Origin of the sequence: Flavobacterium frigidimaris, assembly GCF_002217275.1 — a bacterium.
Classification (GTDB): domain Bacteria; phylum Bacteroidota; class Bacteroidia; order Flavobacteriales; family Flavobacteriaceae; genus Flavobacterium; species Flavobacterium aquidurense.
Window position 1 is genome coordinate 1 of record NZ_MUGV01000017.1, and the last position, 57,671, is coordinate 57,671.

At 35.3% G+C, this 57,671-nt stretch carries 54 protein-coding genes and 1 pseudogene; 29 read left to right on the forward strand and 26 right to left on the reverse strand.

What is annotated here, in order from left to right; genetic code table 11:
• Positions 1-182 precede the first annotated feature (182 nt).
• The 4 genes from B0A65_RS10135 to B0A65_RS10150 all read right to left on the reverse strand — a co-directional run bounded on the left by B0A65_RS10135 (position 183) and on the right by B0A65_RS10150 (position 5,182).
• Positions 183-884: a CoA transferase subunit A gene (locus B0A65_RS10135; protein WP_074660206.1), complete on the reverse strand. Its 702-nt coding sequence runs from the start codon at positions 882-884 to the stop codon at positions 183-185.
• Between the two features lie 171 nt (positions 885-1,055).
• Positions 1,056-3,362 (reverse strand): penicillin-binding protein 1A, encoded by a 2,307-nt coding sequence (locus B0A65_RS10140; RefSeq protein WP_074660205.1) that lies wholly within the window; start codon positions 3,360-3,362, stop codon positions 1,056-1,058.
• Between the two features lie 13 nt (positions 3,363-3,375).
• Complete coding sequence (locus B0A65_RS10145) at positions 3,376-3,855, reverse strand: gliding motility lipoprotein GldH (protein WP_074660204.1); 480 nt, start codon at positions 3,853-3,855, stop codon at positions 3,376-3,378.
• A complete protein-coding gene (locus tag B0A65_RS10150) occupies positions 3,839-5,182 on the reverse strand; it encodes a PSP1 domain-containing protein (protein ID WP_074660203.1) in 1,344 nt (447 codons plus the stop codon). The genes B0A65_RS10145 and B0A65_RS10150 overlap by 17 nt, the downstream gene beginning before the upstream one ends.
• 312 nt (positions 5,183-5,494) lie before the next feature.
• On the opposite strand from B0A65_RS10150, the gene B0A65_RS10155 reads away from it, so the two are divergent.
• Positions 5,495-6,199 (forward strand): hypothetical protein, encoded by a 705-nt coding sequence (locus tag B0A65_RS10155; protein ID WP_074660202.1) that lies wholly within the window; start codon positions 5,495-5,497, stop codon positions 6,197-6,199.
• 36 nt (positions 6,200-6,235) lie between these two features.
• Positions 6,236-6,973: a hypothetical protein gene (locus tag B0A65_RS10160; protein WP_242670262.1), complete on the forward strand. Its 738-nt coding sequence runs from the start codon at positions 6,236-6,238 to the stop codon at positions 6,971-6,973.
• 62 nt (positions 6,974-7,035) lie between these two features.
• On the opposite strand, the gene B0A65_RS10165 is transcribed toward B0A65_RS10160, so the two are convergent.
• The 5 genes and pseudogenes from B0A65_RS10165 to B0A65_RS10185 form a co-directional block, all read right to left on the reverse strand.
• Positions 7,036-7,266 (reverse strand): ferredoxin, encoded by a 231-nt coding sequence (locus B0A65_RS10165; RefSeq protein ID WP_074660201.1) that lies wholly within the window; start codon positions 7,264-7,266, stop codon positions 7,036-7,038.
• Positions 7,266-8,504 (reverse strand): peptidase U32 family protein, encoded by a 1,239-nt coding sequence (locus B0A65_RS10170; protein WP_074660200.1) that lies wholly within the window; start codon positions 8,502-8,504, stop codon positions 7,266-7,268. The genes B0A65_RS10165 and B0A65_RS10170 overlap by 1 nt, the downstream gene beginning before the upstream one ends.
• Before the next feature lie 646 nt (positions 8,505-9,150).
• Positions 9,151-9,584: pseudogene (gene tnpA / locus B0A65_RS23675) on the reverse strand (IS200/IS605 family transposase).
• 23 nt (positions 9,585-9,607) lie between these two features.
• Positions 9,608-10,996, reverse strand: a complete 1,389-nt coding sequence (trhO, locus tag B0A65_RS10180) for an oxygen-dependent tRNA uridine(34) hydroxylase TrhO (protein WP_074660199.1) — start codon at positions 10,994-10,996, stop codon at positions 9,608-9,610.
• A 122-nt stretch (positions 10,997-11,118) separates the two neighbouring features.
• The gene (locus B0A65_RS10185) at positions 11,119-12,081 is read right to left on the reverse strand and encodes a polyphosphate kinase 2 family protein (protein WP_083370450.1); all 963 of its coding nucleotides are present in this window, start codon (positions 12,079-12,081) and stop codon (positions 11,119-11,121) included.
• A 247-nt stretch (positions 12,082-12,328) separates the two neighbouring features.
• Between B0A65_RS10185 and B0A65_RS10190 the strand changes: the two genes are divergently transcribed.
• Genes B0A65_RS10190 through B0A65_RS10200 form a run of 3 tightly spaced genes read left to right on the forward strand, consistent with a single transcriptional unit; the run spans position 12,329 to position 18,036 of the window.
• A complete protein-coding gene (locus B0A65_RS10190; protein ID WP_074660304.1) occupies positions 12,329-13,468 on the forward strand; it encodes an efflux RND transporter periplasmic adaptor subunit in 1,140 nt (379 codons plus the stop codon).
• A gap of 34 nt (positions 13,469-13,502) precedes the next feature.
• Positions 13,503-16,676 (forward strand): efflux RND transporter permease subunit, encoded by a 3,174-nt coding sequence (locus B0A65_RS10195; RefSeq protein ID WP_074660198.1) that lies wholly within the window; start codon positions 13,503-13,505, stop codon positions 16,674-16,676.
• Positions 16,666-18,036 carry an efflux transporter outer membrane subunit gene (locus B0A65_RS10200; protein WP_083370449.1) on the forward strand — a complete coding sequence of 457 codons (1,371 nt, stop codon included), beginning with the start codon at positions 16,666-16,668 and terminating at the stop codon, positions 18,034-18,036. The genes B0A65_RS10195 and B0A65_RS10200 overlap by 11 nt, the downstream gene beginning before the upstream one ends.
• Positions 18,037-18,207: 171 nt before the next feature.
• Here the strand turns inward: B0A65_RS10200 and B0A65_RS10205 are convergent, their stop codons facing one another.
• From B0A65_RS10205 to B0A65_RS10230, 6 genes are all read right to left on the reverse strand, one after another.
• Positions 18,208-18,618 carry a BrxA/BrxB family bacilliredoxin gene (locus B0A65_RS10205; RefSeq protein WP_026982321.1) on the reverse strand — a complete coding sequence of 137 codons (411 nt, stop codon included), beginning with the start codon at positions 18,616-18,618 and terminating at the stop codon, positions 18,208-18,210.
• Positions 18,619-18,778: 160 nt separating this feature from the next.
• Complete coding sequence (locus B0A65_RS10210) at positions 18,779-19,939, reverse strand: lycopene cyclase family protein (protein WP_074660196.1); 1,161 nt, start codon at positions 19,937-19,939, stop codon at positions 18,779-18,781.
• 18 nt (positions 19,940-19,957) lie between these two features.
• On the reverse strand, positions 19,958-20,422 hold the full coding sequence (locus tag B0A65_RS10215) for a thioredoxin family protein (RefSeq protein ID WP_074660195.1): 465 nt from the start codon (positions 20,420-20,422) through the stop codon (positions 19,958-19,960).
• Positions 20,423-20,601: 179 nt separating this feature from the next.
• Positions 20,602-22,863 carry a TonB-dependent receptor gene (locus B0A65_RS10220; protein ID WP_074660194.1) on the reverse strand — a complete coding sequence of 754 codons (2,262 nt, stop codon included), beginning with the start codon at positions 22,861-22,863 and terminating at the stop codon, positions 20,602-20,604.
• Positions 22,864-23,124: 261 nt separating this feature from the next.
• Entirely contained in the window at positions 23,125-24,033 is a 909-nt protein-coding gene (locus tag B0A65_RS10225; RefSeq protein ID WP_074660193.1) for an NAD(P)/FAD-dependent oxidoreductase, read from the reverse strand.
• An 11-nt stretch (positions 24,034-24,044) separates the two neighbouring features.
• Positions 24,045-24,398, reverse strand: a complete 354-nt coding sequence (locus B0A65_RS10230; protein ID WP_074660192.1) for a MerC domain-containing protein — start codon at positions 24,396-24,398, stop codon at positions 24,045-24,047.
• Positions 24,399-24,492: 94 nt separating this feature from the next.
• On the opposite strand from B0A65_RS10230, the gene B0A65_RS10235 reads away from it, so the two are divergent.
• The 3 genes from B0A65_RS10235 to B0A65_RS10245 all read left to right on the forward strand — a co-directional run bounded on the left by B0A65_RS10235 (position 24,493) and on the right by B0A65_RS10245 (position 27,576).
• Positions 24,493-24,885, forward strand: a complete 393-nt coding sequence (locus B0A65_RS10235; RefSeq protein ID WP_074660191.1) for a Fur family transcriptional regulator — start codon at positions 24,493-24,495, stop codon at positions 24,883-24,885.
• 75 nt (positions 24,886-24,960) lie between these two features.
• Entirely contained in the window at positions 24,961-26,829 is a 1,869-nt protein-coding gene (locus B0A65_RS10240) for an Nramp family divalent metal transporter (protein ID WP_074660190.1), read from the forward strand.
• Positions 26,830-26,922: 93 nt separating this feature from the next.
• Positions 26,923-27,576, forward strand: coding sequence for a metal-dependent transcriptional regulator (locus tag B0A65_RS10245; RefSeq protein WP_074660189.1), 654 nt, complete (start codon positions 26,923-26,925; stop codon positions 27,574-27,576).
• Between the two features lie 175 nt (positions 27,577-27,751).
• Here B0A65_RS10245 and B0A65_RS10250 read toward each other — a convergent pair whose 3' ends face one another.
• From B0A65_RS10250 to B0A65_RS10275, 6 genes are all read right to left on the reverse strand, one after another.
• A complete protein-coding gene (locus B0A65_RS10250; protein ID WP_026982330.1) occupies positions 27,752-28,150 on the reverse strand; it encodes a hypothetical protein in 399 nt (132 codons plus the stop codon).
• Positions 28,151-28,323: 173 nt separating this feature from the next.
• Positions 28,324-29,106 carry an enoyl-CoA hydratase/isomerase family protein gene (locus B0A65_RS10255; RefSeq protein WP_074660188.1) on the reverse strand — a complete coding sequence of 261 codons (783 nt, stop codon included), beginning with the start codon at positions 29,104-29,106 and terminating at the stop codon, positions 28,324-28,326.
• A gap of 10 nt (positions 29,107-29,116) precedes the next feature.
• The gene (locus tag B0A65_RS10260) at positions 29,117-30,532 is read right to left on the reverse strand and encodes an ATP-binding protein (RefSeq protein WP_083370448.1); all 1,416 of its coding nucleotides are present in this window, start codon (positions 30,530-30,532) and stop codon (positions 29,117-29,119) included.
• Positions 30,533-30,663: 131 nt separating this feature from the next.
• On the reverse strand, positions 30,664-31,212 hold the full coding sequence (locus tag B0A65_RS10265; protein WP_074660186.1) for a CopD family protein: 549 nt from the start codon (positions 31,210-31,212) through the stop codon (positions 30,664-30,666).
• A gap of 88 nt (positions 31,213-31,300) precedes the next feature.
• Positions 31,301-32,314 (reverse strand): ferrochelatase, encoded by a 1,014-nt coding sequence (hemH, locus tag B0A65_RS10270; protein WP_074660185.1) that lies wholly within the window; start codon positions 32,312-32,314, stop codon positions 31,301-31,303.
• A 217-nt stretch (positions 32,315-32,531) separates the two neighbouring features.
• Entirely contained in the window at positions 32,532-33,404 is an 873-nt protein-coding gene (locus B0A65_RS10275; protein WP_074660184.1) for a helix-turn-helix domain-containing protein, read from the reverse strand.
• A gap of 227 nt (positions 33,405-33,631) precedes the next feature.
• Here B0A65_RS10275 and hemA point away from each other — a divergent pair, with 227 nt between their 5' ends.
• The 12 genes from hemA to B0A65_RS10335 all read left to right on the forward strand — a co-directional run bounded on the left by hemA (position 33,632) and on the right by B0A65_RS10335 (position 43,052).
• Positions 33,632-34,882: a glutamyl-tRNA reductase gene (gene hemA, locus B0A65_RS10280; RefSeq protein ID WP_074660303.1), complete on the forward strand. Its 1,251-nt coding sequence runs from the start codon at positions 33,632-33,634 to the stop codon at positions 34,880-34,882.
• A 70-nt stretch (positions 34,883-34,952) separates the two neighbouring features.
• Positions 34,953-35,357 carry a GxxExxY protein gene (locus B0A65_RS10285; protein WP_072969962.1) on the forward strand — a complete coding sequence of 135 codons (405 nt, stop codon included), beginning with the start codon at positions 34,953-34,955 and terminating at the stop codon, positions 35,355-35,357.
• 131 nt (positions 35,358-35,488) lie between these two features.
• Positions 35,489-36,412, forward strand: a complete 924-nt coding sequence (hemC, locus tag B0A65_RS10290; protein WP_074660183.1) for a hydroxymethylbilane synthase — start codon at positions 35,489-35,491, stop codon at positions 36,410-36,412.
• Positions 36,412-37,077: a uroporphyrinogen-III synthase gene (locus B0A65_RS10295; RefSeq protein ID WP_074660182.1), complete on the forward strand. Its 666-nt coding sequence runs from the start codon at positions 36,412-36,414 to the stop codon at positions 37,075-37,077. Before hemC ends, B0A65_RS10295 begins: the two co-directional genes overlap by 1 nt.
• Before the next feature lie 48 nt (positions 37,078-37,125).
• Positions 37,126-38,151 (forward strand): uroporphyrinogen decarboxylase, encoded by a 1,026-nt coding sequence (hemE, locus tag B0A65_RS10300; RefSeq protein WP_074660181.1) that lies wholly within the window; start codon positions 37,126-37,128, stop codon positions 38,149-38,151.
• A 78-nt stretch (positions 38,152-38,229) separates the two neighbouring features.
• Complete coding sequence (locus B0A65_RS10305) at positions 38,230-38,607, forward strand: hypothetical protein (protein ID WP_074660180.1); 378 nt, start codon at positions 38,230-38,232, stop codon at positions 38,605-38,607.
• Between the two features lie 2 nt (positions 38,608-38,609).
• The gene (locus B0A65_RS10310; RefSeq protein WP_074660179.1) at positions 38,610-39,161 is read left to right on the forward strand and encodes a GNAT family N-acetyltransferase; all 552 of its coding nucleotides are present in this window, start codon (positions 38,610-38,612) and stop codon (positions 39,159-39,161) included.
• Positions 39,151-40,056 carry an oxygen-dependent coproporphyrinogen oxidase gene (gene hemF, locus B0A65_RS10315; RefSeq protein ID WP_074660178.1) on the forward strand — a complete coding sequence of 302 codons (906 nt, stop codon included), beginning with the start codon at positions 39,151-39,153 and terminating at the stop codon, positions 40,054-40,056. The genes B0A65_RS10310 and hemF overlap by 11 nt, the downstream gene beginning before the upstream one ends.
• A gap of 101 nt (positions 40,057-40,157) precedes the next feature.
• On the forward strand, positions 40,158-41,045 hold the full coding sequence (locus B0A65_RS10320; RefSeq protein ID WP_074660302.1) for a fructose bisphosphate aldolase: 888 nt from the start codon (positions 40,158-40,160) through the stop codon (positions 41,043-41,045).
• A 57-nt stretch (positions 41,046-41,102) separates the two neighbouring features.
• A complete protein-coding gene (gene hemB, locus B0A65_RS10325) occupies positions 41,103-42,098 on the forward strand; it encodes a porphobilinogen synthase (protein ID WP_074660177.1) in 996 nt (331 codons plus the stop codon).
• 4 nt (positions 42,099-42,102) lie between these two features.
• Positions 42,103-42,510: a c-type cytochrome gene (locus B0A65_RS10330; protein ID WP_074660176.1), complete on the forward strand. Its 408-nt coding sequence runs from the start codon at positions 42,103-42,105 to the stop codon at positions 42,508-42,510.
• 92 nt (positions 42,511-42,602) lie between these two features.
• On the forward strand, positions 42,603-43,052 hold the full coding sequence (locus B0A65_RS10335; protein WP_074660175.1) for a GyrI-like domain-containing protein: 450 nt from the start codon (positions 42,603-42,605) through the stop codon (positions 43,050-43,052).
• Positions 43,053-43,107: 55 nt separating this feature from the next.
• On the opposite strand, the gene B0A65_RS10340 is transcribed toward B0A65_RS10335, so the two are convergent.
• A complete protein-coding gene (locus B0A65_RS10340; RefSeq protein ID WP_074660174.1) occupies positions 43,108-45,168 on the reverse strand; it encodes a M13 family metallopeptidase in 2,061 nt (686 codons plus the stop codon).
• Positions 45,169-45,369: 201 nt separating this feature from the next.
• On the opposite strand from B0A65_RS10340, the gene B0A65_RS10345 reads away from it, so the two are divergent.
• From B0A65_RS10345 to B0A65_RS10365, 5 genes are all read left to right on the forward strand, one after another.
• Positions 45,370-46,293 (forward strand): DMT family transporter, encoded by a 924-nt coding sequence (locus B0A65_RS10345; protein ID WP_074660173.1) that lies wholly within the window; start codon positions 45,370-45,372, stop codon positions 46,291-46,293.
• 168 nt (positions 46,294-46,461) lie between these two features.
• The gene (locus B0A65_RS10350; RefSeq protein ID WP_074660172.1) at positions 46,462-47,127 is read left to right on the forward strand and encodes an SCO family protein; all 666 of its coding nucleotides are present in this window, start codon (positions 46,462-46,464) and stop codon (positions 47,125-47,127) included.
• A gap of 104 nt (positions 47,128-47,231) precedes the next feature.
• Complete coding sequence (locus tag B0A65_RS10355; RefSeq protein ID WP_026982352.1) at positions 47,232-47,471, forward strand: FeoA family protein; 240 nt, start codon at positions 47,232-47,234, stop codon at positions 47,469-47,471.
• Positions 47,471-49,570 carry a ferrous iron transport protein B gene (gene feoB, locus B0A65_RS10360; RefSeq protein ID WP_074660171.1) on the forward strand — a complete coding sequence of 700 codons (2,100 nt, stop codon included), beginning with the start codon at positions 47,471-47,473 and terminating at the stop codon, positions 49,568-49,570. The genes B0A65_RS10355 and feoB overlap by 1 nt, the downstream gene beginning before the upstream one ends.
• Positions 49,571-49,576: 6 nt before the next feature.
• Entirely contained in the window at positions 49,577-49,699 is a 123-nt protein-coding gene (locus B0A65_RS10365) for a FeoB-associated Cys-rich membrane protein (RefSeq protein ID WP_072969975.1), read from the forward strand.
• Positions 49,700-50,143: 444 nt separating this feature from the next.
• On the opposite strand, the gene B0A65_RS10370 is transcribed toward B0A65_RS10365, so the two are convergent.
• From B0A65_RS10370 to B0A65_RS10380, 3 genes are all read right to left on the reverse strand, one after another.
• Complete coding sequence (locus B0A65_RS10370; RefSeq protein WP_074660170.1) at positions 50,144-50,797, reverse strand: HD domain-containing protein; 654 nt, start codon at positions 50,795-50,797, stop codon at positions 50,144-50,146.
• Between the two features lie 196 nt (positions 50,798-50,993).
• Complete coding sequence (locus B0A65_RS10375) at positions 50,994-51,986, reverse strand: acyl-ACP desaturase (protein WP_026982355.1); 993 nt, start codon at positions 51,984-51,986, stop codon at positions 50,994-50,996.
• A gap of 53 nt (positions 51,987-52,039) precedes the next feature.
• Positions 52,040-52,780 carry a lysophospholipid acyltransferase family protein gene (locus tag B0A65_RS10380; RefSeq protein WP_074660169.1) on the reverse strand — a complete coding sequence of 247 codons (741 nt, stop codon included), beginning with the start codon at positions 52,778-52,780 and terminating at the stop codon, positions 52,040-52,042.
• Positions 52,781-53,066: 286 nt separating this feature from the next.
• Here B0A65_RS10380 and rnpA point away from each other — a divergent pair, with 286 nt between their 5' ends.
• From rnpA to B0A65_RS10400, 4 genes are all read left to right on the forward strand, one after another.
• Positions 53,067-53,471, forward strand: coding sequence for a ribonuclease P protein component (gene rnpA, locus B0A65_RS10385; protein WP_074660168.1), 405 nt, complete (start codon positions 53,067-53,069; stop codon positions 53,469-53,471).
• 80 nt (positions 53,472-53,551) lie between these two features.
• Positions 53,552-54,385, forward strand: a complete 834-nt coding sequence (locus tag B0A65_RS10390; protein WP_074660167.1) for a DUF4349 domain-containing protein — start codon at positions 53,552-53,554, stop codon at positions 54,383-54,385.
• Between the two features lie 3 nt (positions 54,386-54,388).
• Positions 54,389-56,026, forward strand: coding sequence for a S41 family peptidase (locus B0A65_RS10395; RefSeq protein ID WP_074660166.1), 1,638 nt, complete (start codon positions 54,389-54,391; stop codon positions 56,024-56,026).
• Between the two features lie 6 nt (positions 56,027-56,032).
• On the forward strand, positions 56,033-56,836 hold the full coding sequence (locus B0A65_RS10400; protein WP_074660165.1) for an OmpA family protein: 804 nt from the start codon (positions 56,033-56,035) through the stop codon (positions 56,834-56,836).
• Between the two features lie 3 nt (positions 56,837-56,839).
• On the opposite strand, the gene B0A65_RS10405 is transcribed toward B0A65_RS10400, so the two are convergent.
• Entirely contained in the window at positions 56,840-57,397 is a 558-nt protein-coding gene (locus tag B0A65_RS10405; protein ID WP_207556419.1) for a TlpA family protein disulfide reductase, read from the reverse strand.
• Positions 57,398-57,671: the final 274 nt, after the last annotated feature.

The following is a 57,671-nucleotide window of genomic DNA, read 5'->3' on the forward strand; positions in this document are numbered from 1 at the left end:
CCGATTAGAAAATTTGATAATTAGATAATGTCTGGCTTTGCGTAATCTAATTCATTATCTAATTGACTAATTATCTCAATTATCTAATTTTTGAATGTGCCAATTAGAAAATTTGATAATTAGATAATGTCTGGCTTTGCGTAATCTAATTCATTATCTAATTGACTAATTATCTCAATTATCTAATTCCTTTGTCTAACGGTTCGTTGTTCAATCCTCTTTTCAAATTTTTCTCCCTGAAAAATACGTTGTACCATAATCCCCGGAATATGAATTTGGTTTGGATCTAAAGTTCCAACCGGAACTAATTCTTCCACCTCAGCAATGGTAATTTTTCCGGCTCCAGCCATACATGCATTGAAGTTTCTGGCAGTTCCTTTAAAAATAAGATTTCCGGCCTCATCCCCTTTCCATGCTTTTACAATGGCAAAATCAGCTTTGAAGGCTTGTTCCATAATATGCATTTTTCCATTGAATTCACGTACTTCTTTTCCTTCAGCAACTTCAGTTCCATAACCTGCCGGTGTGAAGAAAGCTGGAATTCCAGCTTGTGCGCCACGACAACGTTCTGCCAAAGTTCCTTGTGGGGTTAATTCAACTTCCAATTCTCCAGAAAGCATTTGGCGTTCAAACTCCGCATTTTCACCAACATAAGATGAAATCATTTTTTTGATTTGTTTCTTCTGCAAAAGCAATCCCAAACCAAAATCATCAACACCCGCATTGTTAGAAATGCAAGTTAAATCTGAAATTGTAGTATTTACCAGGGCTGCAATCGTATTTTCAGGAATTCCGCATAATCCAAAACCACCAAACATGATGGTCATGCTGCTTTCAATTCCTTCGATCGCTTCCTGAACATTATTTACTTTTTTTGTTATCATAACAAACTGTCTTTATTACCGTATATTTTTTGATAAAAATAAGATTTTTAGATTAAATTATAACGATTTCGTAAAAAATAAGTTTAACCCAATTTAAAAAAATATCCTTTTGTATTCTTCCAAAATTTAGAAGTTACAAAAGGATATATTTTATTTAAACGAAGAATTAAATTACAATTGGAATTCGTCTGTATTTTGTTCTGTTTGAGTAGTATCTTTTACGACTGCAGGTCTGCTATAACAATCTACTTTTATCGAAAGATTCGCCGGACGCTCAAATTCTGATTTAGAAATCTGAAGCGCTTCATCTTTATAACAAAGTTTCATAAAATAAGCCCAAACTGGCAAAGCCGCTGTAGCTCCCTGACCATAAGTCAAACTTTTGAAACGTGCTGAACGGTCTTCACATCCAACCCAAACTCCGGTAACTAAATTCGGAACCATCCCCATAAACCAACCATCTGACTGGTTTTGTGTTGTTCCTGTTTTACCCGCAATTGGGTTTCTAAACATATATGGATATCCTGTCCAACGGTTATCTCCACTTCCTCCGCCTTCTGTACGCAAACGTGCACCAGAACCAGTTTCAGTAACCCCTTCTAATAACTTGATAACTGCAAAAGCGATATCTTTATTTAGAACATCATGCGATTCCGGAATTGGCTCGTAAATAACCTCGCCACTTTTATTTTCAATTCGGCTTAAAAACTGAGGTTTTACATAAACTCCCTGATTTGCAAATGTGCTGTAAGCCGCAACCATATCTTCCACCGTAATATCAACTGCCCCAAGAGCAATTGAAGGCTGAACCGGAATTTCTGTTTTAACTCCTAGTTTTTGTGTTAATTCAACAACAGCTTCAGGACCCGTTCTATCAATTAATTTAGCAGAAACTGTATTGATAGAATTCGCCAAACCTTGCTTTAACGTTACCATTCCGCGATATTTGTTATCCGAGTTTCTTGGTTCCCAATCTTCTGTAACGTGGTGACGTCCTTTATGAATCATAAACGGACCGTCTAAAATAGAATCACAAGGCGACATATTTAATTGTTCGATCGCAGTTGCGTATACAAAAGGTTTGAAAGTAGAACCTACCTGTCTCGCTCCCTGACCTACGTGATCGTATTGGAAATATTTGTAGTTAATACCACCAACCCAAGCCTTAATACTTCCTGTCTGAGGCTCCATTGCCATTAAACCAGATTGCAAAAAATGTTTGTAATAACGAATAGAATCCAACGGAGTCATAATAGTATCACGTTCTCCCTTCCAGGTAAAAATTCGCATTTGTGTTTTTACTTTAAATGAAGCAATAATATCGTCTTCACTTTTATCCATATCTTTCATGATGGCCCATCGCGTTGAATTTTTCATCGCCTGCATCATGATTCTTTCTGTTTCTGCCTGGGTAATATTTACGAAAGGTGCATTTTTATTGGTTTTCTGTTCGATAAAAAACTGCTGTTGCAAGTTTTTCATATGCTCAGAAACCGCTTCTTCAGCATAAGACTGCATTCTTGAATCGATTGTAGTGTAAATTTTCAATCCATCTTTATAGATATCGTAATCAGAACCGTCTGGTTTTTTGTTTTCTGCCACCCATTTTTTCATGTAATCACGAAGATATTCTCTAAAATAAGTCGCAGTTCCTTCACGGTGACTTTCTAATTTGAATTTTAAGGTAATTGGTAAAGCCTGTAATCTTAGCTTTTCAGCAGTAGTGATCATCTTTGCTTTTTCCATTTGTCCTAGTACCACATTACGACGATTTTTTACGCCCTCTGGATTACGGACCGGATTGTATAAACCTGAATTCTTGAACATTCCGACTAAAATAGCCGATTCGTCCATTGTTAAGTCTTTTGGATCTTTAGAGAAATACGTTTGTGCGGCAGAACTTACTCCAACAGAATAGTTTCCGAAATCATAAACGTTGCAATACATTGCCAAAATTTCGTTTTTGGTATACTGTCTTTCCAGACGAATGGCAATAATCCATTCCTTTATTTTTTGTACAATTCTGAAAGGAAGGAATTTAGATCCTTCACCGTGGAATAATTGTTTTGCTAATTGCTGTGTTAAAGTACTCGCCCCACCATTGGTTCCTAAGCTAAAAACAGCTCTTAAAGTTCCGCGTCCGTCAATTCCTGAATGTTCATAAAAACGAGCATCTTCGGTAGCTACTAACGCTTCTACTAAACTCTTTGGTAAATCAGAATATTTAAGTTGTGATCTATTGGTTTTAAAGTATTTACCAAGCACTACTCCATCAGAAGAAATGATTTCTGTAGCTAAATTAGAATCCGGATTTTCCAAATCTTCAAAAGAAGGCATTGAACCGAATAATCCCCATGAGGCAAATAAAAAGAAAGCTAAAATTCCAAGCAAAGTGTAAGCAAAAACTCTCCAGAATTTCTTTTTATAATAGTTAATATCCTTATTACTATTGGGTTGATTGTTTTTTTTGGTGGCCATAAATAACTATTTTCTATTCTTTTTGTTCTATTCTAAAACCTACATCTGTAACACCATCTAACTCCTGAACACCTGGTATTTTTCCAGATTCTCTAACAGCTTGTTTGATATGCACCTTGTATTTTCCTCTAAACTTAACGTCTTCTTTGTAAAACAGTTTACTCTCTTTAATATCTGTAAAACCATTTCCTAACAACGTTCCGTCCGGATTTGCCATTTGATATTCTAACGTATCTACTTTTGTGAAACCATTTGGCATTTCAAGAGCTACAATTAAAAACAAATTATTGAATGGATAATTGTTATTGTCTCTCAAATTTACAAATAAATTGTATTTTTTGGTGGAATCTAAAACGGGCAAATCAAAAGTTACAATACTGTCTTTATTCCATGCACTTCCAACAGATTTGTACTCATCAAACACTCTTTTCTTATCGCAAGAAAAAAGAAGAATTGCTGCCAAAAGAAGAATTCCGCTATTTTTTATTCTCATTTTTAGTAATAATTATAGGTTTTCTTGGCTCAGCTGGCTTATTGTCGTTCGAATTATTTGGCTTATTCGAATTATTAGGCTTATTGTGCGGTTTATTTGATTTATTCGGATTACCGCCAGCTGGTTTATTATTGTTATTATTATTTCCTTGTTGAGGTTTGTTTGGTGCCGGAGCAGCTACAACAGCGCCTTCAGCATTTGGTTTGCGTTTGCGATTTGGTTTTTTCTTTTTCTTTGGCTGATCAAAACGAGTTAAACTCTCCTGACCCATTGCATTATTGAAATCTTTTTCAGGCTCTGAAGTAATTTCAATTGCGAAATCTTCTAAAGATGAAACTTTATTTTTCAGCTTGTTTTCGGCAATAATCTCTTTTACCTGATCAATTTTCAAAACATGCCAGTTTGCAAAATTATTAGTGTAAGCAAACCACATTAAACCTTTAAAAATATCTTGTTTTTGACAGATTGCATCTCCTTTTTCAGTTACTAATTTAGTATCATAATCGGGGAAATCTTTGAGCGCATCCATGTACGTGTCCAACTCATAGTTTAGACAACATTTCAATTTTCCGCATTGTCCGGCTAATTTTTGAGGATTAAGGGAAAGTTGTTGGTAACGTGCTGCTGATGTGTTGACACTTCTAAAATCTGTCAACCAGGTCGAACAGCAAAGTTCACGTCCGCAAGAACCAATTCCACCTAAACGTGCTGCCTCCTGACGGAAACCCACTTGCTTCATTTCAACTCTTGTACTAAATTCTTTAGCAAAATCTTTAATCAAAAGTCTAAAATCGACTCTGTCATTTGCAGTATAATAAAACGTCGCTTTTGAGCCGTCTCCCTGAAATTCAATATCAGAAATTTTCATTTCCAATTTGTGTTGAATCGCCAATTCACGTGCACGAACTTTCATTGGTTCCTCGCGATCACGCGCTACAGACCAAATATCGATGTCTTTTTGAGATGCTTTTCTATAAATTTTTGGAATTTCATTGCTTTCGTGGTTAACCCCTTTCTTCTTCATTTGAATTTTTACCAATTCGCCTGTCAAAGTCACAATTCCAATATCATGTCCTGGCGATGCAACAGTTGCTACAATATCACCAATACTTAAAGTTAATTTCTCTGAATTTCTAAAAAATTCTTTGCGGCCGTTTTTAAAACGAACCTCAACACAATCAAAAATTGCCTCTCCATTAGACGGGCTCATGTTCGAAAGCCAATCAAAAACCGTCAATTTATTGCAGCTATCGGTGCCGCAAGTCCCATTATTTTTACAACCCTTTGGTGCGCCACCATCTGAGGTTGAACAACTTGTACATGCCATAATTATATATGTAGTGTTGCAAAAAGCAACTTAAGTTCATAAACGTTTAATCGGTAAAGATAGTATTTTTTTTAGTTTGCTTTTTATGCATTAAAACTAAATGCTTGTTAAATAAAAAAACCTATTTCACATATTGCAAAATAGGCTTTTTTATGTAACAAGCATTGCAATTAATTTCTTGACGGGATAAAAATAAATTATTTTATTTTACACCTAAATTGTTTCAAAATCCATTTAGATATTTCTTTATTATTTCAAAAATATAAAACTTTACTTACATGTTATTATATTTGTAGTTAAATTCAAAACCGAATGAAGTTCTATTGCATACCTTTCTTTTTAATTCTCAACTTTTCTTTTTCACAAACCCAAATTGATTCTATAAGACTTCTTTCTTTTAAAATCAATTTTCCTCCTGCTTCAGCAAGTGTAGATGATATTGATTTTACTAAAGAAAAACCTGAATGTGCTTTTGAATTAAAAGGAAAAAGTCCACTTAAATACTCTTTCCGTTTACAAAATGATTCATTGGTGTCACTTTATCAATTTAAAAACGAAGAATTTCAATTTCAGGAAAACTTGGATTATCAGCCTTTTCTTTGGCACTTTCATAATGATCAGCTTTATTCAAATTTTAAAATAGTGGACTTTGACAATGATGGAGACGAAGATCTTTTATGTTGGGTTTATTCTAATGTAAATGGGAATGAATGGACAATTATTTTTATCAATGATCAAATAAAGCATAAGCTCGTTCGACTTTATAATACAGTAGAAAAAACAGATATTTGGTCGAGACCTGAATTTGACAAAAAAACTAATACTATAAATACAGAACTTTATGGAAGTGCTTTTGGGATATCTGAAGAAAGTAGCTACAAATTAAATGAAGATTTGACCTTAACACCATTGAAGAAACATTTTCAGGATCGAACAGGAAAGCATATAATTAATTATGAATACGTAGGAAAAAACAAAAAATGGAAATTGAAGTCCAAGGCTATAACTAAACAATAAAATCAAAACGCAACAAAATTTAAGCCTTTAAATGATATGAATAAGTATTTATTTTTTTTAGCAGCAATTTTCACACTTTCAATAAGTATTAGTTGTAACGACAAAAGCCAAAAAAAAGAGCCTGTAAAAATTCAAGAAGTTTTTAATACAGGTAAAGAATTCTCAAAAACTCCAAAAAGAAAAAAACCTGAAGATTTTCTACCTCATGGTTATGCTATTTTCGACACTATATATGGCGATCTGAATAAAGATAATTTAGAAGATTGTGTTTTTATTATTAAGAAAACTGATAAAAACAAAATTATAAAAGATGAATATCGTGGCAGGTTAAACCGTAACCGAAGAGGTATTCTTGTTCTACTAAACAAAAATGACGGTTATGAATTAGTGGTTAAAAATTACGAATGTTTTTCTTCTGAAAATGAAGATGGTGGAGTATATTTTGCTCCAGAACTATATATTGAAATAATAAAAGGAAAATTAGTTATCAGTTATGGTCACGGAAGATATGGATATTGGTCATATACCTTTAGATATCAAAATAACGATCTCGAACTTATTGGATACGATGCAAGCAGTAATCATGGCCCGACAGTTTTATCAGAAACAAGCATAAACTTCTTAACTAGAAAGAAGATTCTAAACGAAAATATAAATGATGATTATGAAGGAGATGAAGTTTTTAAGAAAACTGAAAGTAAAATCAGCCAAAGCAAATTGATTAAATTATCTGAAATTGAAGATTTTGATGAATTTGAGGTTTCAGAAGAATAATATTAAACGTCCTATTTGTTTAAAGACAAAATAGGACGTTTAATTTTAAATCTAAACAAAACCTAAGTTTCCTTAACCGTAATAATCTTAACAGGACAAGCTTTCGCCGCCAATTCACAACTTTCAACAATGGTATGATTGGGAGATTTCAAAGTAAAAAACCCTTTTGCATTATTCGAATGAAGTAAAACCGATTTACCGTCTTTTTTTGACATTTGAAAATGTATCGGATCCATTTCGACACAGTAATTACACCCAATACATTTATCTCTTTGCAATGTTATAATAACCATTATGCTTCTACAATTTTATATAATTTATCAGACATTCTGATTCGGAATGGCAATTTAAAAGTACAATCGTCACCTTTTGTGGCTTTTTCAGAAACTAAATCATTCACAAACATTTCATCAATAATTAGTTCCTGAGCTCCTGTACTTGGACCAGTTACCAAAATTTTATCTCCAACTTTAATGTCATAAGCTTCAATTTTGAATTGCCCTACTTCTGCTTTTGGGAAATAATGAGTTCCTTTCCCCACATAAACTTTTTTTTGAGTTGCTGCAGATCCCGGACTGTCACTCCATTCTCCTAATTCTTGCCCCAGATAATAACCTGACCAAAAACCACGATTGTAAACGGTATTCAAAGCTTCCATCCAAACCTCAACTTTTTCTTCGGTGAACGTTTTATCATAATAAGCATTAATTGCTTCTCTATACGTTTTGATTACCGTTGCCACATATTCGGGAGCACGACCACGACCTTCAATTTTTAAAACCTGAATTCCGGAATCAATTACCTGATCGAGAAAATCTAACGTACATAAATCTTTAGGCGACATCATGTATTCGTTGTCCAATTCTATTTCAAAACCCGTTTCCTGATCGATAACGGTATATTTTTTTCGACAGTTTTGTTTGCAGGCGCCACGATTGGCTGAGGAATTATGCGAATGCAGACTCAAATAACATTTTCCGGAAACTGCCATGCATAATGCACCGTGACCGAAAATTTCAATTTCAACCAAATTCCCATTCGGTCCTTTTATTTGTTCTTTCTCAATTTGATCGGTAATTTTCTTTACTTGGCGTAAGCTCAATTCCCGGCTTAAAACCATAGTATCGGCAAATAAACTATAGAATTTTATGGTTTCGATATTGGTCACATTCAATTGCGTCGAAATATGAACTTCCATAGAAATACTTCTAGCTATAGCAATTACAGCTTGGTCAGAAGCAATCACCGCAGTAATATTGGCTTCTTTGGCTTTGTTCAATAGTGTTTTTACAAGAGATAAATCATGATCGTAAATTATTGTGTTCAGCGTTAAATAACTTCTAACATTTTTGGCTTGACAGCGATTCGCAATTTCTGTCAAATCATCCATTGTGAAATTTACTGTTGAGCGAGCACGCATATTGAGTTGTTCTACGCCAAAGTAGATTGAATCTGCGCCATTATCAAGCGCTGCCTGAAGTGACTCAAAGTTCCCTGCAGGAGCCATGAGTTCAATTTTATTCAATGTCATTTTAATTGGTATTGTATTTATAAAAATTTTCAATATAGCCCGAGGTTTCAACCTTGGGGATGTATTATTTGTAGCGAGTTTCTCTTCACATTGCCCCCAAGGTTGAAACCTCGGGCTATGCTTTTAGCAATGCTTATAAATCTTTTTCAATTTTAGGCCAAGGTTTAAAATTGGGAGGGTATTTTTTATCGGAGGCTTTTGTTCTATATCCCCAAATATTACAAAAGTTGAAACCATTGGCTAAGGTTGTGGTATTCTAGGTATAACGAATTTCAATATAGCCGAAATTTCAACCTGGGGAACGTATTATTTGTCGCAAGCTTTTCTTCACATTGTCCCCAAGGTTAAAACCTCGGGCTATGTTTTCAGCAATGATTTATAATCAATTTTCAATTTTAGTCAGAGGTCGACCTAGGGAATCTATATTTATTAGAAACTTTAGTTTGACATTTAAGGATCAAACCGCTGGCTAGGATATTGTGGTATTATATCTATAACGAATTTCAACATAGCCCGAGGTTTCAACCTTGGGAACGTATTAATTGTCATGAGTTTTTCCTCACCATGTTGACGTTTATTGTCGGGAGCTTTTATTCACATTGTCCCCGAGGTTTAAACCTTGGGAACGCAATATTGAGCTAAAGAATCATCTATTTCCCAACCCGTGTAATTTTACAAATTCGTCAAATTCATCTTGCCCATTTTTCTTAAGATGATGTTGCTTTTGATTTTTTATATAATTGTGAACAACATCCAGCTGAGACTCGCTGACTGAAAAAGCCGCATAGCCAGTTTGCCACGCAAATTTTTCAAGGATTAGCTCTCCACTATTTATAAAATGAGAAGAACTCCCCTTTATTTGCTTTAAGAGATATGAAATAGTTTTTGTGGATTTTGTAAAAATAAAACATGCACATGATCAGGCATTCCATTTATAATTCTTACTGGACAGCCTAATTCAATTAGTCCGTCCCGAATATAATCATACAATTTTTTCTCAATAGAATCATCGATTAATTCAAGACGGTTTTTGGTTGCCCAAATTGCATGAATCCGTAATTTGGTAAAAGAATGCGACATTGTAAATTAGCTTAAAATTTCAGCTAATTTACAATTTTATACAATTTATCCGACAAACGAATACGAAATGGTACCTCAAAAGTAACGATATCACCAATCTTAGCAGTTGTAGTTGCTGCCCCATCGACAATCATTTTATCCAAAACCAATTCCTGTTCACCCGTAGTTGGTCCGGAAATTAAGATCTTATCACCAAGGCGCAATTCTTGATTTTCAATAGTAAATTGTGCTACTTGTGCTTTTACATAATAGTGTTCTGCTTTTCCAAGAAGAACCTTCTTAACTTTGATTTTTTGACGAATATCTGCTGGTTTAGCTACGCTCCGTTCGGCTCCGCCTCGGGTTTCGGATGCAGCCAAAGCAGTATCAGCTAGCTCTCCCGAATGTTTGAATTTTAAATTTTCAGATTTTCCTTTTCTAAAAACTTTATTTCCAACTTGTTTTCCGGTTCTCAATCTTACCTGATCAACCAAAGGCATGTGAATAATTTCAAGACATTCTGTAGAACAACAATTTTCCATTGCTGACTTACATTCATCACATTGAATAAACAACAAATGACAGCCGTCGTTTTCGCAATTCGTATGATTGTCACAAGGTTTTCCGCATTGATGACATTGTGAGATAATATCATCGGTAATTCTTTCGCCAAGACGATTATCAAACACAAAGTTTTTTCCAATGAATTTGCTTTCTAAACCTTCTGCCTCAATTTGTTTGGCGTAATTAATGATTCCGCCTTCTAATTGATATACATTTTTAAAGCCCTGATGTTTAAAATAAGCACTTGCTTTTTCACAACGAATTCCACCAGTACAATACATTACCAGTTTTTTATCTTCTTTATGATTTTGAAGTTGTTCGTTGATTATGGGTAAACTTTCTCTAAAAGTTTCAACATCCGGAGTGATGGCACCTTTAAAATGGCCGACTTCACTTTCGTAGTGATTTCTAAAATCAACCACAATCGTATTAGGATCATCCAGAATTTCGTTAAATTCTTTGGCTTTAAGGTGAACGCCTATATTAGTAACATCAAAGGTTTCATCGTTTAAACCGTCAGCAACGATTTTATCACGAACTTTAATCGTCAATTTTAAAAAGGAATGATCATCATGTTCTACAGCTTCATTCAATCGTATGCCTTTCATGAAATCATAAACTTCAAGAGTTGCTCTGAAAGCTTCCAGATTTTCTTCCGGAATACTCATTTGAGCATTTATTCCTTCGGTGGCGACATAGATTCGGCCTAAAGCATCGAGCTTATTCCAGGCTAAAAATAAATCATCGCGAAATTTTTTGGGATCTTGAATTTTGGCGTACGCATAGAAAGACAACGTAAGACGTTGTTTACCTGCATCATCGATCATGATGGCTCTTTCTTCTGCGCTTAAAGTGTTGTACAGTTGCATGCTATAAACTAATTTAAGTTGAGAATTTTTTTGAGGTGCAAAGGTAGAGAAAAAGGTTCTAAGTTACAAAGGTTCTGAGGTACTAAGGTTTTTTAAAAGCTAAAGTTGCGATCTTTTCCGTATTACTCTTTTTCATCGAGCAATGCTTGTTTGACCGCATTTAATTCGGCGATTTTTTCTTCGCTTACTTTCGGATATTCTAAATCCATCTCGTCTAAGGCGTGAATTATTGCAGATGCAATGGCAATTCGCGCATACGATTTATTGTCGGCGGGAATAACATACCAGGGAGATTTTTTAGTCGATGTGTTCTTTATTAATTCTTCATACGCATGCATATAATCATTCCAATAGCCACGTTCTTTCGCATCTGTTGCACTAAATTTCCAGTTTTTATCCGGGTTATCTACGCGTTCTATAAATCTTCTTTTTTGTTCGTCTTTTGAAACATTAAGAAAAAACTTGATTACAACAGTTCCGTTTCTGTTAAGATACCTTTCAAAATTTCTTATGTCTTCAAAACGATTTTCCCAAATATTTTCAGTAATCAATTTTTCTGGTATTTTTTGACTTTTCAGAATCTGTTCGTGAACACGAACTACCAAAACTTCTTCATAATAGGAGCGATTAAAAATGCCTATACGTCCTCTTTCGGGTAAATGTTTTTGGCAACGCCACAAATAATCATGATCCAATTCTTCAGAACTTGGTCCTTTAAAAGAAGATACCTGACAACCCTGCGGATTTACACCAGACATAACATGTTTGATAGCGCCATCTTTTCCAGCAGCATCCATAGCCTGAAAAATAAGCAAAACCGACCATTTATCCTGTGCATATAGAATGTCCTGCATAGCAGCCAATGCTTTTACCCCCATTTGCAAAGTTTCTTTAATTGCTGATTTTTCTTCATTCCCAAAATAAGAAGTGGGCCTGTCCCTTAGTGTAAAACTCTTATCATCACCAACACAATATTGTTCTGAAAACTTTTTTGCCTTATGCAATAATTCTTTTTTACTTAACGCCTGTAGATCGCTTGAAGCGCTATTCAAATTCTTCGATTTTACTTTATTCTTTTTTGACATAACAGGAATTTTTAAAATATAATTAGAAAAAATTAAAAATAGATTCTTACAAAAAGTGCAGTTTGGCGGTATTTTATAGCTTTTAGTCGATTTTATTAACAATTGAAGATCAATTAAATATAAATTTAAGAAAAAATGGGAATGAAAAATAATATTTCAAATCTTAATAAAAAAATGTTAACTTAGCTAATGAATTATTTGGTTTTTAGTTAGTTGAGTTTTAATGAAATTTAATAAAAAATTAAAAATGAACAGAATTTACTCTCCAACAATTTTCTTACTTTTTTTATTGTTATCCTGTAAAAAAGAAACTCCTCCGGCTCCTAAGCCTCTCGAAATTCCAATTGTTCAAGTATTACAGCAAGATGTAAATCTTGAATCAGAATTTACTGGTCAAACTTTTGGGGAATCCGATATCCAAATCAACCCAAGAGTTGATGGTGTTATCCTTAGTCTTAATTTCAAAGAAGGAGGTTTAGTAAAAAAAGGGCAGTTATTGTATACAATAGATCCGTTGCCATTTCAGACGAAAGTAAATGAAGCAGAAGGCCAATTAGCCGAAATGCAAGCCAGATTGGCCAAAACCAAATCAGATTACGAAATGATGGTTCCATTGGCTAAAATAAACGCCATAAGTCAAAGAGAGTTGATAGCTGCGAGATCATCTTATAATGCGTCTCAAGCTTCTATAAAAGCTGCATCGGCCAATCTTAAAAATTCAAAAATAGAGTTAGGGTACAGTAACATTGTTTCGCCAATTTCCGGATTAATCGGAATATCAAAAGTCAGAGTTGGTGATTATGTTCGTCCAGGTCCCGCATCTGTTTTAAATACTGTTTCTGATTTAGGCGATGTAAGAGTCCGTTTTACTGTGAGCGAGCAGGAATTTCTTCGAATATTCAGAGAAATTTCTAAGAAAGATTCCAATTTGAAAAATGCTGCAAAAACCATTTCTATCCTGTTGTCAGACGGTTCAATTTATTCTGAAAAGGGAAAAATCAGTTTTGCCGACAGACAAATTGATCCTGCTACCGGTGCTGTAACTTTTGAAGCTGCATTTGCCAACCCACAACAATTGATTCGCCCTGGCCAATATGTAAAAGTTATTGTTACTTCAGATATTCGCAAAAATGCTCTGATTATACCTCAACGTTCTGTTATTGAAATGCAGGGAATTACTCAGGTTTATGTTTTAGGCAAAGACAATAAAGTTGAAATGAAGGCAATACAACTAGGTCCTGCATTCAAAGACTCCTATATCGTTACTGATGGACTAACAGCCAATGATAAAATTGCGCTTGGAGGAACCTCTCAATTAAAAAGCGGTAATGTTATAACGCCGAAAATTCAAGAATGGACTCCGGGACAAGGACAAGCAGTTAAATAATTCTGTGCTAACTTAATAATTTACAAACATCATTATGGGAGAATTTTTTGTTAGAAGACCAATTGTTGCCATGGTAATCAGTATCATCATTATTATACTTGGATTACTGGCTTTGCAGAAAACGCCTGTCGCTCAATATCCTGATATTGTTCCACCTTTAGTAAAAATCACTACTTCTTTTACTGGAGCAAATGCCATAAATGTCGAACAAGCTGTAGCCACACCTATTGAACAAAAGGTAAATGGTGTAGAAAACATGTTATACATGAAATCTATCAATACTTCAGACGGAGCACTTACTGTCGAAGTAACTTTTGATGTAGGTACTGATTTGGATAATGCCAACATGCTTACGCAAAATAAGGAAAAGCAAGCTGAACCATTCTTACCTCAGAGTGTAAAACAACAAGGGGTTTCGATTAAAAAGTCTTTATCATTCCCGATGATGATTTTTACGCTTACCTCTTCTGATCCTAAATACGACGGTGTCTTTTTAAATAACTATGCCTATATCAACGTTATTGATGCTCTTGCGAGAATTAAAGGTGTAGGAGATTGTATTCTTTTTGCTGGAAGTGAATATTCTATGAGGATTTGGCTTCAGCCGGGCAAAATGAGCAGTCTCGGAATTACAGTTGATGAGATCAAAAAAGCATTGAACGATCAGAACATGATTACTCCGGGAGGAAAATTTGGTGCTGAACCGGCTCCGATGGGAACAGATTTTACCTATAGCGTAACACTTCAGGACCGATTGGTTACTCAAAAACAATTCTCTGAAATTATAGTAAAAAGTAAAGAAGACGGGTCAAAAGTACTTCTAAGTGATATAGCGAGAATCGAATTAGGTACTGAAAATTATAGTTCAACTTCACGCAGAAATGGCAAACCCAGCGCGGCCATCGGAATATTTCAAATGCCTGGAAGTAATGCTTTGGAAGTAGCTGCAAAAGCTAAAGCAACTATGGATGAGATCTCTAAAAGATTTCCTTCAAACGTTGAATATCAGGTTTCGCTAGATACTACAACAGCAATTACAGCGGGTGTTGAAGACATTCTCCACACTCTTGTTGAAGCCATTATCTTAGTTATACTTGTGGTTTTTATCTTCCTCCAAAACTGGCGTGCAACATTGATTCCGTTGATCACAGTTCCAGTTTCATTAATTGGAACAATTGCCGTTTTTCCATTATTGGGATTTTCCATTAATACACTTTCACTATTAGGATTAGTATTAGCAATTGGTATTGTCGTCGATGATGCTATTGTTGTAGTGGAAGCTGTTGTACATCATATTGAACACGGAAAATCTCCAAAAGATGCCACTATACAAGCGATGCGTGAAGTTTCAGGACCCGTAATTGCGATCGCTTTAATCTTGATTGCGGTGTTCGTTCCCGTGGCAATGACTCCCGGAATCACGGGTCGTTTTTACCAGCAATTTGCAATAACCATTGCAGTATCTGTGGCCTTCTCTGCCTTTAGTGCCTTATCCCTAAGTCCCGCGCTCTGTGCAATGTTGTTAAAACCCACAAAACCCGTAGCGGAACAAACCGGATGGCTTGCCAAATTTTTTACAGGATTTAATAGAATTTTCGAAAATGTGACAGGCAGATATATCAAAGGAGCAACTTTCTTTGCGAAAAAAGCATTACGTATTATCGTTTTGCTTGCTGTGGTTTTAGTTGCTGTAGTATTCTTAGGCAAAAAAGTTCCGGCAGGGTTTATTCCTGAAGAAGATCAGGGTTATGTACTAGTAAATGTTAACGCTCCACCTGCTTCCTCTTTACAAAGAACTGATGAAGTAACCAGAAAAATTGAGTCAATTTTATCAAAAGAAGAAACGCTGGACTGTTATACCACCATTAACGGATATAGTTTACTAACCAGTTCTTATTTACCTGCAAACGCTTTCATCTTTATATCACTTAAACCTTGGGATGAAAGAACAATGACGGCGCAACAAATAGCTGATAAAATTAACGGCCAATTTGCCCATCAAATAACAAATGCGACAGTAATGGCTTTTGGTCCGCCCGCAATTCAGGGACTTGGAGCGTCCGCTGGGTTTAGCTTAATGTTGCAGGATCGAGGTGGAAATACTCCACAATATCTTGCACAACAAACTCAGGCATTTATTGCCGAAGCGCAAAAACGTCCGGAAATAAAAAGGATTTACACCACTTATAATGCCGGAACACCTCAGGTTAAGTTAGAAATAGATAACGACAAAGCCATGAAACTCGGTGTACCAGTTTCAAAAGTAACTGAAGTATTGGGTACCTTTTTGGGAGGGACTTATGTGAATGATTTCAACCGTTTTGGACGTCAGTACAAAGTGTATTTGCAGGGAGAAGCCATTGATCGTGTAAAACCAGAAAATCTAAATCTGATTTACGTGAAAAACGACAAAGGCGATATGCTGCCAATATCAACCTTGGTAACCGCGACAAAAGTTTCAGGACCTGATTTTACCAATCGTCTTAATTTATTTAGAGCGGCAGAAATTGGCGGAGCTCCAAACGAAGGTTATAGTAGTGCACAGGCCTTAGATGCCTTAGAAGAAGTAGCGAAGGCAACACTACCGGCTGATATGAGTTACGATTATATCAACCTTTCTTATCAGGAAAAACATTCTCCCGGAGGAGGCACTGTATTCTTAATGGCATTGGTTTTTGTATTCTTAATTCTTGCCGCACAATACGAAAGCTGGAAATTACCTTTCAGCGTATTACTTGGTGCGCCATTTGCGGTTTTCGGAGCCTTTTTAGGATTGTTTCTCGCGAGATTAGGAAGTGATGCCTACGTAAACAATGTATTTGCCCAAATTGGTCTGGTTCTGTTAATTGGATTGGTCGCGAAAAATGCCATTTTGATTGTAGAATTTGCCAAAGAAGAATATGAAAAAGGAACACCCCTCTATGAAGCGGCTATGACTGCAGCTAAACTTCGTTTTAGACCAATTTTGATGACGGCTTTTGCCTTTATTCTTGGAGTTGTACCGTTGCTGACCGCGACAGGTGCTGGGTCGCAGGCACGTATCGTAATGGGAATGGCTGTATTTAGCGGAATGTTAATTGCGACAGTTCTGGGAGTATTAATTGTTCCGGGATTGTTTGTAATGATTGAAAATATCGGAAAAAAGAAGGATGAGGTTGTAGCAACTGAAATTAGTACGGATTCAAAAACTACAGATCATGATGAATAAAGTAAAAATACTAATCGTTATTCTTACTCTGGCAGTATTGCCTACAGCTTGTCTCGTAGGTCCAAAATATCAAAAGCCAGATGAACCTCAAACGGCTAATTTTCGTTATGGCCCTGGATATGCGGATACTCTTGCTTCTGTAGTCAACGTGAAATGGTTTGATCTTTTTAATGATGATGTTTTAAAAGGACTTATCAATAAAGGGTTAGAAAACAACTATGATCTGCGAATTGCCATGGCACGTATTGAACAAACCAGAGCAGAATTAGGCTATTCAAAAGCTGATTTATTACCCGCCATTGGCTATAGTGGTACAATAAATAGTAATGAAAAAGCATTTATTCCTTCAAGCGCATCTGCTTCATTATCTTGGGAACTCGATTTTTGGGGTAAGATCCGCCATGAAAACAGAGCTGTTCAGGATGAATTAATTGCCAGCGAAGAGGGACGAAAAGTAATTTTGTCGAATCTGGTTAGTGATATTGCTACTGCTTATTTTGAACTCCGAAATTTTGATAATCAACTGATTATTACCAATCAAACACTTGAAACCAGACGAAAAGCATTTGATATCATCAATGCAAGGTTCTTGGCCGGATATGTTTCTGAGGTAGACAAAGTTCAAATCGAGCAACAAGTCGCGATTGCCGAAGCGGTTATTCCGTCCATTCAAAGACAAATTACTATGCGGGAAAATACAATCTCCATATTAACCGGTCAGCCTCCTGGTCCAATTGAACGCGGTAAAACTGTTACAGAACTTGAAGTAGTTAACAACATACCGGTTTCTATCCCTTCTATTCTTTTACGAAACCGACCAGATGTTAGACAGGCTGAAATGTATTATATGGCTTCTAATGAAAGAATTGGTGTTGCGCAGGCAATGCGTTTCCCGTCTTTTAACATTGCTGCTATTGCAGGATTTGCAAGTAGTAAAGTAAGCACTTTATTTGACGGTTCTTCTTATGTTCAAAATGCAAGTGGTTCAATTGCCGGACCTATCTTCAATTTTGGAAAAAACAAACGAAGAGTAGAAATCTACAGACAAATTGCTGAAGAATCGAGACTTTCCTACCAAAAGACTTGTATCATTGCCCTTTCGGAAGTGGAGCAATCGTTGCAAAATGTAAAAACCTATAAAGAGGAATGGGCAGCACGTGACAGACAAGTTATTGCCGCAAGAAAAAATTTAGAATTATCTGAAGCCAGATATTACAACGGTTACGTTTCTTATCTGGAAGTACTTGAAGTACAGCGCTCTCTATTTGATGCCGAATTAAGCCTATCCGATTTAACCCAAAGTCAGTTGGCTTCTATGATTCAGCTTTACAGAGCTTTAGGCGGGGGATGGAGCCTTTAAAGGTTCTGAGATGCTAAGATTCTAAGGTACTAAGGTTTAAAATAAAGTTCTGAGATACTAAGGTGCTAAGAGATTGTGATTAAAGATAAAAAAAAGCACTACTAAAAAGTAGTGCTTTTTGTTTTTTAGACCTTAGTGCCTTAGCATCTCAGAACCTTAGAACCTCAAGAATTAACAAAACTCGTTAAACGCATCTTGCAAATTCTCAGCGATTAATTCAGCTGGACGTCCTTCGATGTGGTGACGCTCTAACATGTGAACCAATTCTCCGTTTTTGAACAAAGCCATAGATGGCGATGATGGAGGAAAAGGAAACATATGTTGTCTTGCAGCATCAACCGCTTCTTTGTCAACACCAGCGAAAACTGTAATTAAGTGATCTGGTTTTTTAGCACCTTCTAAACTCATTTTTGCTCCCGGACGTGCATTTCTTGCAGCACAGCCACAAACAGAGTTTACAACAACTAAAGTGGTACCTTCAGCTTTGATAGCGTTATCTACAGCGTCAGCACTATGTAAATCTTGAAAACCTGCAGCTGTTAATTCAGCTTGCATTGGTTTTACCATTTCTTCTGGATACATATTGTTTATTTTTAAATTTTACTTTTGATTTTGCAAAGTTACAAAGTTTAAGCGCAACTACTTAATTTGAAGTATAAAGTTTTGTTATAGTTCGATTGGAAAAGTCGAAAGTTGGAAAGTCTTAAAGTCGAAAGTCAAAATTGGAGCTTTATAAAGGCTCTTATTTAAACAAAACTCGAAATAAAGCTTTCAAAAATGGTGTTTTAGGGCATTTCACAATAACCTGCAAATCCTCCATTAAACTTGTTTCTTCGTCCAAAAACTTAAAAACCAATGCTGGATTACCTTTTTTAAATAAAGAGGAGAAAATAGGGCTTCCTAATTCGTTATGGCGGTACAAAATATCCAAAAGCAATAAATCATAAAACCAAAATCGGCTCTTTTTATGAAAGGATGCCATTTTGAAGTTTTCCTTTTGAAGAAATTCTACCAACTGAGATGATTTTTTATCTGAATTTCTAAAAGTAAAACCAGTACTCGCTTTGGTCCATCCGCCGGCTGTCCCAATATTTAAAACTCTTTTGGTATTCTTTTTCCAAAAGGGATAACAAGTCATCGGAATACTTCCCTGCTCCTTTTCAATAATTTCAAATTTAGCTGCGCCGAGTTTCTCTAAATACAACTGAATCTCCTTTTCATATTCTTCTTTCGGAAGCAAACTCTCCGAAAACAACGTATACTCCACCAAAACTTCTGTTTTAGAAATTGGCAAAACATACATAAAACGAGTATTTCCTCTTTGTTCAACCGAAAAATCCATGAAAGTAGCTTGTTCCGGATTGAAAACTTCATCTTCAGTTTTCACAAACCAACCCACAAAATGCTGTTGCAAAACCGGATATTTGGCTTGACTTTGAACAAGGCCCTTGGTATATACACTGTTGAATAAGTAATCCCCAGTATATCTGTTTTCTTCGGTTCCCACAAAAACATGAGTTTCGAGTTCATTGATATCGGTTACTTTTTCGTTTAAAAAAGTGATATTTGATTCTTTAGAAATGGTTTCAAAAACAAAATTGTAAAAATCAATTCCACGAATTTGGTTATATTGATATGGTTTCAGCTCCAAATCTCTTTTGAAATCTTCATTTGCAAACAAAGCCGAATCCCATTTTTTTGAGATGATTGAATTCCATATCGTTTCTTCTTGTACCCAAAAACACCAGGTTCTGTCATTGGTTTTCTTAACATCCTGATCTAATAATAATATAGACTTGTCAATGAATTTCCCAGATAAAATCATTTTATAAACGGTCATCAAAGCTGACAAACCTGTTCCTGTAAAAATGTAATTGAAATGTTTTATTTGCGAAGAATTCATTCTCAAAAATAAGGAATTTTATTCTTTCAATTTTTCTAAAAGCAGTTTAAAATCTTTTGGGCTGAGGTAATTGTTATACTGCAGCATGATTTCGTTTTTCTCATTCAAAACACACAAAACCGGATACACAATTTGATTGTTCATTGTTCCGAGTTCCAAAGCCAGTTCATGCACACCAACATTATTTCCTGTTGGCTGGTATTTAAACATTTGATTATTAAATGAAATATCCTGTTTTTCCTCAGCATTAAAATCAATAAAATAAAAATCCGAATTTAAACTTTGGATAATTTCCTGATTTTTGAAAGTCGTGCTTTTCATTTTTTGGCAATACTGACACCAATTGGTATGAATAAAAACGATAATTTTTCGCTTTTGAATCTGCTGCAAACTATCTATCGCCTCAAAAGATCTGCTTTGAAGTTGGCAGAATCCCGTTGAGGTAATTCCCAAAAAGAAGATAATTATTGCTAGCTTTTTCATGTGTTTTTATTTTTTGCCACAGATTGTACAGATTAAAAGGAATTTAAAAAAAGTGTTACCACAAATTACACAAATTTGCACAAATTAAAATTCAAGGTAATTGCTTCGCCTATTCGCTATCGCTCGGGTCGTGGCAAAAAAATCTTTTTTAATCTGTGCAATCTGTGGCATAAAACATTTTATCTCAAAGTATATCTCAACCCAAAAAACCCGCGAATCGACTGATTTTGCCCGTAAACATACGTCGTATCAAAAGTTAATCCGTATGGATTATCCGGTGTTACCAATACTTTTCCGGCCGAATCGTATTGCACATTTTTATCAAAAGGATCATTCGCTCTCGAGATTAAAAACGGATTTTTTTGCATTGGTGTGAAATTCAACAGATTCTTAATTCCGCCATACAGCTCAAAATTCTTCCATCCAAAATAGGTAAATTGAATGTTCTGAATACTGAACCACGGCGATTTCGGGCTTCTCGGATCATATTCACTCAACAATGGCAAGTTCATCGGACTGTAAACATTCCCGGTATAATCCAATAATAAATTTAAGGATTCTATTTTATAAGAAACGCTCCAGGTTGCTGTAAAGTTCTCGGTTAAAAAAGGTCTTTCTGAAACCCCGTTTTCCACATTTTTATTATCTAAAACAGTAGCGCCCAAAATCATCTTTAATCCTGAAGGAAAATTGATATCTACATTCGTACTGATTCCCTGGCTGATAGCATAACCGTTGATATTATCATAAATGATTTTATTGGGATCGGTTTCGTAATCGGATATGATTTTATTGCTGAAACGGGTGTAAAAAGCCGTTGTTTCAATTCCGATAAAAGTGCCGTTACCGAAGTTTATTTTTTGAATATAGTTCAGATTCGCATTCACAGACTGTTCTGGTTTCAAATCATTCTGAATGACAACATCGCGCGAACCTGTTAATGCTGCGTGATCTTCGGTAAATAAATTCACAACACGAAAACCCGTTCCGGCATTCAATCTGAAAATCGTGTTTTCGTTTTTCTTCCAACGATACGCCACTCTTGGTGTATAAATTGAACCGTGAATCGAGTTATAATCATAGCGCATTCCTAACAAAACCTGACTTTTCGGCGAAAGCGTAATTTCATCCTGAACAAAAATGCCGGGTAACCAGGTGCTTTCGGCTTCTTTTGTGGCAGTAGTATTGTCGTCGTAATACGAATAGCGATTCGCAATTCCGGCAAGTAAATCATTCCTTCCTAGCTTTTTATCCCAGGTCAATTGCAAAAAACCAATTTTCTGATTCGCGATATACGATGTTGTTCCGTAACGACTGTCCTGATAATGCACATTTCCGGAGAACGAAAGCATCAGTTTTTCTTCAAATGGCAATTGATAACTTCCTATTAATTCACCTCTTTTGGTATAAATACTTTCGCCGTAAATTTCATCGCCGCCTCGGTATTTTTTCTCCCAGCGCACATCTCCGCCCCAGCGATCTTCATACATACCACGTGCCGCGATCGTGAAAAGTCTATTTTCATTTCTCAAAAAACTCCATTTATTGAAAACCGAAATCCGTTCAGACAAAGTCACATCGGTAAAATTGTCTTTGTCTTTATCGACCACTTCATTGTAATTAAAGTAATTGATTCCCAAAAGCGTCATTGATTTTTTAGTCGGACTGAATTTCATTCCCAAATCGACATTGGTTTCCAAATAAGTCGTGGTAAAAACATCAGCTGCAAAAACCGGCGCGTTCGTTGGGTTTTTAGTGATAATATTAATCAGACCGCCGACTGCTTCACTTCCGTACAAAGACGAAGCCGGACCTTTTACGATTTCAATTCGTTCGACCAGAGAATTCGGAATTCCGGATAAACCATAAACCGTCGAAAGACTGCTCACAATTGGCATTCCGTCAATCAACACCAAAGTGTAAGGACCTTCTAAACCATTGATATGAATATCGCCCGTATTGCAAACACCACAATTAAGCTGCGGCCGAACGCCATTGATGTTTTGAAGCGCTTCGTAAATACTCGGAGTTGGATTTTTCTTGAAGAAAACCGGCGAATAAACCTCAACCGGAACAGCACTTTCTAATCTTTTTACTGCTTTTAAAGTTCCTGAAACCACAACTTCGTTAAGTTGATTTTCATTGTCTTCTAACTCAAAATCTTGATTTGTATTTTGTGCTTCAACAACTAAAATTTCAACGGTCATTGGTTTGAATCCAGTCGAGGTCACTCGAATAGTATATTTTCCTCTCGTAACATTTTCAAAAAAATAATAACCTAAACTATCGGTAACTGTTTTTTGTTTGGTGCCCAGTAAATGCACATTCGCGGCTTGTATTTTATTTCCTTCGCCAGTAACAAAACCAGAAATAGTCATGTTTTCCTGTGCGTAAGAAAATTGTAAAGTAAACAGAATCAATATTACTATTGAGTTTTTCATTATTATAAAATTAAATTTAGACAAAACTAAAAATTAAATTTGACAAATAATGATTCTGAAACTAAAAATTTTAAATCAATTTAAATCAATATGTTAGATTTTTGTTTAAACACATAGAGACATAGTTTTTTTATCTGGCAAAAGGCGTTTCACTTGCATTAAAAAACATAGCTATGTGTGAAAGCTAGCTTTTTAAATTGACCTTTAAACGCAAAGAAAAAATCTATGTCTCTATGTGTTTAAAAATTAGCAGCCAGAATATCAACTAAAGCTTTCATCTATAAGTTCTTTATTAATAGAAGCACCTGCAAATGAGCCCGAAGAAACCGCCATCGCGACAGATCTCGCCTGAATAACACAATCTCCACTTGCATAAACTCCAGGAAGAGTCGTTTTCTGCATCATATCAACTTTGATCAAACCTTGTTCCGTTAATTCACAACCTAAAGCTTCGGCCAAAGGACAATGCTGCTCGAAAGGCGGTCTGAAATAAATTGCTTTTACGGCTACTTTTGATTGATTTTTGAAGATCACTTGCTTAAGATTTCCGTTTTCATGCTCCAAAGATTCAATCTCTTCCTCAATGATTTCGATCTGATGTTTTTGAAGAATTTCTGTTTGTTCCCATGTCATGGTTGATTTTCCATTGGTCAGCAATCTTAAATCTTTTGTCCAGTTCGAAATCAGTTTTGCATATTCAAAAGCCATTTCTCCGTTGGCGATAATGGCAGTTTTCTCTGTTTTCACTTCATAACCATGACAGTACGGACAATGTAAAACCGAAATACCCCAACATTCAGCCAAACCTTTAATTTCGGGAAGCAAATCTTTTACACCCGTTGCGAATAATACTTTTTTAGAAGTAAAAGTTTCGCCTGAATCTGTTTTGATTTCGAAACCTTCTTTTGTTTTTATCGCCTGAACAGCAACTCCGTTAAAGAACTGAACCGTTTTATAGAAATCCACTTGTAATTTGGCTTTCGCCGAAATGACAGCAGGCACTTCACCATCTTGTGTAATGAAATTATGTGAATGTGGCGTTTGTCTGTTGCAAGGCAAACCGCTGTCAATAACCAAAACCTGACGTAAAGAACGCCCTAAACTCATCGCCGCTGAAAGTCCGCTATAACTTCCGCCCACAATAATGACTTCAAAATTCTTTTGTTCCATAACTGTATTTATTAATGGTTTTTAATTTTGTGTGTTTTATAATTCAGCAAATGCCCAATGATCATTCCGGTTCCGCCAATGAAAATCAAATCAAGATGAATATCTAAAATGATTTCACTTAGAACACTGATCCAAATCAGCCCCATCGAAACAATCAAAATTGTTGCTATTAATAGTCCCGATTTTTTTATAATTTTAAAGATTGCAAAAAGCCCGATCGTTGCGAAAAGCAAATCAATAAACGGATTATGACTCAAGCCTAAAGGCAACACAGTCAGAAGCGGAAAAATAAGACAATGCACCAAACAAATCGTCGCGCTTGAAATTCCTAAAATATCGTAAAAAGGTGTTGTAGTTTTCTTCATTTCGTGTACTTTTGCTTAATGCAATTTTGTTGCAAATATACACATAAAAATCAATTGCAACATTGTTGCAATAATATTTTTTTATTTTAAAAAAATGAAAACAACAAGAAACACCACAGCAAAGACGGCCGTTTTAGAGATTTTTGGAAAATCTAAGACTGCGCTGTCACATACCGAAATTTACAAACAAATCGAAGAAATTTGTGATCGCGTTACTGTTTATAGAATTTTAGATCGTCTGGTCAATGACGATATTGTTCATAAAATTGTAGACCTTGATGGAACTGTAAAATATGCAAAATGCCATCATCATGCACAGCGAGTTCACATTCACAATCACGCTCACTTCAGTTGCGAAAAGTGTCTTGAAATAACTTGTCTCGAAAGTGTGAAGCCGAGTTATATTATTCCACACAATTATAAAGTGAACGACATAAACTTTACATTGTCAGGAATATGTCCCAATTGTTCCAATTCTAACATTTAAGATTTAGACTAGTCTAAAAATATTGTTGCGCGAATGTAATTTTTATATACATTTGTTAAAACAACAGTTGTAGAAATGACCAAATCTTTAGAAGAAGTTAACCAATCGGTTGCAACAGAGCATAAAAAAACCGGTTTTCGTAAAATATTAGCCTTTTTAGGTCCGGCATACTTAGTAAGCGTCGGCTATATGGATCCCGGAAACTGGGCCACAGATATTGCCGGCGGAAGTCAGTTTGGCTACACTTTAGTATGGGTTTTGTTAATGAGTAACTTAATGGCCTTACTATTGCAGAGTTTAAGCGCCCGTCTTGGAATCGTAACACAACGCGATCTTGCGCAGGCTTCGAGAGAAACCTATTCTAAATTCATCAATTACATTTTATATTTTCTGGCAGAAATTGCCATTGCAGCCTGCGATTTAGCTGAAGTACTGGGAATGGCGATCGGAATCAATCTTCTATTTGACATTCCGCTGATGGAAGGTGTTTTAATTACTGTTTTAGACACTTTTCTTTTATTATTCCTGATCAACAAAGGAATTCGCAAGATGGAAGCCTTTATTATTGTACTAGTCGCTATTATTGGGTTTTCTTTTATTTTTGAAATGATTTTTGCTGAACCGGAAGTTTCTAAAATAATGGCAGGATTAATTCCGTCAATTCCAAATTCGGCAGCCTTGTACATCGCTATTGGAATTATTGGAGCAACCGTAATGCCACATAACCTCTACTTACACTCTTCTTTGGTACAAACCAGAAAATTCGACCGCACTCCTGCCGGAATAAAACAAGCTTTAAAATACAATTTTATTGACTCAACGATTGCGCTCAACCTTGCTTTCTTTGTTAATGCTGCCATATTGATTCTTGCTGCAGCAACTTTTCATAAAAATGGTATGTTTGAAGTTGCTGAAATTCAGGACGCGCATAAATTTCTAGAACCTTTATTGGGAACCAAATGGGCACCAGCTTTATTTGCAATAGCTTTGATCGCCGCTGGACAAAGCTCAACCGTAACAGGAACTTTAGCGGGGCAAATTGTAATGGAAGGTTATCTTCATTTAAGAATTCAGCCTTGGGTTCGCCGCATTATTACGCGTTTAATTGCTATTGTTCCCGCTTTAATTGTGATTTATATTTATGGCGAAAGCGTCACGGGGAAACTATTAATTCTGAGCCAGGTAATTTTGAGTTTGCAATTGGGTTTTGCTATTATTCCGCTGATTCATTTTGTGAGCGATAAATCAAAAATGAATGGTTTTCATATTTCAAAAACCACTCAGGTTGTTTCCTGGATTATTGCCACAATCATCGTTTCTTTGAATGCCAAATTGGTTTATGATGAAATAACCTCATGGCTTGAAAGCTCTAGTAATCCAATGATATTATGGTTTACCGTTATTCCATTGGCTTTAGCATTTCTGGCTTTGTTGCTTTATATCATTGCAAAACCTTTTATCGTAAAAGCACAGGCTAAATTCATCAATCATTCTCCGCATAATTTAAAACTGCAGTTTTCTCCAAAAGAAGGCCAAAGCTATAAGAATATCGCGATTTCTGTAGATTTCTCAAAAGCTGATGAATCTGCATTGAACAGAGCTTTTGAATTAGGTGGACTCGACACACAATACACTTTAATTCACATTGTTGAAACCGTTGGTGCACACATGTATGGTGTTCACGTTCATGATCATGAAACCACGATCGATGAAAAATTATTGTTAGAATATAAAGAAATGCTTTCGCAGAAAGGTTTCAACATCAAAACCGAACTTGGTTTTGGAAAACCAAACAAAGTAATCCCGAAAATCATCAACGAAGGAAATTATGACATTTTAGTCATGGGAACCCACGGCCACACCGGATTAAAAGACATTTTATTTGGCACCACCGTAGACAAATTGAGACATAAAATTTCGATACCTTTGTTAATTGTTAAATAAGGTGCTAAGTCGCTGAGATGCTAAGGTTCTAAGGTTTTCTTCAGAACAAAAACTTAGAACCTCAGAACCTTAGAACCTCAGAACCTTAAAAGAATGACTTTCTCAGAAGAAAACTATCTAAAATCAATATACCACCTTACGGCTTCTTTAGAAACGGAAGTGAGCACAAATGCTATTGCTGAAATGATGGAAACCAAAGCTTCATCGGTTACCGATATGCTTAAAAAGCTGGCAGATAAAGATTTAGTAAACTATAAAAAATACCAAGGTGTTTCATTGACCGAAAACGGAAAACTGGCTGCCAAAATGATTGTTCGAAAACATCGTTTATGGGAAGTTTTTTTGGTGGAGAAACTAAATTTCAGCTGGGATGAGGTTCACGATATTGCAGAACAGCTAGAGCACATCAAATCAGAGCAATTAATTAATCGATTGGATGATTTTCTTGGAAATCCAACAGAAGATCCGCACGGCGACCCGATTCCCGATGCCAATGGCCGAATCATTAAAATAGAAAAATATTTGCTTTCTGAATTGACCGAACATCAAATTGGTGTTTGTGTGGGTGTAAAAGATACTTCTTCAGAGTTTTTGAAATATCTGGACAAACAGGAAATTGCTTTAGGATCTAAAATCGAATTTCTTTCTAAGGAATCATTCGATTTATCGGTTAAAATTAAGGTTGATGGAAGGGAATTATCTATTTCGAATAAAATTGCTTCTAATTTGTTTGTGAAGCTTATTTAGGAGGGGTTATACCACAGAGATACGCGGAGGTTTTTCACAGAGGAACGCGAAGGACTGATTTTTTTCGTTTGTCAGACTGAGCGAAGTCGAAGTCTCGCAAAGTGATTCAGCGAACCGAGCTTCGACTTCGCTCAGCCTGACAAACTGAATGCTATAGCTTCAATATTAGTAAAAACTAAACAATACCTTTTTCAATCATTTCTAACATTACCGGCGAAGCATTTTTAAATGTCGGTTCTTGTTCGATAATACTTCCTGCGTTTTTCTTATTTACTTTGAATGTTACATCGTTATCAGTCGTAAACAAAAGTGCAGTCAAAAACGGATTTTTGATATAAGTTCCTAAAACCATTAAAGCTTCATCTAAAGTATGGATACTTTCGATTTCTTCGGTTTTGTAACGCGAAGTCAATGAAATGGAATAGGTATTATCTTCATTTAAAACCAATCGGAAATAAATATTTTTAATCTCGGTATCGCCGATTGTTTTGGCAAGTGTAAGTTTGGCAAAAGTGCCGGCTTGAATACTTTCTTTGACGCGTTCGCAAAAAAGAGCAAATATTGGTTCGTACATTTTTTTTAAGGTGCTAAGGTTCTGAGATGCTAAGGTTCTAAGTTTTTAAAACCTTATGAGTCTCTGTATTGTGTTGTTTAACCGCAAAGTTCGCTAGGATTTACGCAAAGGGCACAAGGAAAAAACTTTGTGAAGCTCTGTGTAAAATCTTTGTGAAGCTCTGTGGTATAATTCTATTTTCCTGTAAATTCAGCTTTTCTTTTCTCTAAAAACGCTGTGGTTCCTTCTTTAAAATCCTGCGTTCCGAAACATTTTCCGAATGATTTTATTTCAGTTTCAAAACCATCTTTTCCATCTTTAAAGTTCGCATTAATGGCCTTTATCGCTTTTCCGATAGCAAATGGAGCATTTTTAATGATCTTTTGAGCGATTCCGTTTGTAAATTCAAGAAGTTCAGCCTGCGGCACTACGTGATTTACTAAACCATATTGTTTTGCTTCTTCAGCAGAAATCATGGCCGCAGTCATAATCATTTCCATCGCGCGGCCTTTACCCACTAATTGTGGCAAACGCTGCGTTCCTCCGTAACCCGGAATCAATCCTAAAGTTACTTCCGGCAATCCCATTTTGGCATTATCTGAAGCTACTCTGAAATGACACGCCATTGCCAATTCTAGCCCACCGCCTAACGCAAAACCATTTACTGCTGCAATTACCGGTTTCTTCAAATTTTCTATATAATCAAAAAGGGATTCTTGTCCTTCGGCGGCTAATTGTGCGCCTTCAACTACTGTATAATTGGCAAATTCTGAAATATCGGCTCCAGCCACAAAAGCTTTTTCACCACTTCCGGTCAAAACAATAACGCGAACCTCATCATTTTTTCCTAATAATTTGATAGCTTTATTCAAATCGCTGATGGTTGCTTTGTTTAAAGCATTCAGTTTTGTAGGTCTGTTTATGGTTACGGTAGCAATTTTTTCTTCAATAGAAATTAAAAGATTTTCGTAGTTCATGGTCGTGGTTTTATGAGTTTGTGATAGGCAAAGAAACCGTAAATGTGGTTCCTTTTCCGTAAGTTGATTCAAAGGTAATTGTTCCTTTGTAATTTTCGATGATGTTTTTTATAATTCCGAGGCCAAGACCCATTCCGCTGGTTTTGGTAGTGAACTTAGGTTCGAAAATTCTGCCAGAATCTTGTTTCTGAATTCCGATTCCGTTATCTCTTACGGCAATTTCAACATTATTATTTCTGCGTTTTACCGTAACCAAAATAGATTTATGAAACTGGCTTTCCGGAATAGCCTGTGTTGCATTTTTTACCAAATTGGTAATGACACGTATTAGTTGTGTTCGGTCCATTTTTGAGATGATTTCCTCTTCTTCACTTTCAAAAACAATATAGTCTTCATTGAAAATATCCAGTGAAAGCTCTACAACTTCAACAACATTCAGTGTTTCATTTTGCTGTGCCGGCATCGAAGCAAAATTCGAAAAGGCCGAAGCCACCGCCGTCATCGTATCTATTTGCTGGATTAAGGTTTCAGAATAGTCGTTTAGCTTCTGCTTAACATCAGGTGCCGTAGGATCAAATTTTCGTTGAAAACTCTGCACCGTCAAACGCATGGGCGTAAGCGGATTTTTAATTTCGTGCGCCACTTGCTTTGCCATTTCGCGCCAGGCTTCTTCACGTTCACTTTGAGCCAGTTTTATGGCACTCGTTTCGAGTTTTTCCACCATTCCGTTATAAGCCTTGATTAAGAAATTCACTTCTTTACTATTGGCTTCTAATACAATCTTTTCGTTTTTCTGATCCAGATTGGTCTCTTCCAATCTATCAGAAATCGTTTTAAGCGATTTGGTTATATAAGTCGAAAGGAAATACGCCAAAGCAAATGCCACAATCAACATAAACGAATATACCTGACTTAAACGAATCAGGAAAGTATTTAACTCGTTGTCATAATAACCGTCGTCTTCTAAATAAGGAAGATTTAAAATGCCGAGCGGTTTGAATTTTTCATCTTTAATCAAACTATATGAAGATCGATTTTTAACTCCGTCGATTGTTTTAATATCTACAAAACGCTTTTCGATAGACGATTTTACCAACTTCAGTATATAATCCGGAACCGGAGGTGCTACTTTATCAACTGCAAAAGATTCTTTTGATGATTTCAGCAGTTTTCCGTCAAGACTGTAAATATTGATTTCAATCTTATGGATTTGGGCCAATTCGTGGATTTTATCCTTAAAAATCAAATCTAGATTAGAAGTTTTAAGCGGATAAGTTGTAGTAGAAAGTACGTAATTAATATGTTCTTTTACTGCATTTTCTTTACGTTCTAAACGTTCCTGATGGTATTCTTTGGCTTCAGTTTTAAACTGAATAATCGAAATCGAAGCCAATAAAAAAGATGCCACAACAATCAATACAATCATCGACAGGAAAATCCTGGTACGCAATGAAAGCATCGACATTTTGAAGTTGTTTAGCATAAATTTAGTTTTCAGTCGCAGTCGCAGTTTTCAGTGTCAGAGTGGAAACTGTGACTGAAAACTGCGACTAAAGACTATTTTTTCTCCCTAATTCTCTTGTAAAATTTAAACCCCAGCATCAGTAAAACCGAGAATAAAATGATTCCTACTACACCGAAGATCCAATTGAAAGCACTTTTTAAAACTACTAAAAAAACGATAGCAAACAATATAATAGTAGCACCTTCATTCCACAAACGCATATAGTTACCTGAATATTTTACTTCATCGTTTTGCAATTGCTTGAATATTTGATGGCATTTTAAATGATACAAATACAATAGAAAAACGAAACATAACTTTATATGCATCCACGGCATTTTAAGCCAGGCCTGACCTAAATCAGTGAAAAACAGCATCCAAAAAGCAAAAATACTGGCTAAAATTGCTGAAGGCCATGTAATGATGTACCACAATCTGTAGCTCATAATTTTAAATTGCGCTTGTAAAATTTCCTTTTCAGGAGATGGTTTATCGTTCGCTTCAATTTGATAAACAAATAAACGCACGATATTAAATAATCCCACAAACCAAGTTAGTACGAAAATGATATGAAGTGATTTTAAGTAGTTATAATATTCCATGCTTTTTGTTTCAGGTTTAAAGTTTCAAGTTTTTTTTAAAGTTGACTTATGCTCAACAATCTTGACTCTATTTTCTTGACTCTATTTTCTATTTAGCCCAATCATTAATCCAGTTACTAACCGTCTGACACCATTCATCATCATCATTCAAACACGGAATTGCCAAGAATTCTTCGCCTCCATTTGCTTCAAAATCTTCTTTGGCACGCATGGCGATTTCTTCTAAAGTTTCAAGACAATCTGAAACGAAAGCTGGCGTTACAACCGCCAATTTCTTGATTCCTTTTCCTGGCATATTATCAATTTCAACATCCGTATAAGGTTCCAGCCATTTGTCTCCCGCTAAACGCGATTGAAAAGTCAAGCTATATTTATCTTGTGGAAGTCCTAATAATTTCACGACTTGTCTCGTTGTTTCATAACATTGATGACGGTAACAGAAATCATGTGCCGGCGAAGGCGTGTTACAGCAAGAACCATCAATTTTACAATGTGATTTGGTTATATCTGTTTTACGAATATGACGCTCCGGAATTCCGTGATACGAGAATAATAAATGATCATAGTCAAAACCAACTAAATGTTTCTGAATGGAATCAGCTAAATTCTTGATGTAATCTGGTTTGTTGTAAAACGCAGGTACATCTGTAAAAGTCATGTGTGGGAATTTCTTCTTGCGGATTTCTTCTGCTTTAACTAAAATCGTCAAAGTCGAAGCCATTGCATATTGTGGATATAACGGAAAAAGCATTACTTCAGTAACTCCTTTATCGTGCAATTCCTGTAAACCTTTTTCGATAGTCATACTTCCGTAGCGCATTGCCAAAGAAACTGGAATATTTACCAAAGGCTGTACTTTTTTCTGCATTCTTTCAGACAGCACCACTAACGGAGAACCTTCTTCCCACCAAATTTTAGCGTAAGCATGTGCTGATTCTTCTGGTCTTTTTCTTAGAATAATACCACGAACTAAAAAAGCTCTCAACAAATACGGAACATCGATCACGTATTTATCCATTAAAAATTCGTCTAAGTACGGTTTTACATCTTTTGTAGTTGGACTTTCTGGAGATCCTAAGTTTACTAATAATACGCCTTTCATTATTTTTTTTGCTTTAGGCTTTAAGCATTAGGCTTTAAGCTTTGTTTTTGTTTTAATTTTCGGCAAAAGTAGAACTTGCTACTTTTTAGAAATATGATATTTATTACTTTTTTATTATTGTTGAATATCTAAAATTGATTTTGATAATTCGTGAAATTTTTCACGCAGATCTATACAGATTAAAGCAGATGTTCTTGAATTCGTGGCTAACAAAAATCTAAACATTCGTATTAATCGACATCAAATACTTCTTCGGAGTTGTGGCAAACTTCTTTTTGAACGCCGCAATAAAGTGACTTCCGGTGCTATAGCCAATTTTCAATCCAACTTCGTTTACATTATAAGATCCGCTGTCTAATAATTTTCGGGCGAAATCCATTTTGTAATCGAATAGAAAACCATAAACGGTATCGCCGTAAATTTGTTTGAAACCCATTTTAAGTTTCTTCAAATTCAAACCAATTTCATCAGCCAGTTCTTGTAATCCCGGCGGTTCGGCCATATTAGCGATGATGATTTCTTTAGCTCTTCTAATTTTCAACACATTATCTTCGTCAATCAAAAACGGACATTGTTCTGCATTTGGATCTTCGGTTCTGTTGAAATACAAACTCAACAATTCGTATCCTTTTCCTTTATAATAAAGGTTTTTTATCGACGGATGAAGGTTATAATGAAACAGCTGACTCAACACAATAGCCATAGAAGGACTGATATTTCCTTCATTATAATATTTTTTGTCCTTATTATCAGGACTTAAAAAAGTAATATAATCTGCTTCTGCAGAAAACAACGCGTGAAATTTCTTGATGGATACAATAACAGAAATGACCCACGAATTTGGAGCAAGTTCTAAATTCAGCGGTAATTCTTTCTGTGGATTGTACAAAAGCAACGATTTTTCTTCCTTCAAATCCAGAGCATAAGAGCCCTGATTAAACAAGAATTTGGCATTGCCTTTTATTCCGAAGTGAAACTGTATCAGACCACTACCAACTTCGTGCTGCCCAAAAAACGGTTCTAAACTGTCGTTTTGAAAACGGATAAGCGTAAAGTCGTCTTCAATTTTTATAATTTCCTGAGAACTCATAGCGATATTTTTTTGAAACTAAAATCATAGTAAATCAAAAATGTTATTTAGAATCACTCTAAACAAATCAATTCAAACAACTTGATTTTGCTACAAAAATACTTCTTTTTGCATAAAAACAGACGTTTAGAAACAAAAAAACACCCAGCGATACAAAAAGTACTTTGAGCGTTACTTTTGTAAACAGTATAATGATAATTTTGTTGCACTTTTATGAAAGTGAATTTATGGAAAACAATAATGTACCGAAACACCTTTATTTTTATTCAGTTGGTCTGAGTTATAAAAAAGCTGATGCTGAGGTCAGAGGTCAATTTAGTTTGGATGCAGTTGCGAAGACGCGTTTACTGGAACAGGCTAAAACAGAAGGAATAGAAAGTTTAATTGTCACTTCGACTTGCAACAGAACCGAAATCTACGGTTTTGCTGAACACCCTTTTCAATTAATAAAATTGATTTGCGATAATAGTAACGGATCTGTAGATGCTTTCCAAAAAGTGGGATTCGTTTATAAAAATCAGGAAGCGATTAATCATTTGTTTCGCGTAGGAACCGGTTTAGACAGTCAGATTCTGGGCGATTTTGAAATTATATCTCAAATTAAAACCAGTTTTATCCATTCTAAATCAATGGGTTTGGCCAATACTTTTATGGAAAGATTGGTAAATGCTGTGATTCAGGCGAGCAAAAGAATCAAAAACGAGACTCAAATAAGTTCTGGAGCAACTTCAGTTTCTTTTGCATCGGTTCAATACATTATGAAAAATGTAGAAGACATCGGGAATAAAAACATTTTACTTTTCGGAACAGGAAAAATCGGAAGAAATACTTGCGAGAATCTTGTAAAACATACTAAAAACGAACATATTACTTTAATCAACCGAACGAAAGACAAAGCTGAGAAATTGGCCGGAAAACTAAATTTGATTGTTAAAGATTATTCGGAACTTCATTTAGAGCTTCAAAAAGCAGATGTTGTGGTTGTCGCTACCGGCGCACAAAACCCAACAATTGACAAAGCCATCTTAAATCTTAAAAAACCTTTATTGATTTTAGATTTATCTATTCCGAAGAACGTTCATGAAAACGTTGAGGAATTAGAAGGCGTAACCTTGATTCACATGGATTATTTGTCGCAATTGACAGATGAAACTTTGGAAAACAGAAAATTACACATTCCGGCTGCTGAAGCAATTATCGAAGAAATCAAAGAAGAATTTGTGGTTTGGATGAAAGGCAGAAAATTTGCTCCAACTATCAATGCTTTAAAAGAAAAACTGAACGCCATTAAAGATTCAGAATTAAACTTTCAAAGCAAAAAAATTACTGATTTCAATGAAGCTCAGGCTGAAATCATCAGTAACAGAATCATTCAAAAAATCACTACACATTTCGCAAACCACTTAAAAGACGATGACACCATGGTCGATGAAAGCATCGAATGGATCGAAAAAGTCTTCAAAATAAAAGCATCTTAGGTTTTTTTTACCATTAAGATATTANNTAATATCTTAATGGTAAAAAGAATAAAAAAGGAATAAAAGTTCTATGACAAAAAAAGAGGTTACACAATTGGCTTATGAAATTACAGGTTTTGCTATAAAAGTGCACAAAGCATTAGGGCCTGGACTTTTAGAAAGCATTTATGAACAATGCCTCAAATATGAATTAGAACAAAATGGATATGACGTTAAACAACAATTAGTTGTAAAAATAGATTATTACGATCTTGAATTAGAGTCTGATTTAAGAATTGATTTACTTGTAAATGATTGTGTAGTGGTTGAATTAAAAGCAATAGAAAATCTTCTACCAATTCATGAAGCACAATTATTAACATATATGAAATTACTACAAAGACCTCAAGGTTTATTAATTAATTTTAATACGTTAAACATAACAAAATCAATGAAACCACTTGTAAATGATCATTTTGCAAGATTAATAGATTAAAACATTACTGGAAAGATATTGAATCATTAAGAGATTAAGAAAAATTAAGTTTAAACGTTTAAAACTTAATTCTCTTACATTCAACACAAAGCTTAATGATCCTTAATATCTTAATGGTAAAATAATAAAACATGGCTGAAAAAACAATCAGAATAGGAACTCGCGATAGCGAATTGGCACTTTGGCAAGCACATACTGTCGAGAAAAGACTAAATGATTTGGGTTATAAAACCGAAATTGTTGCGGTAAAATCTACCGGCGATATTATTTTAGACAAACCGCTTTACGAACTTGGCATTACCGGAATTTTTACTAAAACGCTGGATATTGCCATGATTAACGGCGATTGCGATATTGCAGTTCACTCGATGAAAGATGTTCCAACCGCATTACCACAAGGAATTGTTCAGGCTGCGGTTTTAGAAAGAGCCAATGTTCTTGATATTTTGGTCCATAAAGGAAATCCGGATTTTGAGCAACCAAGTACGATAGCAACCGGAAGCTTGCGTCGTCAGGCTTTATGGTTCAATAAATATCCTAACCATACGGTGGTTGATTTACGCGGAAACGTAAACACACGTATGCAAAAACTACAAGACAATAACTGGGACGGAGCTGTTTTTGCTGCTGCAGGTTTGGAGCGCATCAACCTAAAACCAGAAAATTATATCAATCTAGATTGGATGATTCCAGCACCGGCACAAGGAGCAATGCTTGTTGTGGCGATGGAAAATGACAATTATACTTTGGACGCACTTTCGCAGTTAAATCATATTGAAACGGAAATCTGTACTTATATAGAGCGTCAGTTTTTGAGAACGCTTGAAGGTGGCTGTACAGCGCCAATTGGAGCATTGGTTACATACAACGAAGACGAGGATGCTTTACATTTTCAGGGCGTTTTGCTTTCTGTTGATGGAAAACAAAAACTGGAAATCGAAAAAACCGTCGATATTTCAGAGTGGAAAAAACTAGGATTTTTCGCTGCTCAGGAAATTCTAAACAATGGCGGAACCGAGTTGATGCAATCTATTAAAGAATCTTTAAAAAAATAATGGCAAAATCAATTCAGATATTATCCACAAAAAAGCTATCGGGCGAGCAAAAACAAGCGTTAACTGCTGCTAATATAGATGTTATAGATACCGATTTCATTCAGACTCAAAATAAATCTTTCGAACTAAAAGACCTCAACGAGAATCTGATTTTCACCAGTCAAAATGCCGTTCACAGTATTTTATCTCATCCAAAAGCGGAAGAACTTAAAAGTAAAAATGTTTTTTGCGTTGGTTTAAAAACTAAGATTCTTTTATCTGAAAGTGGTTTTAATGTGGTGGCTTACACTGGTTATGCATCAGATTTAGCTGAAATTATCACTTTAATTTATCGTTCTGAAAGCTTTACTTTTTTCAGTGGAAACCTTCGCAGAGATACTTTGCCACAAGCTTTAAAAGAAGCTGAAGTAAAGTTTAACGAAATTCAGGTTTACGATACATCATTAACACCTCAGAAAATAAAAACAGCCGTTGACGCGATTTTATTTTTCAGCCCTTCCGGCGTTGAAAGTTATTTGAAAGACAATACAATTAAAAAAGAAACGTGTTTTTGCATTGGAGAAACTACTGCAGACGCTTTACATAAAATTACTAAAAACATCATAATCGCAGACCAGCCAACAGTTGAAGATGTGATTGAAGACGTAATTGAAGAATATAAATAAACCTTTGCAACTTTGTCCCTTTGTGACTTTGCACCTAAAATAAAAAACATGTTAAAAAACGACCTATTTTTACGCGCCTTAAAAGGAGAAACTGTGCAACGCCCACCAGTATGGATGATGCGTCAAGCTGGAAGATATTTACCAGAATTCAGAGCTTTACGTGATAAATATGACTTTTTCACAAGATGTGAAACCCCAGAATTAGCTGCAGAAATTACCGTTCAGCCTATTCGCAGAATTGCTCCGGATGCTGCTATTTTGTTTTCAGATATTTTGGTTGTGCCTCGCGCAATGGGAATTCACGTAGAATTGAAAGACAATCTGGGACCCATTATTCCAGATCCGATTCGCACCATGGAACAAGTTAATCAGGTTTATGTTCCGGATGTAAATGAAACTTTAGGTTACGTTTTTGACGCCGTTAAATTGACTAAAGAAATGCTGAACGACGAAGTGCCCTTAATTGGTTTTGCTGGTTCACCGTGGACAATCTTTTGTTATGCTGTTGAAGGAAAAGGTTCTAAAAGTTTTGATACTGCTAAAGGTTTTTGTTTTTCGAATCCTATCGCAGCGCATACTTTATTGCAAAAAATTACAGATACAACAATTCTATATTTAAAAGAAAAAGTAAAAGCGGGAGTTAATGCCGTTCAGATTTTTGATTCTTGGGGAGGAATGCTTTCTCCGGTTGATTATCAGGAATTTTCATGGAAATATATCAACCAGATTGTCGATGCTTTGGCTGAGGTTACTCCGGTTATTGTTTTCGGAAAAGGATGTTGGTTTGCCTTAGGCGATATGGGTAAAAGTAAAGCTTCGGCTTTGGGTGTAGACTGGACTTGTTCGGCTAGAAATGCGCGTTATTTATCTGGTGGAAATATTACTTTACAAGGAAACTTTGATCCTTCAAGATTATTTTCTCCAATTCCTACCATCAAGAAAATGGTTCACGAAATGATCGACGAGTTTGGAAAAGACAAATATATCGTAAATTTAGGTCACGGAATTTTACCAACTATCCCTGTAGATCACGCAAAAGCGTTTATTGACGCGGTTAAAGAATACGGGCAATAGTATACAGTTTTCAGTCGCAGTTTTCAGTCCACTTCAAAAACTGAAAACTGCGACTGCGACTGAAAACTCAAAAAGATAATGCTCAACAAAGGCCTAAGAGACGACGAAGCAATCAGAATTGACAATGTCCTGAAAACATTGCGCGCTCTTGATTTTGTACCTCAACCTTTAAACCATGATCAAAAATTTGATATTGAAAATCAATTAAAAGAATTCTGTTTAAACATTGAAAGTTTAATTGATTACCAAAATGAAGAATTGATTACATTATTAGTTAGACGTCATTTAGATTTCAATCAATTAGAGCAATTTGCTGATTTTTTAATGGAATTCTCAAAAGCGGAAAACTATCATTTTGAAATTAAAGCGCTGGCTATTTACGAATATATACAACGAGAAAGCAATATTTTCTCCTTCGGAATAAATGCCAAAATCGCTTCGGCTAAAAACAAATAAACATGAGTTCTACAGATTGGAAAATAGATCGAATTGAAAATGTTACTGCTGAAGAATTTTTCACGCTAGTCAATAAAAATAAAAATCACATTCAAAAAACTTTTCCGGTAACGCTGGCCAATTCTGATTCTTTAAAGAAAGCAGAAGGTTTCATGGCCGTAAATCTTGAAAAAGAAAAAAACAATGAAGGCTTTTATTTTTTCGCAAGAGATACCAAAACCAATAACTTAATTGGTTATTTATGCGTCAAAACTATAGATTACCGAATTTCAAAATGTGAATTAGGTTATTTTACCGATGAAGATTTTCAGGGGAAAGGAATCACATCAAAAATGGTTTCAGCTGCACTTGACTTTTCTTTCAATGAATTGAAAATGAATAAAGTTTTCATCTGTACATCAGAAATTAACTTTGCAAGTCAGCGCGTTGCATTAAAACACAATTTCAAACAAGAAGGAATTTTACGAGACGAATTTAGAAATGGTGATGGCGAATTACAGAACACTGTTTATTTCGGATTGCTTAAATCAGAATACAATACTCATGAAAGATAAATTTTACGCATACATACAAAATCTACAAGATCAAATTTGTGCCGGTTTAGAAGCTGTTGACGGAACGGCAAAATTCCGTGAAGATCTTTGGAAACGCCCGGAAGGCGGTGGCGGAAGAACACGCGTTATTGAAAACGGTGCGGTTTTCGAAAAAGGTGGTGTAAACATTTCAGCCGTTCACGGGAAATTGCCTGAAGCGATGCAGAAAATGTTTGGCGTAGGCGAAGCTGATTTTTTTGCCTGCGGATTAAGTTTGGTTTTACATCCAAAAAACCCAATGACACCAACCGTTCACGCAAACTGGCGTTATTTTGAAATGTACGATGAACATGGAAAAGTGATAGAACAATGGTTTGGCGGTGGACAGGATTTGACACCCTATTATTTGTTTGAAGAAGATGCAACTCACTTTCATCAAACGTGTAAAACGGCTTGCGACAAACACAATCCAGAGTTTTATCCAAGATATAAAAAACAATGTGACACTTATTTTTGGAATGCTCACCGAAACGAAGCCCGCGGAATTGGCGGTTTGTTCTTTGATTATTGCAAAGCAAATGAGTCCATGTCGATGGAAGATTGGTTCAATTTTGTTTCTGAAGTTGGGAATAGTTTCTTAGAAGCCTATGTTCCGATTGTGGAGAAAAGAAAGAATTTAGCCTATACTACGGAAAACAGAAATTGGCAGGAAATCCGTCGTGGCCGTTATGTGGAGTTCAATTTGGTTCATGACAAAGGCACTTTATTCGGTTTAAGGACCAACGGAAGAATTGAAAGTATTTTGATGAGTTTGCCTCCGCATGTACAATGGGTTTACGATCATCATGCAGAAGTAGGAAGTGAAGAAGAGAAATTGGTAAATGTCTTGGAAAATCCTCGTGAATGGATCTCATAAATTGAACCCAATATTCATTTAACTTCTTTGTAATCAAAAATTTAAATTGTAATTTACTCTAAAATCTTCAATCTAAAATCTAAAATATTATGGAAAGAGAAATGAACATTGCACAATTAGATCGCATGCATTCCGGTCAAGGATTTATTGCCGCCTTAGACCAAAGTGGCGGAAGTACACCAAAAGCCCTGGCTCAATACGGCGTACAAGAAAGCAGTTTTACGAATGATGAAGAAATGTACGCGCTGGTACATGAAATGAGAACCCGAATAATCAAAAGCCCTGCCTTTGAAAGCGACTATATTCTGGGAGCTATTTTGTTTGAAAACACTATGGATCGCAAAATCGACGGACAATGGACTGCTGATTATTTATGGGAAAAGAAAAACATCGTTCCGTTTTTAAAAGTCGATAAAGGATTGGCTGATCTTGCCAATGGTGTTCAATTGATGAAGCCTATCTCTAATTTAGATGAATTACTAGATAGAGCTGTAGAAAAAAACGTTTTTGGAACTAAAATGCGTTCGGTTATCAAAGAAGCAAATGCAGAAGGAATTCGTGAAGTCGTAGAACAGCAATTTAAAGTTGGTTTACAAATCTTCGAAAAAGGACTTGTGCCAATTATTGAACCGGAAGTTGATATTTACAGTGCTGACAAAGAAAAATCAGAAGTAATTCTTAAAGAAGAAATTAAGAAACAGCTTAATTTATTAGATAAAGAGGTAAAAGTGATGCTGAAATTATCTATTCCGACAGTGAATGACTTTTACAAAGAACTAATGTCAGATCCACATGTTGTGCGCGTTGTCGCATTGTCCGGAGGATATTCAGAAGAAGAAGCCAATGCTAAATTGTCACAAAACCACGGATTGATTGCCAGTTTTTCAAGAGCACTTTCTGAAGGTCTTTCTGCTGGTCAGTCTGATGATGAATTTAACCAAAAGCTTGATAAAACCATAAAAGCGATTTATACCGCTTCAATTACATAAAAATATTAGAATAACTTCAGGATAAAACCTGAAACATGAAACTTTAAACAAAAAAATATGTTCCCATTACAAAGAGGCAGAAGACTACGAGTAAATGAATCTATCCGTAGTTTAGTTCGCGAAACAACATTGAGTCCAACTGATTTTATGTTTCCTATGTTTATTGCAGAAGGCGAAAATTATAAAGTTGAAATTCCATCCATGCCGGGAATTTTCCGTCGTTCGATTGACTTAACCGTTGAAGAAGTAAAAGAAATTTTTGCTTTAGGAATTCGCGCTGTCAACATTTATGTAAAAGTAGACGAATCATTAAAAGACAATACCGGACAAGAAGCCTGGAATCCAAATGGATTAATGCAAAACGCCATTAAAGCTATCAAAGCAGCTTGCCCTGAAATGGTTGTAATGCCGGATGTGGCTCTTGATCCTTATTCAATTTATGGTCATGACGGAATAATCGAAAATGGCGATGTTGCCAATGATGCCACTAACGACGCATTAGTAAAAATGGCGGTTTCACACGCACAGGCCGGAGCCGATTTTGTAGCGCCTAGCGACATGATGGATGGACGTATTTTGCGTTTACGCCAGGGATTGGATGCTGCAGGTTTTCATAATGTGGGAATTATGAGTTATTCTGCCAAATATGCCTCTGCCTTTTATGGTCCGTTTCGTGATGCTTTGGACAGTGCTCCAAGAGAAGCCGATGTAGTTGTTCCAAAAGACAAGAAAACATACCAAATGGATTATGCCAATCGTATTGAAGCGATCAGAGAAACCCTTATGGATGTTGAAGAAGGTGCCGATATGGTAATGGTAAAACCAGGAATTGCTTATTTGGATATTGTACGCGAAGTAAAAAATGCTGTAAATGTTCCGGTAACTGTTTTTCATGTTTCTGGAGAATATGCCATGATTAAGGCTGCTGCCGAAAGAGGCTGGCTGGATAATGATAAAATCATGATGGAGCAATTAATGTGCATTAAAAGAGCGGGAGCAAGTTTGATTTCGACTTATTTCGCTAAAGAAGCTGCAATACTATTAAAGAAATAAAAGCATGAAAAAAATATTATTCTTAGCTGCCGTTTTAGCATTTGCTTCTTGTAAAAAAGAGCAGGAACCTTTTGGAAAAGCAACTGAAAGTACAACAGAATCTTATTCGGAAGGAGAATCGGCGGAAGCCAAAACACCGGAGGCTTTAGGACAATCCATATTTGAAGGAAAAGGGAATTGTGTTTCCTGCCATCAGGTGGATCAAAAAATCATTGGTCCGAGTATTGAGGAAATCGGGAAAACGTACAAAGACAAAAAAGGTGATATTGTTACTTTCCTTAAGGGAAATGCAGATCCAATTGTTGATCCGAGTCAGTTCTCCGTTATGAAAACTAATTTTCCGGTAACTCAGGCAATGTCTGATGAAGAATTAAAAGCAATTGAAGCCTATATCTATAGCAATTCGAAATAAGCTCTTAAAATCATCTTTCTCAATTTCGTGCTGACATACTGTTGTCGCACAGTCATCGTAAATTTGAAATCAAACAAAATAATTTAACTAAAATGGATATTAAAAAATTTAGTGTTATTGGGATTTCAATACGGACGACTAATGAAAAGGATCAATCTGGGCAAGACATTCCGGCTCTTTGGAACGAATTTATGATGGAAGGAATTGCTGAAAAAATTCCGAATAAAATTGACAATGCTCTGTATTGTGTTTATACCGAATACGAAAAAGATCACACAAAACCTTATACAACCATTTTAGGATGTCGGGTAAGTTCTTTAGATTTTATTCCCGAAGGAATGATTGGTAAAACTATTGAAAAAGCAACTTATGAAAAGTTCACCGCAAAAGGGAATCTTCATGAAAACATTGTTTTTAACGAATGGATGAAGATTTGGAGTTCTGATTTAGACCGAAGTTTTACATCCGATTTTGAAATTTACGGAGAGAAAGCTCAAAATCCTGAAAATGCCGAAGTCGATATTTTTATTGCGATTAACTAGATAAAACAAAAACGGCGCTAAATAATTAGCGCCGTTTTTTTTATGTCTATAAATATTACCAGATTTTAACTCTTTTCGCTGGTTCTACATACATTTTGTCTCCTGGTTTAATTCCGAAAGCCTGGTAGAAACTATCCAAATTCTGAATAGGCACAACCGCTCTGTACATTCCCGGAGAGTGTGGATCTGTTTTAACCTGGCTTTTAATAGCCTCATCTCTTGATTTTGTTCTCCAAACTGTAGCCCATGAAATAAAGAAACGTTGCTCTGGAGTAAATCCGTCAATTAAGCCTGGATTTCCATTTGCTTTCAAATACAATTGCAAACCATCATAAGCTGCGTTTGTACCCCCTAAGTCACCAATGTTTTCTCCTAAAGTAAATTTACCATCTACGTGAATTCCTGGTAGTGGCTCTAGTGCACTATATTGTGCAGCAAGTTCTCCACCAAGAACTGTAAATTGTTTTAAATCATCGGCAGTCCACCAGTCTACTAAATTTCCGTCTGCATTATAACGTGCACCTGAATCATCAAAACCGTGAGAGATTTCGTGTCCAATTACAGCTCCAATTCCACCATAATTAACAGCTTCGTCAGCCTGGTAATTGTAAAAAGGAGGTTGTAAAATCGCTGCAGGGAAAACAATCTCATTATAAGATGGATTGAAGTAAGCGTTTACTGTTTGTGGTGACATTCCCCACTCTGTTTTATCAACTGGTTTACCTAATTTAGCAAGGTTATCTGCGTAAGACCATTTTGATAAACTTCTCATATTGTCAAAATAAGTTCCGCCTTCGCTAACGTTTTTAAGTTCTAAAGCTGAATAATCTTTCCATTTATCAGGATATCCAATTTTAACCGTTAGTTTGTTCAATTTCTCAATAGCTTTTGTCTTAGTTTCAGCTGACATCCAAGGTAAAGCGTTGATTCTATTTCTGTATGCCTGCATTACATTTGCAATCATATCTTTAGCTTTGGCTTTAGCTTCAGCAGGGAACAATTTCTCTACGTAAAGTTTTCCTAAAGCTTCACCTGTTGCTCCGTTGATTACTTGTAAAGCAACTTCCTCGCGCGGACGTTGTTTTAAAGCTCCTGTTAATGTTTTTCCGTAGAAATCAAAATTAGCATTTTCGATATCTGTAGATAACGTTGATGCAGCTCTGTTTAGTAAAGACCATTTTAAATACTCTTTCCATGCTTCTACTTTCTTTTCAGTAAAAGTTTTTTCCAAAGCAATCATATAACGAGGCTGAGCCACATTCACAGAATCCAATTTTGTCATTCCAATTCCGGCAAAATATTTATCCCACTGAATTGAAGGTGTGTTCTTTTTCAAATCGGCAACGGCAGTTGGATTGTATTGTTTTCTACGATCTCTTCGTTCAACACGATCTAATCTTGGTGCAGACATTTCAACTTCTAAAGCTAAAATTTGTTTTGCACTTTCTTTTGCTTTTGCAGGAGATTCTCCAAGAAACTGCATCATTCTAGCAAGGTGAACTTCGTATTTCTCACGTTTTTCTTTAGAGTCTTTGTCGTCTGCATTGTAATAATCTTTATCAGATAAACCTAAACCTCCAGGACCTAAGTTCACAGAGTTTTTGTTACTGTTTTTAGCATCTGCTCCAACATAAACGCCAAAGAAACCAGCACCGCCCTGAGGTTGCATTTCAGTAAGGTAGCTTTGCAAATCGGCTACATTTTTAATGCCGTCAATTTTCTTTAGGTAAGGTTTTAGCGGCTCGATACCTCTTTTATTTCTTCCAACAGTATCCATGATCGTGTTGAATAAAGCGATTGCTTTACCCTGATCTGTATTTGATTTGTACTTTGGATCTTTTGATGCTTCTTTTAATATTGCAAGAGCATCGTTATCTGTCTTCTGACGTAATTCATTAAAACTTCCCCATGAATTTCTATCACTTGGAATTTCAGTTTTGTCTAACCAGGTTCCGTTTACGTAACGAAAAAAGTCCTCACCCGGACTTACTTTAGTATCCATATTAGCAATATTGATACCTGGTTCTTTTGGTTTTGCATTTTGAGCCTGAACTGCAGTAAAAGTGAACATTGCAGAAACAACACAAAACATAGGTTTAGTAAGCTGTTTAATCATTTTTCTTTATAGTTTTAGTATATACACAAACATATTGTTATTATTTTGATTACTATGTTAAAATTTACCAATAAATTACTTTCAGGATTTACATTCAATTTTCGAATAGATTTGAACTAAAAGTTTCATGAATATTATGTGCGGTTTTTCGGAAATATTTGGAATTGTTTTTGGAATATTTGTCGAAAGAAAAATATAAAAGTGAGAGCAAAAATTCAGAATGCCTTTTCAGGAAAAATTGAAGTGATAGGATTTCCAATTTTGGCTTTATGCTGGGTAAGTTTTTTTTGGGGAACCACCTGGCTGGCTTCAAAAGAAGCCGTTAGACATATGCCCGGACTTCAGGTAGCCACTATTCGTCAGTTTTTGGGTGGCTTGCTTTATGTTGGTTATTTTTTAATTAAAAAAGAGCCTTGGCCAAAAGGGAAACAATGGAAAACAATTGTGATTTTAGCTGTTTTGAATTTTGCTTTAAGCAACGGCTTAAGTACCTGGGGAGTAAAATTTATCAGCAGCGGACTGGGAGCAATCATTAGTGCACTCTTCCCTATTTGGATTATTATTATCAATTTTTTTAATGGTATAAAAATCGCCAGAGTCGCTTTATTGGGAATCCTGATTAGTTTTGGCGGAATCTGCATTATTTTCTTCGATTATCTATCTGATTTTTTAAATCCTGACTTTCAATTCGGCATCATTTTAATGGTCGCTTCTACTATAACCTGGGCTTTCGGAATTTTGGAAACCAAGAAAAAAGCCTCAAGCTTTAATCCGTATTTTAGTTTAGGATTACAGATGTTAATTTCGAGTGTGCTTTTATTTGGAATTACAGAAGCTGCAGGAACCAATATTCCTTTGAGTGAAATCTCGTTAAATTCCTGGGGAGCAATTGCCTATTTAATCATTATCGGTTCAGTCTTAACTTTTATCGCTTTTATTTATACGTTACAACATCTTCCAACAGAAATCAGCAGCATTTATGTTTATATAAATCCGATTGTGGCAATGGTTTTAGGATCATTCATTTTTGGTGAAACGCTTACGCAGGCAATTGCAATTGGCGCAGCCGTAACTTTGCTTGGATTGTATCTGGTAAACAAATCGATTAAAAAGACTAAAAATTAAATTTCACCGCCACCAATTCACGAATTAAAATGATAATAATTCGTGAATTGCTTCGCCCCTTTGCTATCACTCGGGTCGTGGCGGTTAAAACCTTTATATCCTGTTAAAAGAAATACAGAATTAGCTTTTTAAAAACTCCTTTTCGTATTTTTGCGCCAAATTTTGTTTATGAAATCTTTACTATACAAATACCGCAAATTTTTTATTGTTTTAATTGTGTTTTCGGTAGTTACTATATCCCTTTTTTATTCGGCTTTAAAGCCACAAAAAACATTACCTATTTACAATCCGGCTGACGTAAATCCTGAATTGGTTGACAGTACGATTCAATACAAAAGTAAATACCACACCATTGCTGACTTTTCTTTTGTAAATCAGAATGGCGATACGATTACTCAAAAAAACTATGAAGGAAAAATTTATGTAGCCGACTTTTTCTTCACCACTTGTGGATCAATTTGTCCAAAAATGACGACTAATCTTGAAGATGTTCAAAAGGCAGTTTTAAACAATCCGAAAGTAATGTTACTATCTCACACTGTTTTTCCTGAAGTTGACAGTATTCCGGTTCTAAAAGCTTACGCTATAAAACATCATGTTGTGGACAGCAAGTGGAATTTGGTTACCGGCGATAAAAAAGAGATTTACACCATGGCCAGAAAATCATACTTAGCCGTTAAATTAGGTCGTCCTGATCAATTGTACGACATGGTTCATACGGAGAATTTTGTTTTGGTGGATCAAAAACGTCGTGTTCGCGGATTTTATGACGGAACAAACAAAGAAGAAATCAAACGACTTATAGAAGACATCAATTTCTTATCGCAAGAGTAAAATTTGGCTTATTTAAGTAAATTTTGGGAGAATCAAAGCGGTTAATTGCCTTGAAATAAAGAATTATTACCTATTTTTGCAATCTAAATTCAATCTAAATAAGCTTGCAAAATACAATTCATACCCTGAAAAAAGGCGAAAAAGCCATTATCAAAGATTTTGATATCGATCTTATTCCTCTAAAGTTATTAGAAATGGGTTGTTTGCCGGGCAGCTTGGTCGAATTACTTCAAATTGCTCCTTTTGGAGATCCTTTATATTTAGACATTAATGGCTCCCATGTGGCGATTCGTATAGAAACTGCTCGTGAAATTGAAGTTGAACTTATCAAAACCAATTTGTAATGAGCATTCAAAATATAAATGTTGCCCTTATCGGGAATCCTAATACAGGAAAAACTTCCGTCTTTAATCAGCTTACGGGTTTAAATCAGCAAGTTGGGAATTATCCCGGAATTACGGTTGAGAAAAAAATTGGTTTCTGTAAACTTCCTCATAACATTAAAGCTAACATTCTTGATTTACCGGGAACGTACAGTTTGAATGCCAGTTCAATGGACGAAAGTGTGGTTATTGAACTTTTGCTTAATAAAAACGACAAATTATATCCCGATGTTGCGGTAGTGGTAACGGATGTTGAAAATCTGAAACGAAATCTACTAATTTACACACAAATAAAAGACCTTGAAATTCCGACGATTTTAGTCATTAATATGTCTGATCGTATGGAAAGTAAAGGAATCACACTTAATATTCCGTATTTAGAAGAAAAACTAAAAACCAAAATTGCTTTAGTAAGTTCTCGTAAAGGTCATGGAATAGAGGAACTAAAAGAGCTAATCGTTTCATACAAAACGATTCCGCATGAACCTTGTTTAAATGCTTCTGTAATTGATGCTGAATATTTTGCAAAACTGCAACATGCTTTTCCGAATCAACTTTTATACAAATTGTGGCTGGTTATTACGCAGGATGTAAATTTTTTGAATCTTGAGCGTAATGAAATCCGAAGCACTTTTACCAAATCACATTCAGAATTAAAGCGCTTACAGCAAAAAGAAACCATCAAAAGATATCAATTTATCAATGATGTTTTGAAAGAAGGTTTACAGGTTGACGAATCGATGGCAAAAGACATTCGAGCCAAACTTGATCGTGTGTTAACACACAAGTTTTGGGGTTATGTCATTTTCTTAGCCATTTTATTTGTTATTTTCCAATCGATTTTTAGTTGGTCAACAATCCCTATGGATTTCATCGACAGCACATTTGCTTCATTGAGCAGCTGGGCAGCATCCGAATTGCCAAGCGGTATTTTAACCGATTTGCTTTCGCAGGGGATTATTCCCGGAATTGGCGGGATTTTGATTTTCATTCCACAAATTGCCTTTTTGTTTCTATTTATTTCCATTTTGGAAGAAAGCGGATATATGAGCCGGGTTGTATTTTTGATGGATAAAATCATGCGCAAATTCGGGCTTTCCGGAAAAAGTGTTGTGCCTTTAATTTCAGGAACAGCCTGTGCTATTCCGGCCATTATGGCAACCCGAAATATTGAAAACTGGAAAGAACGCTTAATTACTATTTTAGTAACGCCTTTTACGACTTGTTCTGCAAGGCTACCGGTTTATACGATTATTATTTCGTTGGTAATTCCGGATCAGCGTGTTTTGGGAATTCTAAATTTACAGGGATTATCGCTCATGTTGCTTTATTTGCTAGGATTTGGAACCGCCATTTTATCTGCTTATATCTTAAATAAAATTCTGAAATTCAATTCTAAAACCTATTTCGTAGTCGAAATGCCGAGCTACAAAATGCCGCTTTTAAAGAATGTCGGAATTAATGTTGTAGAGAAAACCAAAGCATTTGTCGTTGGTGCGGGTAAAATTATCTTAGCAATATCTGTGATTTTATGGTTTTTAGCTTCGTTTGGACCGGGAAGAGATTTTAATGAAGCCGAAACTATCGTAAAAGAACGATTTGCCAATACAACTTTAAACGAAGTTCAGTTTGAAAACGAAGTCGCTTCTCAAAAATTAGAGAACTCTTATATCGGGATTATGGGTAAAGCCATCGAACCTGCCATTTCTCCGCTTGGTTACGATTGGAAAATCGGAATTGCAATAATCAGTTCGTTTGCCGCGCGTGAGGTTTTTGTTGGAACTTTAGCTACGATTTATAGCGTTGGTGACAGTGATAATGAAGCAACCATTAAAAGCAAAATGCAAAAAGAAGTAAATCCGGAAACGGGTGAGAAAATTTTTAATTTTGCTTCTGGAATTTCGCTATTACTATTTTACGCCTTCGCAATGCAATGCGCCAGTACACTAGCGATTACCAAAAAAGAAACCAATTCGTGGAAATGGCCGGCAATGCAATTGTTCTTAATGAGCGGTTTAGCTTATTTTGTTGCATTGTTTGCTTATCAACTTTTAAAATAAACGGCCATGATACAAGAAATTATTGCCTTTGGAATATTACTTATTGCGGTTGCTTTTTTGATCAAAAAGTTCTTTTGGAAATCGAAAAAGAAAAAGGATTGCGGCGATGGGAATTGTGGGTGTTCGTAGAGGAAAGGTGCTGAGGTACTGAGGTTCTAAGGTGCTAAGTTTTTGGAGACAATTTCACAGAGATACACAGGGTAAAAAAAGCTAGAGCTTCACGAAGATTTAAATTTCTTTGTGAAGCTTTGTGTTTTCCTGGCGAATCTCTGCGGAATAAAAATCTATAGAAAAGCAATTTCACAGAGATACACAGAGAGAAAAAGCGCAAAGCTTCACAGAGATTTAAATTTCTTTGTGAAGCTTTGTGCTTTCTTGGCGAATCTCTGCGGAATAAAAATCTATAGAAAAGTAATTTCACAGAAATACACAGAGTAAAAAACACAAAGCTTCACAGAGATTTACATTTTCTTTGTGAAGCTTTGTGTTTCTTGGCGAATCTCTGTGGAATAAATACTTAATAATCGGGTCCAGCTTTTATTCGAAACTGAAAACTGTCACTGAGACTGAAAACTATTTAACTCCCTCCCACTCTGCATAAAACTGCGCCAGAAACGTTTCCATAAATTTATGTCTTTCAGCAGCAATTTGTTTTCCCGTTTCCGTATTCATTTTATCTTTTAAGAGTAACAGCTTTTCGTAGAAGTGATTTATTGTTGGTGCATTATTCTTTTTATATTCTTCTTTGCTCATATTTGTTATAGGCGCAATTTCAGGGTCATGTAAGGCACGATTTTTAAATCCGCCATAATTGAACGCTCTTGCTACTCCAATTGCTCCTATCGCGTCTAAACGATCCGCATCCTGAACGATATCCAATTCTATAGAAGAGAAGTTCTTTTCGAAATTTCCGCCTTTATAAGAGATGTTTTCGATGATGCTTACCACATGCTGAATGGTATCTTCAGAAACATTCTCTGATTCCAAAAATAATCTTGCCGTTTTTGGCCCGATGGTTTCATCTCCATTATGAAATTTACTGTCTGCAATATCGTGAAGTAAAGCACCAAGTTGCACCACAACCAAATCGCAATCAGTATCTTTTGCAATTAATAGAGCATTTTTATAAACACGTTCGATATGAAACCAATCGTGTCCGCCTTCGGCATCGTTTAGTTTTTCTTTTACGAATGCAATTGTTGTATTTATTAATTCTGAATTATTCATAGTTGTATTTGTATTGAGAATAGCACGCGGATTGAACGGATTAACAGTGATCTTTTTCTATTTTAAATAAAAATGTTGATTGTCAAAGCTTAACACTTCAACAATCAACAATATTTTCAATATCAATATGAATTGCAAAAATCAATTTTAAAATCGTTACAACGATCTAAAATCTAAAATCTGCAATCTAAAATTTTTAAAGTCTTGCAGGTTCAACCCATTTAAAAATGTGAGATTCCTGAGGAATTACTAATCTTTCAGAGATTCTTGCCATTCGAGCTGGTAATTTCATTAAGTAGTCACGTGCTTTTTCTGCTTCATCTGTCAAATTAGAAACTTTGTCAATTTCCCATTTGTCAATTAATTTCTGCATGATATCTACATAATCATTTGCAGTGTAAACACCGATACGTTGTGCAGAGTCAGAGAATTGTTCGAAAGCAGAGCTGATCTTTTGACCAGATTCTCTTAAGAAATGAGCCGGCATCACGATTTTTTGTTTCATCATGTATTGAAACGCCAACATCATCTCGCTTGGATCAACGGCAAAAATACGTGTAACAAATTCGCTATAAGCGTGGTGATGACGCATTTCGTCACCTGCAATCATTTTACACATTTTAGACAACTTGTTATCGCCAAATTTCTTAGCCATTTGAGCTACTCTATTGTGCGAAACATACGTTGCTAATTCCTGGAAACTAGTGTATACAAAGTTTTTGTATGGGTCAGATCCAGTTCCAATATCAAAACCGTCGTTGATTAAATGCTGTGTTGTCATTTCGATTTCACGCATATTAACACGACCAGACAAATACAAGTATTTATTTAGTAAATCACCGTGGCGGTTTTCTTCTCCAGTCCATTGACGAATCCATTTAGACCAACCGTTTCCACCATTTTCTATCTGATTTATTCCTTCAACGTCCATCAACCATGATTCGTAAGTTGGTAAAGCTTCTTCAGTGATGGTATCACCAACAAGCGTTACCCAAAAATCGTATGGTAATTCTTTAGCAATTTCACGCAGTTCTCTTACCTCTTCAAAAAAGTTATCACCTTCAGAATTAGGCAAAAAATCTGACGGTTGCCAAATCTTTTCTACTGGAATTAAATACTGTTCTACGAAGCTATCCACGTTTTTTTCCAAAAACTGCATTACTTCTAATCTAATGTTTTTTATAGACATTACTTATTTAAGATTGCGATTTGTGTTTCCGTTTTATTTCTGAAAACAAAAATCTATTTATACTCGTTTACTCCTTCAACAACTGCCTTTTCTGTCAACCTCATTAACTCGGCAAAATCATAATCTTTTACAGCCATTGCTTTATGTGCGGTAAAGGTAAGGTGATTTCCTAAACCAACCGGGAAAAACCCGTATTTCACCATTTTCCATGAATTGTTGATGCTTACTGGCACTACATATGCTGATGGCGCATATTTACAAAGAATTTTCAAACCGCTTTGGGCAAATTCTTTTGGTTTACCCGTTTTACTTCTTGTGCCTTCGGGAAAAATTACTGCAGATCTTTTATTCTTTTCAATATATTCAGACAAGCCTTTGATTACCGGAATCGCTTGTTTAGGATCTTTACGGTCAATTAGTACTGATCCTCCGTGGCGCAAATTAAAAGACACACTCGGGATTCCGCTACCTAACTCCTTCTTACTTACAAATTTACAATGAAATCTTCTAAAGTACCAAATCATTGCTACGATATCGTACATGCTTTGGTGATTCGACACGAAAATCAAAGGAACTCCCGTGGGAATTGTCTCTCTATTTTCGATTGTATATCGTGTTCCTACAAGATTTGTACATCTTAAAAGGAAAAAATTCAAATAATCAACACTAATTTTATGAGCCTGATAGCCAAAAACATTTAGGCAAATCCATTGTATCGGGTGAAAAACAACCAGACACAATCCAAAACATAAATAGTAAATTACGGATATGGGATACGAAATTATCTTTTGCATGCTTAAAAAAATTAATTGCCAAAAGTAATAAATAAATTTTTAGCGGTATAAAAATTATACAAGTATCAGCATAACTGTAATTAAAAGAAAAAATGCTTTGAAAATTAAACCAATTTGTACGAAATGTATTTTACATTAATAATTGGATTTTACGAATTTAAGCGCTCCAGGGCTATTATACATTATAAAAAAACGCCAATTCATTTCATAAAACCCATGAACCACTTTAAACCGAAAATAAAAAAATTACCTTTGTACCTGAAATTGCAAATTTTTTCTGAATTAAATGAACTTCACTTACCCTAAAAATGAACGCTTAAAGAGCAAAACGACAATTGGTTTACTGTTTTCTGAAGGAAAATCGGTTTCAAAATACCCGTTGCGTTTGGTTTACCGTCAGGCGGAAGCTAATTCAGAAGAAAAAATTAAAATGGGCGTTTCGGTTTCTAAGAAATATTTCAAGAGAGCCGTTGACCGTAATTACTTCAAAAGAGTGTTACGTGAAACTTATCGATTAAACAAACATTTGCTTTTGGATAATCTGGAACAGCCTTATTCTCTGATGTTTTTTTATCAGACAAAAGACAAATTATCTTACGCAGAAATCAATACTAAGACCATTCAGTTGTTTGAGAAATTTGTACAACAAATAAACAAAACGACAGATTCTGAAACTAAAACAGAAATCTAAATCTCAAAACATAACTTTGTTTGTCAAATTAGAGAAAAAATTATAAAAAAATTGTAGTTTTAGCTCTAAATTGGAACTTTATGAGATATATTTTCTGTTTTTTCTGTTTTGTTTTAATTCTTTCCGGTTGTAATAAATCGTACGAACCCGAAGAGAATATCGTGGCAGTTCAAACAGTAAAACTTCCGCCTAAAAACGAGTCAGCTGCATACGACAAAAGTCCAGATCCGGCAGCTCCACCTGTGATAAAAGAAAAAATAGAACAAAAAATCATAAAAGAAGCTACTTTAAGATTTGAAACTGATAATATTGAAACCGCTTTCAATCGAATTCAAAATGCAGCGACTACCAATAAAGCAAGAATAATAAACGATTCTGAAGGAAAAGATTTTGCAACTGTTTTTAGAAATCTTACGATAAAAGTTCCAAGTCAGAATTTTGATCGTTTTATTAGTGATATTTCTAAAGGGGTTTCTTATTTTGAAGTTAAAAGTATATCTGCCGAAGATGTTACGGAACAATTTATTGACCTGACATCCAGATTAAAAACCAAGAAAAAACTCGAAGAACGTTATCTTGAAATCTTAAAAAAAGCAAATAAAGTAAGTGAGATTTTAGAGATTGAAGAACAAATTTCGACTATTCGAGAGGAAATCGACGCCAAAGAAGGCCAGTTAAAATATTTGGAAAGCCGCGTTTCTGAAAGCACGATTACTATTGAATTTTACAAAACAATTGCCGAAAAAGAAGGCGTTAAAATATCGTATGGCTCCAAACTGTGGACAGCAATTAAATCAGGGTTCTTTAGTTTATCTGATTTATTAATTTCATTATTAAGCGTTTGGCCGTTTATTATTCTATTTTGTTTATTAGCCTATTTTATTAGAAGAAGATTAAAAAGAAAAAAAGCATAAATCATGTATCCTTATCTCAAAAAGAAATTTGTTATACCAGCCGTTGCCGCAGGATTTTTATTTATTGGAACCAGTTTCAAAGATGATTTCTTTGAGATAGCCAAGCAAATCGAAATCTTCACGACTTTATTTAAAGCCGTCAATACCAACTATGTCGACGAAACTAATCCCGGTGATTTGATGGACAAAGCCATTAAAAGCATGTTAGGAAGTCTGGATCCGTACACAGTTTACTTTAACGAACAAGATGTTGTCAATTTTAAAATCAACAATACCGGAGAATATACCGGAATTGGTGCTTTGATCTCTAGAAAAAATGATCGTTTAATTGTTCGTGAACCTTACAAAAACTATCCTGCTGATAAAGCCGGATTAAAAGCAGGGGATGAAATTATTCAAATTGGTGATGTTTTGATTGCTGATTTTAAAGACGATGCATCGCAATTATTGAAAGGAACAAAGAACACCAAAATCCAGATCAAATACCTTCGTCAGGGAAAAACCAATACAACTGAATTGGTTTTGGACGAAGTTGATATTAAATCGGTACCGTTTTACGGGAAAATTGATGACAAAACAGGTTATATTGTTTTGGCACATTTTAGCAGAAAAGCTGCTGTTGAAGTTAAAGATGCTCTGGAGAAACTAAAAGCTGACGGAGCGACGCAAATTGTTTTAGATTTAAGAGGAAATCCTGGAGGCTTGTTGAATGAAGCAATTGATATCTGTAATTTATTTGTTCCGAAAAACGAAGTTATCGTAACAACAAAATCAAGAATTGAAAAACACAACAACACTTATAAAACAACTAAAGAGCCCGTTGATACACAGATTCCACTAGCAATCTTGGTGAACGGAAGAAGTGCTTCGGCATCAGAAATTGTATCTGGGGCTTTGCAAGATTTAGACCGTGCTGTTATTTTAGGAAGTCGCAGCTTTGGTAAAGGTTTGGTGCAACGTTCTGTCGATCTTACTTACGGAACTCAGCTAAAAGTTACTATTTCACGTTATTATACGCCGTCTGGCCGTTGCATACAGGCATTAGATTATGCGCACAAAGACAAAAATGGTGTTGCTCAAAAAACAGCTGCTAAAAACTTCAATGCTTTTAAAACCAGAAAAGGCCGAACAGTTTATGATGGCGGAGGTGTTTTGCCAGATATTGAACTAGACGAAACCAAAATGAGTCCGATTACAACTGCATTATTGAAAAACGATGGCATCTTCGATTATGCAACAACCTATTATTATAAAAACCCAAATTTAGGAGATAAAATTCCGGTATTGACAGATGCAGATTATACTAGTTTTAAACAATATTTAAAGGCTAATAAAATCAGTTTTGATACAGAAACAGAAGTTGCTTTAAGAAATACTTTGACTGCAGCCAAAACAGAAAAAATTGACGAAACAATCGCACCGGAATATCAGCAATTATTGGCAGCATTAGAAAGAAGTGAAACTACCTTACTGGATAAAAACCAAAAAGAAATTAAAGGTTTAATTCAGGAAGAACTTATAAAAAGATACCAATATCAGGAAGGTTTGTATCAATTTTATATTAAAAACAATTCAGAGATTAAAAAAGCGGTAAACGTTTTAAATAATCAAACCGAGTACAAGACGATTTTAAAAATTTAAAAAATAATGAATATTTGTAGAGCCCTATTTCTGTTTATTATTTACAATTTATCGGCGCAGCAAAAACCTATTGAAACCATTTATTTTGAGTTTGACAAATATGATCTCACTCCTAACCAAACCGAAATTGTAACTAATTTTATTAAAAGTATAGACACTTCGAAAGTTGAGTCGGTACAAATTTACGGCTACTGCGATGATCGCGGTAACGATGACTATAATTTTAGATTATCAAATAATCGTGCCAACACAATTCAGAACCTTTTAGTTTCGGCTGGCTTTAATCAAAGCAAAATTGTTATCTTAGAAGGAAAAGGCCGTGTTGTTGTAAAACCAGACACTGTCGAAAATCTTCATGAAACACGCTCTAAAAATCGGCGGGTTGATTTAATTGTTGTAAAGCGGAATAGTTTTGGAAAAGGCATTTATACCTCGTTTAAAGACAATTTAAAAGTTGGAGATAAAATATACTTAGACAACATCCTATTTGACATTGGAAGTTCAAAACTAACCGCTGCATCAAAAAAAGAATTGGATAAAATTGCCGTAAAACTTCAAACGGACAAAAAAATCCAATTTGAAATCAGAGGCCATGTTTGTTGCACTCCTGAAATATACAGTGACGGAATTGACAAAGACACCAAGGAAAGAAGACTTTCCTGGAACCGTGCCAAAACCGTTTTTAATTATTTGTCTACTAAAAAAGTATCCAAAAACAGAATGTCGTATTTGGGTTGTGGCAATAAATATCCGTTAGGACGAGGTGATGATTTTGATAGACGTGTGGAATTTTTGATAACTAAAATATAAATCTTATTTAAAAGTTGGTTCTGCTGGTTTGTTTGAAGCTGTATTATCAGATTCGAGAATTTCTTTTCCATCCAGAAATTTATTGATTACAGTATCATTTATCGTATAGGGCTTTCCAATCCACCTTACTATTCCTTTATCATCAATTAAAATGGTCTTTGGCAGAGAATAACCTCCAAAAGCATCATCAACTACAAAATCATTAAGGGCTTGTTTGGTCTGATCACTTACCACAATAGAATTAAACTTCACTCTTTCTAATGTTTTCTTCGTTTTCTCTGGAGATTCGTCCGTAATAGAAACAAAAACGAGCTCTTTTCTATCTTTAAATCTTTCCTGCATTTTGTTGAGATTGGGTACTTCCTCCAAACAAGTAGCACACCAAGTTGCCCAAAACTCTAATAAAATATACTTTTTTTCTATGCTTTTATCTTCAGGAGCATTATGAAGGTAATCTGTGATATTTAGTTTTGGCGCTTTTCCACCTACTTTTAATTTGTTTTGACTAAAAACCTGATTTGATAAAATTAAAACGAAAATAAACACGAGAAGATTTTTCATATGATGTTTTTTTCTTCTAAAATAAGCAAAATTGTAATTCAAAACTGATAAAATCAAAAAGTTCTTATCTGCAATAAAGCAAATAAACATCTGATTACTAATAATATCAAATAAAAAATAATATTTTAAATCTATTTTTGATGTGTTTTTGTAAAGGAAATATGTTTCATCTTTGTTGCTCTCGATTGCGTCCAAATACTCTTTTTCCTTAACCAATCTCTATTATTGAATTCCTTTTATTTCTTTTTTCTAATACTTACTATTAAAAAAAACC

Bases quoted from the DNA above. Each gene is read 5' to 3' on its own strand.
- B0A65_RS10365 (WP_072969975.1), top strand. From the start codon at position 49,577: ATGATACAAGAAATTATTGCCTTTGGAATATTACTTATTGCGGTTGCT.
- B0A65_RS10190 (WP_074660304.1), top strand. From the start codon at position 12,329: ATGAACAGAATTTACTCTCCAACAATTTTCTTACTTTTTTTATTGTTA.
- B0A65_RS10380 (WP_074660169.1), bottom strand. From the start codon at position 52,780: ATGCAAAAGATAATTTCGTATCCCATATCCGTAATTTACTATTTATGT.
- B0A65_RS10390 (WP_074660167.1), top strand. From the start codon at position 53,552: ATGAGATATATTTTCTGTTTTTTCTGTTTTGTTTTAATTCTTTCCGGT.
- B0A65_RS10395 (WP_074660166.1), top strand. From the start codon at position 54,389: ATGTATCCTTATCTCAAAAAGAAATTTGTTATACCAGCCGTTGCCGCA.
- B0A65_RS10310 (WP_074660179.1), top strand. From the start codon at position 38,610: ATGAGTTCTACAGATTGGAAAATAGATCGAATTGAAAATGTTACTGCT.
- B0A65_RS10275 (WP_074660184.1), bottom strand. From the start codon at position 33,404: ATGAGTTCTCAGGAAATTATAAAAATTGAAGACGACTTTACGCTTATC.
- hemF (WP_074660178.1), top strand. From the start codon at position 39,151: ATGAAAGATAAATTTTACGCATACATACAAAATCTACAAGATCAAATT.
- B0A65_RS10350 (WP_074660172.1), top strand. From the start codon at position 46,462: ATGAAATCTTTACTATACAAATACCGCAAATTTTTTATTGTTTTAATT.
- hemE (WP_074660181.1), top strand. From the start codon at position 37,126: ATGTTAAAAAACGACCTATTTTTACGCGCCTTAAAAGGAGAAACTGTG.
- B0A65_RS10335 (WP_074660175.1), top strand. From the start codon at position 42,603: ATGGATATTAAAAAATTTAGTGTTATTGGGATTTCAATACGGACGACT.
- B0A65_RS10250 (WP_026982330.1), bottom strand. From the start codon at position 28,150: ATGTACGAACCAATATTTGCTCTTTTTTGCGAACGCGTCAAAGAAAGT.
- B0A65_RS10170 (WP_074660200.1), bottom strand. From the start codon at position 8,504: ATGACATTGAATAAAATTGAACTCATGGCTCCTGCAGGGAACTTTGAG.
- rnpA (WP_074660168.1), top strand. From the start codon at position 53,067: ATGAACTTCACTTACCCTAAAAATGAACGCTTAAAGAGCAAAACGACA.
- B0A65_RS10230 (WP_074660192.1), bottom strand. From the start codon at position 24,398: ATGAAGAAAACTACAACACCTTTTTACGATATTTTAGGAATTTCAAGC.
- B0A65_RS10160 (WP_242670262.1), top strand. From the start codon at position 6,236: ATGAATAAGTATTTATTTTTTTTAGCAGCAATTTTCACACTTTCAATA.
- B0A65_RS10145 (WP_074660204.1), bottom strand. From the start codon at position 3,855: ATGAGAATAAAAAATAGCGGAATTCTTCTTTTGGCAGCAATTCTTCTT.
- hemH (WP_074660185.1), bottom strand. From the start codon at position 32,314: ATGAAAGGCGTATTATTAGTAAACTTAGGATCTCCAGAAAGTCCAACT.
- B0A65_RS10295 (WP_074660182.1), top strand. From the start codon at position 36,412: ATGGCAAAATCAATTCAGATATTATCCACAAAAAAGCTATCGGGCGAG.
- B0A65_RS10320 (WP_074660302.1), top strand. From the start codon at position 40,158: ATGAACATTGCACAATTAGATCGCATGCATTCCGGTCAAGGATTTATT.
- B0A65_RS10200 (WP_083370449.1), top strand. From the start codon at position 16,666: ATGATGAATAAAGTAAAAATACTAATCGTTATTCTTACTCTGGCAGTA.
- B0A65_RS10370 (WP_074660170.1), bottom strand. From the start codon at position 50,797: ATGAATAATTCAGAATTAATAAATACAACAATTGCATTCGTAAAAGAA.
- B0A65_RS10235 (WP_074660191.1), top strand. From the start codon at position 24,493: ATGAAAACAACAAGAAACACCACAGCAAAGACGGCCGTTTTAGAGATT.
- B0A65_RS10220 (WP_074660194.1), bottom strand. From the start codon at position 22,863: ATGAAAAACTCAATAGTAATATTGATTCTGTTTACTTTACAATTTTCT.
- B0A65_RS10340 (WP_074660174.1), bottom strand. From the start codon at position 45,168: ATGATTAAACAGCTTACTAAACCTATGTTTTGTGTTGTTTCTGCAATG.
- B0A65_RS10240 (WP_074660190.1), top strand. From the start codon at position 24,961: ATGACCAAATCTTTAGAAGAAGTTAACCAATCGGTTGCAACAGAGCAT.
- B0A65_RS10225 (WP_074660193.1), bottom strand. From the start codon at position 24,033: ATGGAACAAAAGAATTTTGAAGTCATTATTGTGGGCGGAAGTTATAGC.
- B0A65_RS10185 (WP_083370450.1), bottom strand. From the start codon at position 12,081: ATGTCAAAAAAGAATAAAGTAAAATCGAAGAATTTGAATAGCGCTTCA.
- B0A65_RS10255 (WP_074660188.1), bottom strand. From the start codon at position 29,106: ATGAACTACGAAAATCTTTTAATTTCTATTGAAGAAAAAATTGCTACC.
- hemC (WP_074660183.1), top strand. From the start codon at position 35,489: ATGGCTGAAAAAACAATCAGAATAGGAACTCGCGATAGCGAATTGGCA.
- B0A65_RS10215 (WP_074660195.1), bottom strand. From the start codon at position 20,422: ATGAAAAAGCTAGCAATAATTATCTTCTTTTTGGGAATTACCTCAACG.
- B0A65_RS10195 (WP_074660198.1), top strand. From the start codon at position 13,503: ATGGGAGAATTTTTTGTTAGAAGACCAATTGTTGCCATGGTAATCAGT.
- hemA (WP_074660303.1), top strand. From the start codon at position 33,632: ATGGAAAACAATAATGTACCGAAACACCTTTATTTTTATTCAGTTGGT.
- feoB (WP_074660171.1), top strand. From the start codon at position 47,471: ATGAGCATTCAAAATATAAATGTTGCCCTTATCGGGAATCCTAATACA.
- B0A65_RS10285 (WP_072969962.1), top strand. From the start codon at position 34,953: ATGACAAAAAAAGAGGTTACACAATTGGCTTATGAAATTACAGGTTTT.
- B0A65_RS10305 (WP_074660180.1), top strand. From the start codon at position 38,230: ATGCTCAACAAAGGCCTAAGAGACGACGAAGCAATCAGAATTGACAAT.
- trhO (WP_074660199.1), bottom strand. From the start codon at position 10,996: ATGCAACTGTACAACACTTTAAGCGCAGAAGAAAGAGCCATCATGATC.
- B0A65_RS10405 (WP_207556419.1), bottom strand. From the start codon at position 57,397: ATGAAAAATCTTCTCGTGTTTATTTTCGTTTTAATTTTATCAAATCAG.
- B0A65_RS10375 (WP_026982355.1), bottom strand. From the start codon at position 51,986: ATGTCTATAAAAAACATTAGATTAGAAGTAATGCAGTTTTTGGAAAAA.
- B0A65_RS10260 (WP_083370448.1), bottom strand. From the start codon at position 30,532: ATGATTGTATTGATTGTTGTGGCATCTTTTTTATTGGCTTCGATTTCG.
- B0A65_RS10210 (WP_074660196.1), bottom strand. From the start codon at position 19,939: ATGAATTCTTCGCAAATAAAACATTTCAATTACATTTTTACAGGAACA.
- B0A65_RS10140 (WP_074660205.1), bottom strand. From the start codon at position 3,362: ATGGCCACCAAAAAAAACAATCAACCCAATAGTAATAAGGATATTAAC.
- B0A65_RS10205 (WP_026982321.1), bottom strand. From the start codon at position 18,618: ATGTATCCAGAAGAAATGGTAAAACCAATGCAAGCTGAATTAACAGCT.
- B0A65_RS10155 (WP_074660202.1), top strand. From the start codon at position 5,495: ATGAAGTTCTATTGCATACCTTTCTTTTTAATTCTCAACTTTTCTTTT.
- B0A65_RS10135 (WP_074660206.1), bottom strand. From the start codon at position 884: ATGATAACAAAAAAAGTAAATAATGTTCAGGAAGCGATCGAAGGAATT.
- B0A65_RS10330 (WP_074660176.1), top strand. From the start codon at position 42,103: ATGAAAAAAATATTATTCTTAGCTGCCGTTTTAGCATTTGCTTCTTGT.
- B0A65_RS10245 (WP_074660189.1), top strand. From the start codon at position 26,923: ATGACTTTCTCAGAAGAAAACTATCTAAAATCAATATACCACCTTACG.
- B0A65_RS10150 (WP_074660203.1), bottom strand. From the start codon at position 5,182: ATGGCATGTACAAGTTGTTCAACCTCAGATGGTGGCGCACCAAAGGGT.
- B0A65_RS10400 (WP_074660165.1), top strand. From the start codon at position 56,033: ATGAATATTTGTAGAGCCCTATTTCTGTTTATTATTTACAATTTATCG.
- B0A65_RS10265 (WP_074660186.1), bottom strand. From the start codon at position 31,212: ATGGAATATTATAACTACTTAAAATCACTTCATATCATTTTCGTACTA.
- hemB (WP_074660177.1), top strand. From the start codon at position 41,103: ATGTTCCCATTACAAAGAGGCAGAAGACTACGAGTAAATGAATCTATC.
- B0A65_RS10165 (WP_074660201.1), bottom strand. From the start codon at position 7,266: ATGGTTATTATAACATTGCAAAGAGATAAATGTATTGGGTGTAATTAC.